This is a genomic window from Pseudoalteromonas rubra (assembly GCF_005887095.1).
GTDB lineage: Bacteria > Pseudomonadota > Gammaproteobacteria > Enterobacterales > Alteromonadaceae > Pseudoalteromonas > Pseudoalteromonas rubra_E.
Genome location: NZ_PNCI01000003.1, coordinates 1 through 57,671, shown reverse-complemented (window position 1 = coordinate 57,671; position 57,671 = coordinate 1). Strand labels below are relative to the sequence as shown.

Annotated in this window: 28 protein-coding genes (1 of these 28 running past the window's edge); 21 read left to right on the top strand and 7 right to left on the bottom strand. The window is 47.6% G+C overall.

Going from position 1 to position 57,671, the window contains the following annotated elements; genetic code table 11:
* The 10 genes from CWB99_RS01690 to CWB99_RS01645 form a co-directional block, all read left to right on the top strand.
* Positions 1 to 6,016, top strand: the 3' portion of a protein-coding gene (locus tag CWB99_RS01690; RefSeq protein ID WP_138550904.1) for a non-ribosomal peptide synthetase/type I polyketide synthase. 4,022 nt of this gene lie to the left of the window's left edge; 6,016 of the gene's 10,038 nt are visible here — the last part of the coding sequence; its start codon lies beyond the left edge, outside the window; it ends in the stop codon at positions 6,014 to 6,016.
* 2 nt (positions 6,017 to 6,018) lie between these two features.
* Positions 6,019 to 15,918, top strand: coding sequence for a non-ribosomal peptide synthetase (locus CWB99_RS01685; protein ID WP_138550905.1), 9,900 nt, complete (start codon positions 6,019 to 6,021; stop codon positions 15,916 to 15,918).
* Positions 15,918 to 27,959, top strand: a complete 12,042-nt coding sequence (locus CWB99_RS01680; protein WP_138550906.1) for a non-ribosomal peptide synthetase — start codon at positions 15,918 to 15,920, stop codon at positions 27,957 to 27,959. Before CWB99_RS01685 ends, CWB99_RS01680 begins: the two co-directional genes overlap by 1 nt.
* Positions 27,960 to 28,086: 127 nt before the next feature.
* Positions 28,087 to 29,040, top strand: coding sequence for a TauD/TfdA family dioxygenase (locus CWB99_RS01675; protein ID WP_138550907.1), 954 nt, complete (start codon positions 28,087 to 28,089; stop codon positions 29,038 to 29,040).
* 73 nt (positions 29,041 to 29,113) lie between these two features.
* Complete coding sequence (locus CWB99_RS01670; protein WP_138550908.1) at positions 29,114 to 30,481, top strand: serine hydrolase domain-containing protein; 1,368 nt, start codon at positions 29,114 to 29,116, stop codon at positions 30,479 to 30,481.
* An 899-nt stretch (positions 30,482 to 31,380) separates the two neighbouring features.
* Positions 31,381 to 31,941 carry a YcjF family protein gene (locus tag CWB99_RS01665; RefSeq protein ID WP_138543464.1) on the top strand — a complete coding sequence of 187 codons (561 nt, stop codon included), beginning with the start codon at positions 31,381 to 31,383 and terminating at the stop codon, positions 31,939 to 31,941.
* A 93-nt stretch (positions 31,942 to 32,034) separates the two neighbouring features.
* Positions 32,035 to 32,214, top strand: a complete 180-nt coding sequence (locus tag CWB99_RS01660) for a hypothetical protein (RefSeq protein WP_054017216.1) — start codon at positions 32,035 to 32,037, stop codon at positions 32,212 to 32,214.
* 191 nt (positions 32,215 to 32,405) lie between these two features.
* The gene (locus tag CWB99_RS01655; protein WP_138550909.1) at positions 32,406 to 34,067 is read left to right on the top strand and encodes a cyclic peptide export ABC transporter; all 1,662 of its coding nucleotides are present in this window, start codon (positions 32,406 to 32,408) and stop codon (positions 34,065 to 34,067) included.
* Positions 34,064 to 35,224 (top strand): prohibitin family protein, encoded by a 1,161-nt coding sequence (locus CWB99_RS01650; protein ID WP_138550910.1) that lies wholly within the window; start codon positions 34,064 to 34,066, stop codon positions 35,222 to 35,224. The genes CWB99_RS01655 and CWB99_RS01650 overlap by 4 nt, the downstream gene beginning before the upstream one ends.
* 2 nt (positions 35,225 to 35,226) lie before the next feature.
* Positions 35,227 to 35,442, top strand: coding sequence for a hypothetical protein (locus tag CWB99_RS01645; RefSeq protein ID WP_138550911.1), 216 nt, complete (start codon positions 35,227 to 35,229; stop codon positions 35,440 to 35,442).
* A 51-nt stretch (positions 35,443 to 35,493) separates the two neighbouring features.
* On the opposite strand, the gene CWB99_RS01640 is transcribed toward CWB99_RS01645, so the two are convergent.
* From CWB99_RS01640 to CWB99_RS01630, 3 genes are all read right to left on the bottom strand, one after another.
* Positions 35,494 to 35,673, bottom strand: coding sequence for a hypothetical protein (locus tag CWB99_RS01640; RefSeq protein WP_138550912.1), 180 nt, complete (start codon positions 35,671 to 35,673; stop codon positions 35,494 to 35,496).
* Positions 35,674 to 36,607: 934 nt separating this feature from the next.
* Positions 36,608 to 36,964 (bottom strand): hypothetical protein, encoded by a 357-nt coding sequence (locus tag CWB99_RS01635; protein ID WP_138550913.1) that lies wholly within the window; start codon positions 36,962 to 36,964, stop codon positions 36,608 to 36,610.
* Positions 36,965 to 37,239: 275 nt separating this feature from the next.
* Positions 37,240 to 37,953 (bottom strand): helix-turn-helix transcriptional regulator, encoded by a 714-nt coding sequence (locus CWB99_RS01630; protein ID WP_138550914.1) that lies wholly within the window; start codon positions 37,951 to 37,953, stop codon positions 37,240 to 37,242.
* Between the two features lie 331 nt (positions 37,954 to 38,284).
* Between CWB99_RS01630 and CWB99_RS01625 the strand changes: the two genes are divergently transcribed.
* On the top strand, positions 38,285 to 42,262 hold the full coding sequence (locus CWB99_RS01625) for a hybrid sensor histidine kinase/response regulator transcription factor (RefSeq protein ID WP_138550915.1): 3,978 nt from the start codon (positions 38,285 to 38,287) through the stop codon (positions 42,260 to 42,262).
* A gap of 69 nt (positions 42,263 to 42,331) precedes the next feature.
* Here the strand turns inward: CWB99_RS01625 and CWB99_RS23940 are convergent, their stop codons facing one another.
* The gene (locus CWB99_RS23940) at positions 42,332 to 42,502 is read right to left on the bottom strand and encodes a hypothetical protein (RefSeq protein WP_171045238.1); all 171 of its coding nucleotides are present in this window, start codon (positions 42,500 to 42,502) and stop codon (positions 42,332 to 42,334) included.
* Between the two features lie 591 nt (positions 42,503 to 43,093).
* On the bottom strand, positions 43,094 to 43,285 hold the full coding sequence (locus CWB99_RS01620; protein WP_138550916.1) for a hypothetical protein: 192 nt from the start codon (positions 43,283 to 43,285) through the stop codon (positions 43,094 to 43,096).
* A 46-nt stretch (positions 43,286 to 43,331) separates the two neighbouring features.
* On the opposite strand from CWB99_RS01620, the gene CWB99_RS01615 reads away from it, so the two are divergent.
* The 6 genes from CWB99_RS01615 (at position 43,332) to CWB99_RS01590 (ending at position 52,304) form a co-directional block, all read left to right on the top strand.
* Positions 43,332 to 43,925, top strand: coding sequence for a class I SAM-dependent methyltransferase (locus CWB99_RS01615; protein ID WP_138550917.1), 594 nt, complete (start codon positions 43,332 to 43,334; stop codon positions 43,923 to 43,925).
* A gap of 255 nt (positions 43,926 to 44,180) precedes the next feature.
* Positions 44,181 to 45,122 carry a DUF4007 family protein gene (locus CWB99_RS01610; protein ID WP_138550918.1) on the top strand — a complete coding sequence of 314 codons (942 nt, stop codon included), beginning with the start codon at positions 44,181 to 44,183 and terminating at the stop codon, positions 45,120 to 45,122.
* Positions 45,123 to 45,127: 5 nt separating this feature from the next.
* A complete protein-coding gene (locus CWB99_RS01605) occupies positions 45,128 to 48,565 on the top strand; it encodes a hypothetical protein (protein ID WP_138550919.1) in 3,438 nt (1,145 codons plus the stop codon).
* 10 nt (positions 48,566 to 48,575) lie between these two features.
* A complete protein-coding gene (locus tag CWB99_RS01600; RefSeq protein ID WP_212748494.1) occupies positions 48,576 to 49,403 on the top strand; it encodes a phosphoadenosine phosphosulfate reductase family protein in 828 nt (275 codons plus the stop codon).
* Position 49,404: 1 nt separating this feature from the next.
* The gene (locus CWB99_RS01595) at positions 49,405 to 50,067 is read left to right on the top strand and encodes a GIY-YIG nuclease family protein (protein WP_138550920.1); all 663 of its coding nucleotides are present in this window, start codon (positions 49,405 to 49,407) and stop codon (positions 50,065 to 50,067) included.
* Positions 50,068 to 50,072: 5 nt separating this feature from the next.
* Positions 50,073 to 52,304 (top strand): DNA sulfur modification protein DndB, encoded by a 2,232-nt coding sequence (locus CWB99_RS01590; RefSeq protein WP_138550921.1) that lies wholly within the window; start codon positions 50,073 to 50,075, stop codon positions 52,302 to 52,304.
* 26 nt (positions 52,305 to 52,330) lie between these two features.
* On the opposite strand, the gene CWB99_RS01585 is transcribed toward CWB99_RS01590, so the two are convergent.
* Positions 52,331 to 54,394 (bottom strand): DNA phosphorothioation-associated putative methyltransferase, encoded by a 2,064-nt coding sequence (locus CWB99_RS01585; protein ID WP_138550922.1) that lies wholly within the window; start codon positions 54,392 to 54,394, stop codon positions 52,331 to 52,333.
* Positions 54,369 to 54,536 (bottom strand): hypothetical protein, encoded by a 168-nt coding sequence (locus tag CWB99_RS23935; RefSeq protein WP_171045237.1) that lies wholly within the window; start codon positions 54,534 to 54,536, stop codon positions 54,369 to 54,371. The genes CWB99_RS01585 and CWB99_RS23935 overlap by 26 nt, the downstream gene beginning before the upstream one ends.
* 193 nt (positions 54,537 to 54,729) lie before the next feature.
* Here CWB99_RS23935 and CWB99_RS01580 point away from each other — a divergent pair, with 193 nt between their 5' ends.
* The 4 genes from CWB99_RS01580 to CWB99_RS01575 all read left to right on the top strand — a co-directional run bounded on the left by CWB99_RS01580 (position 54,730) and on the right by CWB99_RS01575 (position 57,361).
* Positions 54,730 to 55,044: a hypothetical protein gene (locus tag CWB99_RS01580; RefSeq protein ID WP_138550923.1), complete on the top strand. Its 315-nt coding sequence runs from the start codon at positions 54,730 to 54,732 to the stop codon at positions 55,042 to 55,044.
* Positions 55,045 to 55,416: 372 nt separating this feature from the next.
* A complete protein-coding gene (locus CWB99_RS23925; RefSeq protein ID WP_171045235.1) occupies positions 55,417 to 55,587 on the top strand; it encodes a hypothetical protein in 171 nt (56 codons plus the stop codon).
* A gap of 152 nt (positions 55,588 to 55,739) precedes the next feature.
* Positions 55,740 to 55,871: a hypothetical protein gene (locus CWB99_RS24745; protein WP_283235357.1), complete on the top strand. Its 132-nt coding sequence runs from the start codon at positions 55,740 to 55,742 to the stop codon at positions 55,869 to 55,871.
* 257 nt (positions 55,872 to 56,128) lie between these two features.
* Complete coding sequence (locus CWB99_RS01575; RefSeq protein ID WP_138550924.1) at positions 56,129 to 57,361, top strand: hypothetical protein; 1,233 nt, start codon at positions 56,129 to 56,131, stop codon at positions 57,359 to 57,361.
* Positions 57,362 to 57,671 lie beyond the last annotated feature (310 nt).

Sequence of the window (57,671 nt, the reverse complement as noted above, 5' to 3'; positions counted from 1 at the left end):
GGCAGCCTGTATTGCGGGGATTTTTTCACTTGCCGATGCGATAAAGCTTATCTCAGCGCGTGGTCGGCTGATGAATGCACTTGCGGACAACGGCCGTATGGTGACTGCGCGGTGCGACCGTGAGCAGGCCGATGCGCTGGTGGCTGGCATTGACGGTCAGATATCGGTATCGGCTTATCATGGTGAGTCGGGCGTGGTGTTTTCGGGCCACAACACCGCAATGGACACCCTGTGCAAGGCGCTGCAAGCGCAAAACATGCGTCACAAAGACATTAATACTGCACGGGCATTTCATTCACCACTGATGCAGCCGATGCTCAGTGAATTTGCGCAAGTGGCGGCACAGGTCAGGTATAGCCAGCCTGCTATTGCTTTTGTCTCTTCTGTGACTGGCAAACAAGAAGCGCTGAGGGTGTGTGACCCCAGCTACTGGGTTGAGCAGATCTGTGCCCCGGTGCAATTTGCTGCATGTATCGCTCACTTGTCTCAATCAGAGGCTTATATTGCCCTTGAGCTGGGCCCTAAACCTGTGCTGTGCGGTTTATTGCAGGAAAATCGCCCTGCACAGCAGTGCGAGTTTTTGCATGTATTACACAATAAAGGCGCCGATTTACCGCGTTTACTGGCAGTTAAGGGACGTTTGTTTGAACTGGGTACAGAGCTAGACTGGACTCATCACTATGGTGACAACACCCAGCCAAGAGTCCCCTTACCTTTATATCCGTTCGATCGCAGCCCTTACTGGATCCTGGATATCCCGTCACAGCGCAGCGCTGCACAAAACGCCGACCTTGAAGCGTCTGTTGGAGGGGCTGCAGTCACCTCACGAGATGACGATATCCGGGCTTTTGTGCTCAATACCCTGTCACGATTATTGTCTATGCCCGTCAGTGATATACAGACTCACCTCCCTTTGCTGGAGATGGGGGTCGATTCACTGATGATCATGAATGCGGTACGGACCTACGAGCGGGAGTTTGGCCTGGAGTTCAGTGTGCGCCAGTTCTATGAAGAGCTTAGTACGGTAGAGTTACTGGTAGCATATATCATAGAACACAGTGATTATCAGTGCGAAGCGACAGCGACAGCGCCAGTGGTAGTCACCACTGAGCTTCCTCAGCCAAATAGCGATGTGGCAAGTCCCGCGGCAGTTGAACAGGGTGCGCTGAATGTCTCTTCAGAGCTTGTTGCAAACATTTGCCGGGAGCAGCTGCAGGCCGCCGCGTCTGTGTCTAATACGACTGCCGCGCAAAGCGTTGAAGCCGTTGCTGCCCGCCAACTCGAGATGTTACGGGGTCATCAGAACAACCTTGCTATTTCCAACCCGACCACTCGTCTTGCCACACTATCTGCAGAGCAGACCATTAAGGCGCACGCTCCAGCCTCGTCTCAAAGCGCGCAACCAGGCAGTGCTGCCAGAATACTTCCAGGCTTTGGTCAGAAGCAGATAACGTCGGCTGCAAGCAGCAGAACTGTGCAGCGGCATCTGGCCTCACTCACACACAGTTATTGTACTAAAACGCCCTTATCAAAAACCCTGGTGTCTGAACATCGGGCGCACCTGGCGGACTGTCGAGCGTCGGCCGGGTTCCGTCTGTCCAGTAAGGAGCTACTTTATCCTGTATTTGGAAAACGTTGTGAAGGTAGCCGCATCTGGGATATTGATGGTAATGAATATATTGATATTACCATGGACTTTGGGGTCAACCTGTTTGGCCATAAGCCCGCGTTTGTTACCCGGGCGCTGGCACAACAAATTGATGATGGCCTGCAACTGGGGCTGGCAAGTCCGCAGGCCTGCGAGGTGGCCGAGCTGGTAAGCGAGCTGACCGGGCTTGAGCGAGTTACCTTCTGTAACTCAGGCACTGAGGCGGTGATGACAGCCGTGCGCCTGGCGCGCAATAAAACCCGTCGCAACAAAATCGTCCAGTTTGAAGGGGCTTATCATGGCCATTATGACGGTACGCTTGCACAGAATGTGCCCGGTGGTGACTCGGTAGAGCCTATGTGCGGCGGGGTCAGGACTGGGGCAATTAGTGATAATCTGGTGCTGGAATATGGCGCTGACGCTGCGCTGGATGCCATCAGAGCACAGGCAGATGACATTGCCGCAATATTGGTTGAACCCGTACAGAGCCGTCATCCGGCCCATCAGCCCTGGGCATTTTTGCATGCATTAAGGGCACTGACGACAGAGCTGGGCATTGCACTTATCTTTGACGAGATGATCACCGGATTCAGAGCGCATCCAGGTGGGGTGCAAGCGATGTTGGGGATCCAGGCAGACATGGCTACCTATGGCAAGATTGTCGGTGGAGGGCTGCCGATTGGGGTGGTTGCCGGTAGTCACGATTATCTGGATGGCATTGATGGTGGCCATTGGCAATATGGCGATGCGTCTTACCCGCAGGCCGATACCACTTTCTTTGCCGGCACATTTTGCAAACACCCACTGGTCATGGCCAGTGCCAAGGCGGTACTGAGTGAGATAAAACAACACGGGGCCCAGCTTCAGGAAGCAATCAGTCGCAAGACCGACTATCTTGCCAATACCCTTAATACCTTTTTTACGGCGCAGAATATTCCGATACAAATCGAGTACTTTACGTCTTTGTTCCGCTTCCGTTTTAGTCAGAACCTGGACGTGTTTTTCTATGAAATGCTCAACCGTGGCGTGTTCATTTGGGAAGGGCGGAATTGCTTTTTGTCGGCGGCCCATACGGATGCGGATGTGAACACCATTATCCAGACCGTTAAAGACAGCGCACTTGCCTTGAAAGCTGCAGGCTATTTTGGCAAGCCGGATCCTGCGGATACGCAGCCTGTGCAATTCCCGTTAACGGGCGCGCAGCAGCAATTGCTGGCGCTGGCTTTAAAGTCAGAACAAGGTGCGCAAGCCTATCATGTGCAGGGCGTGTTACGTCTCAGCGGTCAGTTAGACAAGGCACGTCTAGCGCAGGCTGTTGCCCAGCTGCAAACCGACTATTCATTGCTAAGTTATTCGGTTGACCCGGACACCCTGTCTCATGTTCGACTTGAAGCGTCGGCTGTTTCCTTGATTGAACATGCAAATACAGAACAGTCATTGCAGGCCAGGTTAGCCGATGTGCGCTACCGTACGTTTGAGTTTGGTAGTGAGCCACTTTGTCGCTTTGATTTGCTGCAAGACGGCCCGCAGGCACATGTGCTTAGTATTACGGCGCACCATGTTTTGTATGACGGACTCAGTCTGCAACAAATGATGAGTCGTATCGCGGAAAATTATACTTGTATTGGCGGTGACTTAACTGCGCCAGCCACCGTTCATTTCAGTAACTATGTTGAAGGCGTGGCAAAGTACCTCAGCAGCACTCGATATCAGCAGGATAAAAGCTACTGGCTTGAGCGACTGGCACAGTGCGAGGCGCTGGCGTTGCCAACCCGTCCGGGAGCAGGCAAACAGGAAAGTTTTACGGTTGAAAAGCAGGTATTGGAGCTTGGCGAGCTGCCGAATATAGCGGCGCTGAGCAAAGCTCAGGGCTGTGGTCAGTTTGCGACCTTACTGGCAATTTATGCGCTCTGGTTACATAAGTTGACGGGCCAGCAACATATTGCAGTAGGTATTCCAGTGTCTGATCGTCAGTTACTCAGTGATGCGTATGATCCGGACTGTCTTGATCAGCATTTACCGGGCTACTGCACCAACATTTTACCTGTGGTGGCTGATTTCTCGGGTCCCCTTACTGTTGCTGCCTTGGTTAAGCAACTGCAAAACAGCCTGCTTGAAGCCTTTGAGCATCAGCACCTGCCATACAGCGAGCTGACCCATGAGGCCGTGTCCTTGCCAGAGACTTTGTTCAATCTGGATAAAGTGCAAAAGCTTCCCGAATTTGACGGACTGACGGTATCGAATTGTACAACGGACACCCGGTATGGTCAGTATGAATTAAGCTGCAACTTATTGTGTATCAATGGCCAGTGGACTCTGGAGCTGGAGTATCTGAGTGCGCGCTATGACAACGATATGATGGCGCATTACGCCCAGTTGCTGGTGCGCTTATTTGTGGACCTGCAAGCCAGGCAGGACTGCGACAAGGTGAGTCTGCTGGATAGCCAGATGCATGCGCAGCTAGTCACACCTATTTCAGAGACGCTCGGACAGCCACTGCTGTTGGAAGCATTGTCGGCACGGGCGACTCAGCTGCCACAAAACACCGCACTCATCTGCGCAGAACAAGCACTGTGCTATGAGCAACTGCAAGAGCACGTTAATCAACTGGCAAACTATTTATCTGGCAGAGGAGTTGGTGCCGATTCTCTGGTGGCCATTGCGTTGCCGCGGCGCACTGAGCTGCTGGTTGCCTTATTAGCTGTATTGAAAACCGGTGCAGCCTTCCTGCCGCTGGATCTGGCTTTCCCTCAGGCCAGATTAAAAGAGATGCTGAGCGACAGTCAGGCAAGTTGTTTGCTGTGTGATGCAATGAGTGAGGCTGCCCTTGCCATTGCGCATACGGACATAGACATTGTTGATTTAGATGTCAGTCAAGCTGAGATTGCACAGTGCGCCAGTGACTTTGATGCTCAGGTAATTACGCCACAGCAGCGTGCGTATGTGATTTATACCTCGGGCTCCACAGGGAAGCCAAAAGGGGTAGAGATAAGCCACGGTGCGCTGGCAAACCTGTTACACACAATGGCCCGCCAGCCCGGGTTAGATCAGTCAGACTGTTTGCTGAGTGTCACCACCATCGCCTTTGACATAGCCTTGCTGGAGCTGTTTGGTCCACTTATGGTTGGCGGCACTGTATTGCTGGCCAGCGAGCAGGCCTGTAGTGATCCGAATGCGCTGGCTGATCTGATTGAGCAACACCCGGTTACTGTGATGCAGGCTACCCCGACCTTATGGCAATTATTGTTGTCGACATGTCCCAATTTTGCGGCGGGCTTAACTGTGTGGAGTGGAGGAGAACCTTTAAGTTCGGTACTTGCTGCTCAGTTACTCAGTCAGGCAAAAGCGCTGTGGAATATGTACGGGCCTACTGAAACCACTATCTGGTCAGCAACCGGGCAAATCTTCCACCCTGAAGACATTACCATAGGCCAGCCGGTAGCCAATACCAGCCTGTATGTGCTGCCCGAAAATGCAACATACAATGCTGCGGTGCAGCCGGTGGGTGTTTGGGGAGAGCTGTGGATCGGGGGAGCTGGCCTGGCTAATGGCTATCTGGCAAGACCTGAGCTCACACAAGCCCGTTTTGTTGTCCACCAGTTTGATGAACACCACACTGAACGACTATATCGCACTGGGGATCGGGCACGCAGGCTGGCCGATGGCCGCTTTGAACTTGATGGTCGACTTGACCATCAGGTGAAGCTGCATGGCCACCGGATTGAGCTGGGTGAAATTGAAGCGCAGCTACGCAACGTGCTGGGAGGTGCAGATGTTCGGGTATTCATCAAAACAACTGGCCAGAATCAAACCGCATTGTGCGCCTACTGCATTGAGCAGGGCGAACTGGCGCAGCACTGGACTATCAGCACATTGCGAAGCGCTCTGGCAAATCAGCTGCCAGCTTATATGTTACCTGAATACCTGTGCTGGCTTGGAGAGTGGCCAACAACAGCCAATGGCAAGCTTGATCGCAATGTGCTGGTGGTGCCGGATAACAATCACCAGGCACAGACAGAGTTGTGCGAACCTGCCAACCCGGTAGAAGGGAAGCTCCTGGCCATTTATCACGAGTTATTAAATTCAGAGCAACTGGGAACCCATCACAATTTCTTCGAATGTGGCGGTAACTCAGTGTTGGCTATGCAATTGATATCAAGGCTGAATCAACACTTTGCTATCAGGGCCACGGTCGGCGACATCTTTGATAACCCCAGTGTTGTGCAACTTGCTGTGCGGATTGAAGACCTGGTCAGTTCAGGCGCACCGGCTGCACCTGATGGCGTTGCGCGCCTTAGTAACATTGTCAGCGGTCGTGATATCAGCGTGGCATTTGATGATCAATCCATGACGGAGATGGACTTGTAAGTATGGAAAATTCAGCGATTGAAGCACTATTGGCCGAGTTGGATGGCCAGGGTATTTATGTTTATCTGCAAGAAGGCCGCCTGAAACTGCGTACCCACCTTGCGACTGTGCCAGAGGCGCAGCTTAATAAGATCAAAGAAAATAAGCCGGCATTGATTGACTATATGCAGGCGAACCATCAAAAGCAGGGCGCTCTGTCATTTTCTCAGCAAGGGATTTGGCTGATTGACCAGTACCATGGTGGGGAAGTGGCCTACACCATGGCTGGATTACTTAAGCTGTCGCACCCGATAACAAAAGCGCAGCTTGAAGCGGCATTAAATACCTTGCTTGTGCGCCACGACATTTTGCGTAGTCAGTTTTTTGCTACAGAGCAGGGAGGGTGTCAACGCGTCAATGCTGAGTTGTCTCTTAAGGTTATGTCGCTGAGCGTGGCTGAGCCTGTGACCCGAGCAAAAATTGAAGCGCATGTGCAACCCTACCTGCAGCAAGGGTTTGACTTACAAAAAGCGCTCCCCGTGAGAGCGGCACTGATCAGTCGCGATGAACAAAGCCGGGGTCAGTGGGTTTACCTGATGCTGCACCACCTGGTAGCTGACGGCTGGTCGGTGCAATTATTGGTCAATGAGCTGCTTGATGTATTACAGAATACAGCGACGGAACAGGCGGCACCGGCACCACTACAATATCTCGATTATGTGCATTGGGAAAAACGCTTTATACAGTCTGAAGCTTACCAGCAACAGCATGCATATTGGCAAAAGCAGTTGGAAGGGTTCACGCCTTTTGCTCTGCCAACCAGTTTTGCCAGACAAGCTCAGCCCTCTTTTCAGGGGGACAGTCATCAGTTTGTACTGAACGACGAGCAATTCCCGCGTTTTGAAAGTTGCTGTCAGCAACTGGGGATCACTGTGTTTGCCGGGCTTCTGAGTGTGTTTTACGCGTTGCTCTATCGCTATAGTCAGCAACAGGACATTACGGTGGGTGTGCCGGTGCTGGGTCGGGAGCACAGTGAATTTGAATCCATGATCGGCTGTTTTATTCACACTCTGCCACTGCGTCAGCAGATAACCGCTGAGATGTCATTCAGTGAACTTGCCCGCAATACCCTGACACAAGTGACCCGGGCGCTGGAAAACCAAAGTGTGTCTCAGGATGCGCTGGCTAAGCTTGCCGACACCTCACAGCTTTTTAGTGTGTTGTTTAATTATAACGCCGTACCCACAACGTCATTGCGTTCAGGTTCACTGGAAGCAGAACTGTTCACGCTGAAAAATCACAGTGCAAAATTTGATCTGACGCTCACCCTGACTACTCAGGGTAAGGCAATGGTCGCAGAGCTTGAATACAATGTGGCGTTATTTTCCGGTGAACTTATCGCGCAAATTGGCGAAGACTTTCAGGCATTATTCCGGGCGTTTAGTGGTGACCAGAGCATGCCACTGTCAGACGCTCAGTTACCCTCTGTGAAACTGGCTCAGCAGCTTCTGACGACAGAGCCGCCACGCCGAGCTGCGCCTATGGTGTTACCTCAAATTCTGGCTCATGCCCAATCGAGACCTGCTCACGCCGCGTTGGTGTCGGCAAGTGACCCTACTCAGTCCTTAAGTTACGCTGAGCTGGATGAGCACAGTGCCAGTCTGGCCAGTGCGCTCGATGACACAATACAGAGCGATGATATTGTGGCTGTACTGGTTAATCGACAGGTTAACAGCCTGGTGGCCTTGCTGGGCGTGATGCGTGCCGGGGCGGCCTATCTGCCCATTGACCTGGAAACGCCGGTTCAGCGGGTGATCGAAATTATGCAGCTGGCAGGGTGTCACACCCTGGTGGTGGTCGATGCACAGGCAGTTCAGGCAGATACAAAAGCCACACTGGATGAATGTGGATTCCTTGTACGGGGCTATGATGAGCTGGTACAGCACAATAACAACGCGGGTATAGTAAATAAAACCCGTCCGTGTGACCTGGCTTATGTGATCTTTACCTCAGGCTCGACGGGCAAACCAAAAGGGGTGGCGATAAGCCATGGTGCACTGGCCAGTTACTGTGATTCTATTTCTCAGTGTATCGAATTTTCATCGCATACCCGCTCTGGTGTTGTCACTGGACTTGCCACCGATCTCTGTCTGACCGGCATTTACCCGGTTCTGATGCAAGGGGGCACCGTGGTGATGCCAACAGAGCTGGCGCTGCCAGACCCTCAGCAGTTGGTGGAAATGCTAAGTGCGCAGCAGGTTAATATGTTAAAAATCACGCCTTCTTTTGCCCGTGAATTGTTGCCGCACATAGCCGCTCTGAAAGAGAACCAGCCAGCCATTGAACAGTGGGTGCTCGGCGGAGAAGCGCTGGATGTCTCTCTTGTCAGTGATTTACAAGAGCATTACCCGTCAGCACATATCATCAATCATTACGGTCCCAGTGAAACCTGTATTGGGGTGACTACACACACCATCTCGGAGCAGGTACCAAGTGACATTGAGCATTATCCCATTGGTAAACCGCTGGCACACGTCAGCGTACAGGTGCTGGATAAACGGGCGCAACCCGTGCCGGTCGGTATGCCGGGTGAGCTCTATATTGGCGGCACTTCGCTGGCCGATGGTTATTTGCGCGCGCCACAGTTGACAGAGCAATATTTCGTACGCTGCCAGAGCGAAAATAAAGGAGCTGAGCGCTTCTATCGCTCAGGCGATCGTGTTCGTCTGACCCATCAGGGCACGCTGGAATATCTCGGCAGGCTGGACAGCCAGCTCAAGATCCGAGGTTATCGCATCGATATCAGTGAAATTGAAGCGAAACTGACCGGTCTGACAAGCATTAAAGCGGCCGCTGTTGTCGCCATTAAGCAAAGCGGTATTGATACCCTGGTTGCCTATTTTGTCGCAGCGGATCAAGAGACACCAGTCACCGCGGCAACTTTACGAGATACCTTATCAACGCGCCTGCCTCAGGCCATGATACCCAGTCATTTCGTGGCGCTGGCACAATTGCCCGTGCTGGGTAACGCAAAGGTAGACCGTAAACAGTTAGCTGCCCGGCCGCTAAACTATGAGCGTAGCTACACGCCGCCGAGTACGGCATTACAACAACAGCTGGCGACTTTGTTCGCGGAGTTGACGGGTGTGCCCCAGGTTGCAGCTGACGATGACTTTTTCTCTATTGGGGGTCATTCCTTGCTGGCCATGCGTCTTGCCAACTGTATTCGTGCCCGATTCGACCGGGTACTGTCGTTACAGGCTATTTTTGCTAACCCGACGGTTGAAAAACTGGAACTATGTCTGTTGGATCAGGATATTCTGGTCGGTCAAACACTAGAGTCGGTTGATCAGTCAGGTGAGCATCCCTTGTCTTTTGCACAGCAGCGGATCTGGTTTGTCGATCAAATGCAGGGCCATAGTAAGCAGTATAATTTGCAAGGCGCGTTTACCATTAAAGGCGCGTTAGATGTTGAGGCCTTATCGCAGGCATTCGAACAGGTGGTGCAGCAACACACAATCCTGCGCTTTAATTATGGTCAGAACGCACAGAATGAACCGTTCCAGTATCTGAATTCCGGCCTTAACTTTGCGTTAAAACAACAGGACTTAAGTCATGTTGATGACGAGGTGCAGGCTGATACGCTGCGCTCCTTATTGGCTGAGGATTATCACACAGCATTCGATCTGAGTCAGGATCTGCTGCTGCGCGCTCAGCTGCTAAAGCTTGATGAGCAGCTTTTTGTTTTGATAGTGACCATGCATCACATCGTGTCTGATGGTTGGTCAATAGGTGTGTTGTGCCGGGCATTAGAAGCAGCATATCGAGCAGCGGTTGAACACCGCACTCCTGCGTGCACCCCGCTGATCCATAGCTACATTGACTATGTGCACTGGCAGCGTCATTTAGTCTCTCAGCCGCAGTGGCAAACCAGCGTTGACTACTGGCAAAGTCAGTTGGCCAACTTGCCTCGGGTGCATGAATTACCGCTGGATAATGCCAGAGAAAATCGTGTGATCAGTGGCGGGGCGCTCTACTGCTGCGAACTACCAAGGGAGTTGGGCGCTACCTTACGCCAGTTTGTTAAGAGCAATGGGCAAACTCTGTTTGGCGTACTGGAGTGTGTGTTTGCACTGTGGATGAGCCGTTTGTCCGGGCAGTCTGATTTGGTGCTGGGTACTCCGGTTGCAGGGCGCGAATTCAGTGAACTGGAAGCTGTGATAGGCAACTTCATCAATACACTGGTATTGCGCCATCGCATCGAACCTGAGCTGACCTTTACTGAAGCATTAACTCAAAGTAATGAAACTCTGCAAAATGCGCTGAACCATCAGCATATTCCGTTTGATGCACTGGTCGAGACGCTGAACAGTGAGCGTAGTCTGGGGATCCATCCTTTGGTTCAGGTGGTTTTCCGGGTCAATAATCAGGTTAACGAGGCGTTGAAGCTGGATGGTCTGGATGTCACCGTCAACGACACCGGCGTACGCAGCGCAAAACTGGATCTCGAAGTATCTGTGATCGACAGTGGCGATAACATTGTGGTCGAATGGCTTTACGATAGCGCTTTATGGCAGGAGCGCAGCATTGAGTCTTTCGCGCGTCAGTATACCCATTTGCTCCAGACATGCCTGCAAGAGCCGCAGCGACGCATCAGTGAGATGAGTTTATGCGATGCCAAATTGCTTGAGCAACTGCTGGCGTATAGCGAGGCCGACAGCGAACAACACAGCAGCGATATTGGCTGGCATCATCATTTCAGTGCCATTGCTGAAATACAACCCCATAGCGTTGCGTTGCGTTGTAACGGTGAAGCATTCAGTTATCTCGAAGTGGAACAGCGTGCCAATCAGCTTGCTCACTGTTTGCTGGAAATGGGATTTGATGAGCAAAGTCGAATTGCACTGCTGCTGCCTTCGGGCCCAGCCATGGTCATTGCGGTGCTGGCTATTCTCAAAGCGCGCCATGTGTATGTGCCTTTGCATTATGATACGCCAGAAAAATCTCTGTCTTACATTGTTGAAGATGCCGACATTGTGATGATCCTGGCTCTCAGTGAAGATACCGAGAAGCTGATAGACAGCGGCACTGATTTTCTTTTCCTGGATGACTTATTTGACGTGGAGTCCAACTTTGCTGGTTATCCGGTCTCAGTTCCGGGTAATGACGAGCTTGGTGAGTCAGAAACCTCTGATGCAGAACGCTTGTGCTACATCATTTATACGTCGGGCTCTACCGGACGACCAAAGGGCGTCATGATCACCCATGGCAACCTGAACGGGTATTTATCACACGCGATGGATACTTACCTTGATGCGGATGTAACACTGCCGCTGGCGGTAGTGAGCACACCTTTGGCTTTTGATGCCACGATCACCGCACTTGTTCCCCCACTGTTATGTGGCGGCGAGGTCGAGATAGTGACTCAGGGGCCACACCAGTTGGCAGCCATCAGTGAGCTCCTGTTTAATTCTATCAGGCCACGCTTATTCAAGCTCACACCTGCACACCTACGTGCGATCCAGGCCTTGATGGACGAGCTTGGCAGCAATAGTGCGCCGCATACTCTGGTGATTGGCGGCGAAGCGCTGGACAGCGATTTATTACTTGTATTACGCAACAAGTTGCCAGCCTGTACCTGGGTAAATGAATATGGCCCGACCGAGGCAACCGTGGGTTGTAGCGTGTTTTCGCTCACCCCCGATCTGAACCCGCAAACTACCCTATGTTATGCGGATGTGCCGATTGGCCTGCCTAATGAAGGTGTGGCTATGCTGGTTGTTGACCAGTTTGATCAGCCTGTGCCTGACAATGTACCCGGAGAGTTACTGATAGGCGGCCCAGTTATCAGCCCGGGTTATGTCAACCTGGCAGCACTGAATCAGGCTAAGTTTGTCACTCTCAGCATAACGGACAAAAAGCCGATGCGTTTTTATCGAAGCGGTGATCTGGTGCGATGGCAAAGCGACGAGCAGGGAAGGCTTGCATACCTCAGATACTGTGGACGCACAGATGAGCAAGTCAAGTTGCGTGGCTATCGAATAGACCTGAATGCGATTTGCCATTATCTGAGAGAGCTGGACGGTGTGCGTGATTGCGCAGTAACCGTCGATGAATCCCAGGCGTTGTTGCAGGCACATGTGCTTTACCTTAATGGCAAAGTGCCATCAGACAGTCAATTGAGAAGCCACCTTGCCCAATACCTGCCTCCGTACATGATCCCGGGGCAATTTAATCGGGTCGAAGCCATCCCCCTGACAGCCAATGGCAAAGTAGACAGTAAAGCGCTGATGGCATTGGCGCAGCAACAAGAAAGCAGCACCAGCAGGGCGCTGGATTTGACGACGCTGACTCCCATGCAATCCTATTTGTATCAGCTTTACAGTGATATTTTACTCACTGAGCATGTGGATCTCGAAGACAGCTTTTTTGACTTGGGCGGGCATTCGCTGCTGGCCATCAAGCTTATTAGCCAGATCCGGCAGCAAAAAAATCTCGATGTCACGCTACCGCAACTATTCAAAACACCCACCATCGCCTCGCTGGCTCAGGCGTTAGAACACTGTACACCGATTGCAGCCGTGCATGCGATTGTGCCTGTGTCACGTCAGCAAGCTTTGCCTTTGTCCTTTGCCCAGCAACGACTCTGGCTGATTGAGCAATTACATGAGTCGAGTACTCAGTATCATATGCCTGCCGGGTTTAAATTCAGCGGAACGCTCGACAAAGGCGCGTTCAGTGAAGCGCTTAATGCCCTGATCTCACGCCATGAAGTGTTACGCACTCAGATTATTCAGGGGGCGCAACACGCAGAGCCCGTTCAGCAAGTAAGCGCCAGGTTTGATTTACCGCTCACTCACCTTGACCTGACTAAACTGGGTGAGCGAGCCCGGCAACAGCGTTGGGAGCAGGCGGCCCATGCCAATGCAACAAACCGGTTTGATTTGAGCAGGGATCTGCTGATCCGAGTGCTACTGGTTGAATGTGCGCAGGACGATTACCGGGTGCATTTTAATATGCACCACATCGCCAGCGATGGCTGGTCTATGGCAATTTTGGTCCGAGAATTCATTGCGTTTTATCGCCATTTTGCGAAAGAAGCACAGTACCAGCTGCCAGCCGAATTGACTCAGCCTTTGCCTGTTCAGTACGGCGACTTTGCGTACTGGCAACGTAATACCTGGACAAAGCATGCTAATCAGGATGCAGTGCAATATTGGCTGACAGCCCTTGATGGCCATCCTCCATTACATCAGCTCCCACTGGACTACCCGCGTCCGGCAATGGCTCAGCTAAGTGGTCAGCGTCATACCCAACGTCTGAGTGCAGCATTGACCCGGGCAATTCATGAACACTGTAAGTCTCAGGGCGTGACCTTGTTCATGTGGCTCAATACCATGTTTTCTTTACTGGTGCTGCGCTACAGTCAAACGGATGATGTGGTCATTGGCTCGCCGGTTGCTGGCCGTGAACACAATGAAGTGGCCAATCTTATCGGGTTTTTTGTCAATACCTTAGTAATACGTACACGTACTCAACCAGGGCAAAGTTTCAATCAGCTATTGGCTCAGCAAAAGCAGGTTATTCTGGATGCGTTTAAACATCAGGCACTGCCCTTTGAGCAATTAGTTGAGGCGCTTAAGCCGGAACGAAACCTGGGACACCAACCGATTTTTCAGATTTTGTTTGCGCTACAAAATAATGAAACCACCGATCTGGTGCTGCCTCAGTTGCACATTGAAGTTGAAGCGCCCGCCGAGCCCATGATGAAGTTTGATCTCGAAGTGAACGCCATTGAAAAGGGTGATGGCATTGAACTGGAGTGGAACTATTGCTCGGCTTTATTTAAACCCGCGACAGTGGCAGCCCTTGCTGAGTCTTTTGAAATATTGATCAGTGCCATTCTCAAGGCGCCTGAACACAAGGTGCGGTGCCTGCCTGTGATGACGCAGCAGGCTCAACATCAGCTGGTCAATATGCGCGGTCCGGTCACAGCGGTCCCGGCACAATGCATTCACAGCCAGATCAGTGCAAAGGCACACCTAGCGGACAGCCAGCTTGCGGTGCGCGACGCTGACAGCTGCATGCTCAGTTATGCAGCGCTGGAGCAAAAGGCCGGCGCTCTGGCCAGCTATTTGCTGGAGCAGGGGGTGAAGCCGGGCATGCGTATTGCTTTGTGCCTGAATGCCGGGTGCGACCAGGTGGTTGCTATGCTGGCGGCATTTAAGGTTCGCTCTGCATATGTGCCGGTTGATCCGACACTGCCTGCGTCACGTGCTCAGTTTATTATTCGCGACAGTGGCGCGAGCTGGCTGCTCACTCATAGTAAGCTCATGACACAGCTTAAACCGATTATCGATGCAGCTACCCAACCCCCTTTGTCGGTGTTGGAAATAGACCAGCCGAATAACTGGTTGCCAAAGCAAACGCGTGAACAGTTCCCACGCAGTGAACATTCAGATCTGGCCTATGTGATTTACACTTCAGGCACGACAGGGCAGCCCAAAGGTGTCGCCATCACCCATGCCAATCTGGCGCTTTACCTGGAGCATGCTCGCCATGACTACTTCAACGACACCATAAGTTTCAGTGTAGTGAGTACGCCGTTGGCGTTTGATGCCACCGTCACGGCCATCTGGCCAGCCTTGTTGCAGGGAGTGTGCATCGATATGCTGGCAGATGACGAGCGTATGCTCAAAGAGCTGGCAAACCGATTGTGCCAGGAGATTGCCGGGGTGTTTAAGGTGACACCAGCACATCTGCAGGGGGTCGTTTCGGTATTGAAGCAGTGCGCACTTGCAGAAGATCGGAGTTTTAACGGGGCGCATCAGGTGGTTGTGGGTGGCGAGGCGTTACCGGTTTCGCTTGTGGCTCAGCTTAGCGAACGTTTACCCAATGTTGAGTGGATCAACGAATACGGTCCCACCGAAGCCACCGTGGGTACGAGTACCTTCCGCTGTGACAAGCGGCAAATAGCCGCGCTTAACACACAGTCCCATAGTCAGGTCCCAATTGGTCAACCAATAGCGAATACACACTTATTGGTACTGGATGAGCAGATGCAGCCTGTGCCTGCTGGTGTAACCGGTGAGCTTTATATCGGCGGCAACAATCTGGCTCAGGGGTATTTAAACAGAACCGAGCTCAGTGATGAAAAGTTTGTGTGGCTGCCATTTGGTGCGAAGCAGAGTGAGCAGCGTTTTTATCGCAGTGGCGATCTGGTGCGCTGGTCTATAAATGACGATGGTACCCCTGGAGCGCTGGTGTTTTGCCACCGTGCGGATAGCCAGATAAAACTGAGAGGCTATCGAATAGAGCCACAAGAAATTGCCCACCAGTTACAGCAACTGCCCGGTATTGAACAGGCTGTGGTGTTGCTCAATGAAGCGGGTGACAACCTCGAAGCCTATTTGCTATCGGAGCTGGCTGAACGCACTGAAATGCCTGCGCTTGCCGAGCCTGCGCTGGCCTCAGAGTGGTCTGCACACCTGAGTCAGTCTTTGCCCGCCTATATGCTGCCGTATCGCTATGTACTGACAGAAACCCTGCCTTTAACGGCGAATGGCAAAGTGGATGTTCATGCGCTGTATGCCTTAGGTGCGCAATGTGCATCATCAGCCAATAATGTTGTTGCGCCAAGAAATGACATGGAGTTAACGCTGGTCGAGATTCTGGCCTCTGTACTCAATGTGGAAACGCTCGGTATTGAAGACAACTTCTTCAGTCTGGGAGGCCATTCGCTGCTGGCGACTCAGTGTATTGGTTTGATTGAGTCACAACTTGGCGTAAGCATGTCGGTCAGAATTCTATTTGAGCGGCCTACCGTTGCGGCACTCGCGCAGTGGATTGAGATCCATCAGGCGATGGCCCAACAGGCACAGGACGATAACGAAAACGATACTTCAGAAGAGATGTTTTTGTAATGACGGAACAGGTGAGAGTAATTGAGCAGTTGATAGCGGATGCATTACGTGCAGGGATCACCTTGTATGAGAAAAACGGTGCTCTGGCATTTAAGCAAAAAGGGCAGTTTCCTGTTGCGCTGAAGCAACAGATTGTCGCCCACAAGGCTGAGATCATTGCCTATTTTCAGCACCAACGTGGCACCTCGCTGGAGCAGGCTGAATACTCGGCTATTCCAAAAGCAGACCGCTCTGTGCCACTACCCGCAAGCTATGCACAGCAAGGGTTGTGGTTTATCGAACAGTTACAGGGCAGCAGTCAGTACTACATGCCTGCTGAATTTGTCCTTACCGGGCAACTGGATATTGCCGCACTCAAAGCCAGTATTGAAGCGCTCATCGTCCGTCATGAGCCTTTGCGCAGCCGCTTTGTTGCCACTGAAAGTGGTCAGCAAGGTGTGTCTGTCATAGTGCAAGAGCAGTTTGAAACGCCATTTCAGTGGTGCGATGCCAGTCAATGGCCACCACATGACAAAGCGCAGAAAGTTCGTGCGAAACTCAATGAGTTTTTGTCCCAGCCATTTGATTTAACGCAGGATTTACTGATCCGTGCGGTGGTGATATCTGATCAGCAAACCCATTATCTGGCGTTTAATATGCACCATATTGTATCAGATGGTGCGTCCATGCAGGTGCTGGTCAGGGAACTGGCCGCCCTTTACCATGCAGCTTTGGAAGCAGACTCAGCGCCTCAATTGGCCCCGTTAAAGGTGCAGTATGGGGATTTTGCGGCCTGGCAGCAAAAGGCCCTGACACCGGCCCACCTTAGCGATAAGCTGGCGTTCTGGCAGCAGGCACTGGCTGACCTGGATCCCATCCAGTCTTTGCCCGGTGACTTTGTGCGCCCCGCCGTACAAACCCAGCGTGGGCGGGTCTATCGCCAGGCGCTGAGTCCTGCTCTGACAGCCCGTATTCAAGCTCACAGTGCACAACAATCCGTTACGCCTTTTATGTGGTTACTGAGCAGCTTTATGCTGTTCGTTGGTCGGCTAACTCAGAATGAGCAGGTGGTTGTGGGGACACCTGTATTGGGACGTGATCATCCCGATCTGGCGCCCCTGATAGGTTTGTTTGTCAACACTGTGGTGATACCTGCAAATATCACAGAATCATTGTCCTTTAATGCCTGGCTACAGCAACAAAAAGAGCAGATCCTGGCTGCGTTTGAGCACCGTGAGGTACCCTTTGATAGGGTGGTCGAAGCGCTAAATTGTCCCCGTGATATGAGCCACCATCCTTTGGTGCAGATCTTATTCACACTGGATCAAAGTAGTGCGGCACATGCACTGCAACTACCCGGGTTGACTGTGGTGGAACAATCCCGCGCGGATGGCGATGAGATTGACATTAAATGTGACCTGGAACTCAATGCCGTATTGGATGAAAATACCAAAGCACTTACTTTAAACTGGAAGTATGACAGTGACTTATATCTTTCAAAAACGATTCAGCACTGGTCAGAGAGTTTTGAAGTATTGCTGGAGCAGTTAGTTGAAGCCCCGCAAACACAGATTGGCCGTATTCCGTTACTGAACAAGACCCAAACGCAGTCCATACTGGAATACGCTCAATATACACAGACACAGTGGGACAACACTCAGACACTGGTTAGTTTGTTCGAGGAGCAGGTACAACGGTTTGGCCAGCGTATTGCCGTGGTCGATGAACACGAAAGATTAAGCTATCAGGCATTAAATAATCGCGTTAACCGACTTGCCAGAGTGCTGGTTGCCAGCAAAATAGAACCCCAGACCATGCTGCCCGTCAGTGTGACACGCTCAGTCAATATGGTCGTGACCTTACTGGCGATTTTAAAAGCGGGTGCAGCGTACGTGCCCATCGACCCGGATTACCCCAAAGATCGGATTGACTACATTATAGGTGATGTGGGCAGTCGCTGGTTGATCTGCGATAGCGTCACTGAGGCGCGTTTTGCCGGGTGTGCTCAGTCGATGATCAACATTGATGATGAGGCTATTTACGCCGGTATTGCCATCGCCGACAATCTTGAGCTGGATATTCAGCCGGACCACCTCGCCTATATGATCTATACCTCAGGCACCACAGGCCGGCCAAAGGGAGTTCAGATAGAGCACCGACATGTTGTCCGGCTCCTGCATGTTGAACCTGCATTGTTTGATTTTAACGAGCGGGATGTGTGGACCCTGTTTCACTCCTTTTGCTTCGATTTTTCTGTCTGGGAAATGTACGGCGCCTTGCTGTTTGGCGCGAAGCTGGTGGTGATCAGTAAGGCAATGAGTCAGGACACCCAGGCTTTTGCATCGTGTCTGTTGAGTGAAAAGGTCACTGTGCTGAATCAGACGCCCGGTGCCTTTTACGCGCTTCAGTCTGCGATGTGCGGCTTGGAGGAAACCGAGCAGGCACAATGTCAGGTACGCTACGTTATTTTCGGTGGAGAAGCATTGCAACCGGGCAAACTCAAACCCTGGGCCAAACGGTTTGATGCCTGCCAGCTTATTAATATGTATGGCATTACCGAAACCACTGTTCACGTGACCTTTAAACGACTTACCGATGCGGATCTGGCACTTGGGGTGAGTAATATTGGTCATGCCATTCCTACCATGTCTTGTTATGTGCTTGATAAACATCAGCAGTTGCTGCCGATGGGCGCCGTGGGTGAGCTGTATGTGGGTGGTGAAGGGGTGTGTCGTGGCTACTGGCAAAGAGAGGAGCTCAATGCCCAGCGCTTTATTGCAGATCCTTTTGCAAACACCAGCGGCAAAAAGCTCTATAAATCGGGTGATTTGGTGCGCTTTTTACCTGACGGTGAGCTAACTTACATCAGTCGTGCCGATGATCAGGTGAAAGTGCGTGGTTATCGCATTGAGCTGGGGGAAATCGAAAACCAGCTACGCCAGCATCCTGATCTGCAGGCGGTGTGCGTATTACTTAATCGCGACGACCAACAGGGAGCCAGGATCAGCGCCTTTGTGGTGGTCCGTAGAGGGGTTGAGCTCACTGATCCAATTTCACAGGTACAGCAGTATTTGCGCAGTGCTTTGCCTGAGTTTATGTTGCCAACCAATGTCGTTGTGGTAGAGGCTTTGCCACTGACCAGTAATGGAAAAATAGATAAAAAAGCGTTGCTGGCATTGGATATTTTGCAGCAAGAAGCGGTGTATCAGGTACCGGATAGTGACGTTGAACGCGCCATTGCACAGAGTTTTTCTGCGTTGCTTGGCGTTGACAAAGTTGGCCTGAATGACCACTTTTTCCGCCTGGGCGGTCACTCATTACTGGCTACCCAATTGGTGAGTCAGCTACGGGAACGCTATGGCTTGTCAGTCGAGCTAAAAGAGGTATTTCAGAGCCCAAGAGTGGGTGAGCTGGCTAAAGCCGTGTCTGTGGCCGATACCGCAACGAGTTTGTCCGTTGACATACCTCGCACGCAATCCGGGTTGCCAGTGCCGCTGTCGTTCGCTCAGGCGAGACTCTGGACCGTTGAGCAGATGACGCCCGGTTCGGCTCAGTATCATATGCCCGGTACGTTCACGCTGAGCGGCTCGTTAAACCTGGCGGCGTTCAGGCAAGCCTGGCACGCTATCATCCTGCGTCATGAGGTGTTGCGCAGCAAAATTATTCAGGACGATACACTCGGTCCGCAGCAACAGGTTGTGCCAGATTTTGAAGTGCTTCTGACTTTCATTGACGCACGCACTTTGGCACCACATGCACAACAGCAAAGCTGGCTCAGAGCGCAGCGCGACGATGCCATGCAGCCGTTCGATTTGAGTCAGGGGTTAATGATCAGGCTGACCCTGATGGCGGTTGCGGATACTCAGTATCGACTGCTAGTGAATCTGCATCACATTGCTGCGGATGCCCACTCTCTTGCTATCCTGAGTGAAGAACTGGCGGCTTTTTACCAGCATTTTGCGTGTGGCCAGCCATTACCTGAATTGCTTGCGCACCCATTGCCTATACACTATGCCGATTATGCGCAGTGGCAGCGCAACACTCTGAACACAAGTGCTTTAGAGGCCCATAGAAGGTTCTGGCTTGCTCATTTGGCAGACGCTCCGCCGCTGCATCAACTGCCACTGGACAGAGCCAGAACCAGAATGTCTGTCGCACAGGGCGGCATGCACACAACGCACCTTGATAGCGCGGTGTGTGAGCAAATTCAGGTGCAGTGCCGCCGCCATGACGTCACCTTGTTTACCTGGTTACAGACTGCCTTTGCTGTTTTTGTTGGCAAATACAGCCACACCACGGATGTGGTGATAGGCGCGCCTTTCTCGGGCCGTGAACACAGCCAGTTGCAACTTTTGGTCGGGTTTTTTATCAATACCTTGCCCATACGTACACGGTTTACGCCGCAGCTCACATTTACCGAGCTGCTGGCACAACAAAAAGCTGTTATGGTTGATATTCAGGCACATCAGGCGATGCCGTTTGAGCAGATTTTGGATGCGCTTAACCTGGAGCGCTCTCTCAGTCACCAGGGCGTCTTTCAGCTTAGTTTTGCATTAAACCCGCAGCTGGACACCGACTTACGTCTTGCTGATATAGAAGTACAGGCTGAGCAAGCGGTCTCAGTAGCTGCCAAGTTCGATATTGAGCTGAGCGCTGTACAGACCGCGGATGGGATCCGCTTGTCCTGGTGTTATAACACGGCTTTGTTTGACGCCGTCAGTATTGAATGTATGAGCCAGTCACTACAGGTGTTGCTGAATGCACTTGCCAGCAATACAGATCATTGCATCGCAGACTTGCCTCTGACAAAGCGGCGGTATGACGCAATCAAAGGACAATCTCATCCAGTATCAAAGCCACAGACTGTGGTTGACCGCCTTGCTCAGCTGGGGGCTCAAAACCCAGACAAAATAGCACTTAAAGACCCTCAACAGAGTGAAAGACTGACATATGGTGAACTGAACGAGCGTACCAGCCGTTTAGCCAAATACCTGATTGGACAGGGGCTTAAGCCACAGCAAACCGTTTTGGTAAGCTGTGACGCCGGTTGCGACCTGGTCGTAGCAATGCTGGGGGTGCTTAAAGCCGGTGGTGCGTATGTGCCTGTGTCGGCTCATTATCCCAAGGCGCGAATCGCGCATATTATTGCGGATAGCAACAGTCAGTGGCTACTCACACAGCAGCGCTTTGCCAGTCAGTTTGAACAGCACACACAATGTCAAACCATTATGCTGGACAGCCCTGAACTAGATGTGCAATTGGCGTCTTGCGCTACGGCTCCGTTACCCGAGCTCAATGCCGAACAACTCGCCTATGTGATCTATACCTCAGGGACAACAGGGCAACCTAAAGGGGTGATGATCCCTCATCAAGGTTTGACTAACCTGTGTGCTTGGCATCAGCGAGCATTTACACTGGATGCTGATAGCGTGGGTAGCCAGACGGCGAATATTGCCTTTGACGCGGCAACCTGGGAGATCTGGCCTTATCTGAGCGCTGGTGCACAACTGGTGTTTGTTGCCAGCGCCGAGCTTACGGATCCGCAGTCACTATCGGCATTTTTGACCCAAGAGTCGGTAAGTCACTGTTTCCTGGCTACTCCCATTGCAGAAGTCATGCTGGCAGATCCCCGTTTTGCGCCGGCATCACTTAAGTATCTGTTGGTGGGGGGTGACAGGCTCAACCCGGTTAACGGGTCATTTCCTTTTAAGCTGATCAACAATTATGGTCCAACCGAAGCCTCTGTTGTGGCGACATCGGGTCCGGTTGTCTGCGGTACAGAGGCACTTCCGGATATTGGTTTACCTGTGGACAACTGCGATGTTTATATTGTCGATGAGCAGGGTCACAGTGTTGCGGACGGCATGGTCGGTGAGTTGCTGATTGCCGGTCAGGGGTTGGCGCTGGGTTACCTCAATAGACCTGAGTTAAGTGAGGAAAAATTCACTGAACTGGAGCTGGATAGTGGCACGTCAGTGCGTGTTTATCGTAGTGGCGATCTGGTACGGCGACTAAGCAATGGCCGTATTGCGTATATTGGCCGCAATGATGCCCAGGTTAAGATACGCGGTTATCGCATTGAACTGGCTGAAATTGATCACCAACTGCGTGCACAAGACGGTGTTGCTGAATGTACGGTGCAGATAACCGAAGCGCAGTCTGGTAATAAACAACTGACGGCCTTTGTTGTACCAGAGATAACGCATACGGGACACAATTTAGCGGCACAACTGCGAGGACTGCTGCGTCCGATTCTGCCTGAGTACATGGTGCCAGCGCGCTTTTTGATGTTGGAGGCACTGCCTCTGACCGCTCATGGCAAATTAGACCACCGGGCGCTACAGGTACTGGCACAGCAGGCACAGGAAGTGGCAGCGGAGCACCCGAAAGAGCCGGGCGCTAAAAGTAACACGCAAACACAGCACAACCATATTTTAATCCTGATGCGGGAGCTGTTAAACCAGCCTGATCTGCAACCCGAGGATGATTTTTTTGCCAGCGGTGGCGACTCTATTTTAGCCATTCAGCTTGCCAGTCGGGCCAGAGCGATAGACATACCTGTCTCTGTGGCTGATATTTTTGCTCACAGCTCTGCGGCTGCACTGACGGCAAGCTTTAAAACAACCAATGCGCTCTCTGAGCCATCGGCGGCCGATCATGAGCAGCAACACTTTGTGGGCAAGCTGAGACCTCAGCCCATACAGCAGTGGTTCTTCGAACAAGCTTTTGCTGTACCGGAACACTGGAATCAGGCTGTGATGTTGAGTATCGACAAATCAGTGTCTTTTTCGCACCTGTGCGAAGCTGTTCAGGGACTTGTTGCGTGCCATGACCTACTCAGACTGTCAGTGAGAAACAAAGATGAGCTCTATATTAGTGATCAGCTGAGTAGCACAGATATATGCCAGTATCACAACCTGAGTGGAGCGGGCGTGCAGTGGCGGGACGCACTTGCAGAGCTAAGTAACTCCGCGCAGGCAAGTTTCTCTTTTGATGGCTCACCCTTACTGCGACTATGTCATGTCGCGACCCCCGATTCAGAGCAAACGGATCGACTACTGATAATTGCTCATCATTTATTGGTAGACGGCGTATCCTGGCGTATTTTACTGACGGATCTGGAACAAGCCTGCACTATGGCACAAGCCGGACAGGCTGTGACATTACCGCCCGCCAGTGCCTCGCTCGATGCTATTGCCTTTTACCTTCAGGAACGCGCTTGTGAGGGTAAGCATCTTGAACGGTGGCAGGGGGCTTGTGCGACGGCCAGGTGTCAGCAAGCTTTGGGTGCCAGCTTGTCTGACCGTGCAAGCACAAGTGTGCTCCGTTCGAAATTTCAGTTGAGTGAAGCGCACACCCGGCAGCTGTTAAATGAGGCAAACCGGGCATACAAAAGTAATATTCAGACGTTACTACTCAGTGCCTGGCAGTGGTCCGGTTTAGCGAATTACCAGCAGGTGGAGCAGGTTGTTTTGCTTGAGAGCCATGGCCGGGCAAAACTCAGCGGTGCACACGATGCCAGCCGCACCATTGGCTGGTTAACCGCGCTGTTTCCCCTGCGTTTACATAGTCAAAGCGGGGCTTCTGACTGTGTCCTGACTCAGACAATTTGTGCAGTGAAAGAGCAGCTAGCCTGGGCCACGGAACACGGCTGCGAGTTTGGTGCGCTGCGCTATTCTCACCCCGACCCGCAAGTGAGGACGTCACTGACAATCGATACGCGCACTCAGGTCTTTTTTAATTATCTGGGCCAGCTTGACACTGTGCTACAGCAAAGGGGCTTGCTCGGTGATGCCAGCGAACCCCCGGGTGCCATGCGTAACGAACTGGATGATGGGTTTGTTGCTTTGCAAATTACGGCAGCGGTGACGCATGGCCGTTTGTCGGTCACACTGGAATGTGCATCGGGTTACTACACAGAGCAGGATGCAATGCGGTTAAGTGCGCACTTTGAACAGGCCATTGAAACCGTGTTGGCACATTGCCTGGCGCAAACCGAAAACTGTCCGACCCCCAGCGATTTTGCGTTGTTACCGGAGCTTGACTGCCTGCAACTGCAGCAGCTGCTCGACAAGGCTGGTCAGTCCGTAGCCGATATCTACCCCATGACGCCGTTGCAACAGGGGATGTGGTTCCATGCCCAAAGTACAGAAAGCCCAGTTTATCGTGAGCAGTCAGTGATGTTATTGGAAGGTGCGCTGGATACGGAAGCCTTTGAGTACGCCTGGACTCAACTGATGGCGAAACACTCTATCCTGCGTACCGCATTTTTTGTCACCTCAGAGCAACCAGTGCAGCTAGTTTTTGAACAGTGCAAGCTTCCCCTGCAAATCGATGAACCTCAACATTATGACGAAACGGTCACCGTTCGTCTGGCGCAGCTTGCTGAGCAGGAGTTCGCCAGGCCAATCGAGTTAAACCGTGCGCCTTGTATGCTGCTGAGGCTTGTACCTTTTGGTGAGCATTGCCATGGGTTTATCTGGACTTACCATCACATGATTATGGATGGCTGGTCTTTACCTGTGCTGTTTGATGGCCTGATAGAGTTTTACCAGGCCAGGGTTGAAAGCCGGGGATTGGCGCTGGTCGCAGATCCATTTCGTGACTATGTGGCTTATCTTGAGACCCGTGATACACAAGCAGAAAAGGCATTCTGGCAAACGCAATTGGGCCATATTGACACACCAACGTTAGTTACAGAACACCTGGCATTGAGTGCAGACAAAGCTCCTGGCGTGAGTGAGCTGACTCAGATGCTTAGTACTGAGCTCACTCAGCGATTGAACCAATTTGCGAAGCACCAGGGACTGACGCTCAATCAGGTTATTCAAGGCGCCTGGGCTTACTGGTTGCGTACCTGTTGTCAGAGTGACTATGTGTTGTTCGGTCAGACCATTTCAGGTCGCCCGGACGCTTTGCCAAATGTAGCGCAGCGGGTTGGGCTGTATATTAATACGCAACCTGTTCTAATCACTACACTGGGGCAGATGTCAGTAAAAGATTACCTGCTGCAGATTAAAGCGCATCAGGCTCAGCTGACACGCTTTGCCCATACACCTCTGGCGGAGATCCACCAGTGGAGTGGCATTGACAACAGCAGCGACCTGTTTGATGCACTTTATGTCTTTGAAAATTATCCCAACGATCCGCTGGCAGAAGAAAGCGCACCATTCAGGGTAAAGGTCTGCTCGGAGCAGGATCAGACGCATTATCCCATCACATTTGTAGTGGGTGTAGCGGATCAGCTGTCGCTGACGCTCAGTTATAGCGAAGCAATGCTGACAAACACACAGGCCAGCCAGAGTCTGAACCTGATCACGGATTTGCTGGATGCCTTTATGGCGCAGCCCGATATGACGCTGGCTCAATTGCCTCTGGTCAAGCCTGAGCAGGCGACTCAGATCCCCCATTTCGAATTGCCTGGTGCGCAACCGCGGATGGATCAGTATCAGACGTTACATCAGGCATTTGCGCAGATCAGAGCGAAATATGAGACGAATCCCGCTATTCATTACATTCAGCAGAGTAACCACACTGAGGTTGTGCTGAGCTATGGTGAACTGGATGGGGCCGCCTGTCAGCTGGCGAATTATTTGTCGGCAAACTATTCGCTGTGCGCAGGTCAGGCGGTAATCGCGGTTTGTCTGGACTCTGGCCCGCAACTTATCATTGCCATTCTGGCGGCGCTTAAACTCGGTGCCTCGTATCTGCCGATTGCCCCGGCATTGCCCGAAAAAAGGCGCCACTACATGCTGACTAACGCGCAAGCTGCTGTGCTGATCAGCGCCGAGTCTGCCTGGATAGACGACGCGCCAGCTTGTCCGGTCGTTGATCTGACTGCAAGTCATGCTGCTATCTCAGCGCAGTCAATTGAGTTTGTGGAAGCGGGTTGTCACGGCGAGTCTGCTTGCTATGTTATCTACACTTCTGGCACCACAGGTGAGCCAAAAGGTGTGCAGGTTGCGCATCGCAGCGTGTTGAATTACGTGTCTTGCCTGCAAAGTAATTATGCAATTACGCCTGACGATAAATATCTGCAATTTGCAAGTTGCAGCTTTGATGTGTTTGCCGAAGAAGTGTTTTGTACTTTGCTCAGCGGCGCAACACTGGTTATGGCAGAGCAAGAACAATTGCTTAACAGTCAGGCTCTGGCCGAATTATCCCGGCAAAGTAAGCTGAGTTTAATGAGTCTGCCAACGGCCTACTGGCATCAGCTGGCGATGAGCCCTGTGGACTTAGGTCCGGCTATGCGGGTTATCACCGTAGGTGGTGAACAAATGCAAAGTACGGCGTTACGTGCCTGGCAGCGCCACTATGGTTCCGCCATCCGAATTATTAACGCTTATGGCCCGACGGAAACCACCATTTCAGCCACTCTTATGGATGTCACCCGGTATCAGGGAGATTCAATTCCGATAGGTCAGCCTCTGGCTGGATTGACAGTGCACATTCTCGACAGGGAACTCAGATCTGTGCCGGATTATGTGGCTGGGGAGCTGTATGTGGGCGGAGCCGCTCTGGCGCTTGGCTATCTGGATGACAAAACGAAAACAGACAAAGCCTTTGTGTTTAACCCGAATACGCAAGCCCGTTGCTACAAAACCGGCGACAAAGTTCGGCTTGAGGGTGGGGCGTTGCACTTTTTAGGGCGTCTGGATGAGCAGGTTAAAATCAGAGGGTATCGTATTGAACTGGGCGAAATTGAACGGGCATTGCTTGAACACCAAGAGGTTAAAGCGTGTGCTGTCGTAGTTAAAAGTGATAAAGCGGCGGGTGATCAGTTGGTTGCTTTTATCGAGTCACATGATGCGGATGTCACTTTGCTCAAAGCGACTTTGGCTGAGCAGCTCCCCAAATATATGGTGCCTCAATGGGTGGTGTCTCGTGCCCAGCTACCACACAACAATAATGGCAAACTGGACAGAAAAGCGCTGGTCCGTGAGGCTCAGACGCTGACAATGGCGAAGCCTGAGCACTATATTGCCCCGACAACACCACTTGAACGCCACCTGTGTGACTACCTTGCTGAGTTGCTTCAGTGCCCTCAGGTGGGTCTAAGTGATGACTTTTTTGAGCTGGGAGGTCATTCACTGCTGATGATGCGATTGCATACGGAGCTGTGCGATACGCTTGAGACGGAAGTACCGATAGCTTTGTTGCTGCAACACCCGTGTGTAGGTGATCTTGCCAAAGCGTTAACTGAGTTTCAGCATGCCCACCAGGACCAGCATCTGTCTCCTCAGAGCCTGCTGTGCCTGCAAACAGGCAGCAATGGCGTCACCCCTGTGGTGTTGATAGCCGGAGCTGGCGGACTACTGATGGCCTTTCAGGCACTGGTACAGGGGCTGGATAAACGGATCCCTGTATATGGTTTACAGCCAGATCTGATAGCACATGACCCGGATGCGGTCGGATCGGTCGAAACCACCGCTTTGCATTATGTGTCTGCGCTGACACAAGCCGGTTTTGGTCAGGTCAACCTGATTGGTCATTCATTTGGTAGCTTTATTGCGCTGGCAATGGCCCGGCACCTGGAACACAGTGATGAATTCATTTCGGGCTCGCAGGGAGTGTCTGTTGCTTCCATTACGATTTTAGACACGCCCAGACCTGTGCAAAGCGTAGTGCCAGTTACGGAGCCACAGGCAAATCGCCTGATGCTCGAAAATATCAACACGTTCTTTGCACTGCAGTTTGATGACGCTCAGCTGGAAGCGCTGCTGGCAATGTCGGCCGAAGCGCAGGGCAAAGCCTTAGCTCAGTCCATGACTCAGTCAGGATATCACTTTTCGCCGGCCCAGTTGCAGCGTTTACAAACGGTATTTTGTGCTCAGCTGATGGCTGATGTGTACTTGCCTGAACAGCTTGGCTGCCCAATTCGGGTAATTAAAGCCAAGCAGACTCAAGAGTTTGAGGGACGAACTTTAACGTCTGATATGGGCTGGCAGGCACTTTATGACCATGTACGCGCATTTGAAGTTGCGGGGGGACACCTCTCAATTTTAGGCCACAAAGACGTCGGAGCGGTCGTGAAAATAATAGAGAGTGATTATATTTTGTAGTCTATTGTTTATGAATATGTTTTTAAAATGTTTAATTTGATGTTGGTTGAGCTTAAAAAGTAAACAATTAATGTCAAAATTACGATGTAAATTTTACTTGTTACCTTACTTAAAGGATGGGAATAAAATGGATCAGTTACTATCACCAGACATGGATTTAAATTCCGCCGATACAGATCAACGGATCCATGATCTCTCAGGACAAAAGCAAAGCGGTCTTGCCTGGGTTAAGGCGAATGTTAAGGAAATTAATGCCTGGGTTGACCGCGATGGGTTTGCGCTGTTGCGTGGCCTCAACATTGTTAGCACCAACCAGTTCAGCACCATTTTGGAAACGATTTTTGGCGAGCCGCTCAGTCAATATATTTATCGCTCTTCGCCTCGCACTGCACTGCGCAACAACATTTATACCACCACGGAATATCACGCCGATCAGGTGATCCTGCAACACAATGAAAATGCCTACTCCAATTGCTGGCCAATGCGGATGGGCTTTTTCTGCGTTGTTCCCGCTAAAACGGGAGGTGATACCCCGCTTGCAGATAGCCGGGAAGTGTATAAGCGACTGCCTGATGACCTGAAAGCGCGGTTTGAAGAGCGCGGCATTATGTATGTACGCAATTACGGTGACATAGATTTGCCCTGGCAGGAAGTGTTTCAGACCAGTGATCGCGATGAAGTAGAGGCGTATTGCTGGAAAAACGACATTCAGTGCGAGTGGTTTGACGATGGCAGGTTACAGACCCGGCAGTTCAGACCTGCGGTTATGACACATCCGCAAACCGGCGAAAAGGTCTGGTTCAATCAGGCGCATTTATTCCATTGCTCTGCGGTAGACAATGAAATGCCCGACAGCATTGGAACAGATTACTTGCCTCGCAACGCCTATTACGGTGACGGTAGTGAGATTGCCAGAGAAGACATAGATGTCATCAATGATGTCTACCGTGCGCTCACTTTTTCTTACCCCTGGCAGCGCAACGACATTTTGCTGCTAGACAACATGCTATTCACACATGGCCGTCAGGCTTATACGGGTACCCGCAAGGTACTGGTGGGAATGGCAAAAGCGGCGCGTTAATGAGCGCCACCTGGGGTTTGTTAGTGGTGATGAGGTTGGCAAACAAAGTGGTCAAAATTGAGGAATCCATACAATGAACTGGTTATACCCTTCAAGACTCAAGATCATGGTGATGTGTTTGATCAGCCTGATCCTGGCATCGTGTCTGCAAAACAAAAGTTCGGCAAAAGACACAACTATCACGGCATCGCAACTGGAAATGATAGATGTATCCGTTAAACAGTATTGCGACGCTATGGTGTTTTTCGGGACTATCTATATTACTTCCGTGGACAAAGTGGTTTATGAGTACCACTGTGGCCCACAAAACATGCAATACAACGTGGACAACACGGTTAAGTCTAAGTACCGCATTGGTTCAAATACCAAAGCATTTGCTGCTGCTATCCTGATGCGCATGTTAGAGGGTAAGGACCTCAGAGTCGAAACTGTTGGTGACTATCTGCCTTGGTACCCTAAAAACCAGTGCGCAGACGTAACTTTGCACAACCTGCTGGCGATGTCGTCGGGGATCCCTAACTACAGTGACAACGAAGAAGTGTATAACAACTGGGGCTGGCGTCCTTACTTGTATGACGAAACGCTCAACCTGAATGGTCCGGAAGGGTTTGGTAACCGCTTTTGTACATGTGATGAGCAAGGGGGGCAGCCTTCTTTTACTCAGGGAAGCAAATACGAATACAGTAACTGTAACTACTATCTGGTTGGCAACATCATTGAGCAGCTAGCGGCGGGTACACAAGGGGATATCGACCGCAGTTTCTGGTTCAGCAACATCCTAAAAGAACAGATCCTGGATCCGCTGGATATGAGTGACAGTGGCTCGTTTAGTGCCATTGGCATTTATTCTGATATGACAACAGGTTATATCTACAAAGACAACCAATACCTGCCACTGGCCAACGGCCGCCCGCCAGCAACCGGTGGTCCGGCACCCTATCAGGATATCCTGGTTAATCCATACAGTAACCCTTTGGTGCTGTACTCGGCCGGTGATATGTACTCCACCGTTGAAGATATGCACAAGTGGGATCAGGGTTTATATACCAACAAAATCCTTAATGAAGCTCAGAAGTTGGCTGCATTCGCGCCTTATTCAAATACCGGCAGCTCAAGCTCGTGTGAATACTACGGATATGGTTGGTTTGTCACCTATATCGACCCCAATCAGTACGGCAAAGTCGCAGACTGTCCCGATGACCCCAGCGAAACAAATCTCAGAAAATACGAGAAATTTTTACAATATTCGGGCAGTTACCCTTACTCATGGGTGACCAGCTTTAATCGCCTGCTGGAGCGGGATCAGAACGTGATGGTGTTCAGCAACTATGTGAAAACCGGCACTGAGTCGGACTGTATCGCAGAAGAAATTCGCAACATTATTTTCTATAGCGACAAGCACCGCACCGAGGCATGTCAGACAGTATTGGATGAAGCGTAAAAGTGCGAGCAACACAGGTGTTTATCGGTTCAAGGCCGGGGTGGCAAACCAGCCACCCCGTAACAACACCTTTGTCACCCTTCAACAACTCCGTTGTCATCCCGCACTTGATGCGGGATCTACTGACAAACAACACGGTTGTTGGGTAGTTAGCGGTACGAGTGAAGAATGAATGGTTCCCGGCTCGTTGGCCGGGATGACGGATTTAGGGCTATTAGCAACAACTCCGTTGTCATCCCGCACTTGATGCGGGAGCTACTCACAGACAACACGGTTGTTGGGTAGATGGCGGTACGAGTGAAGAATTTGTGGTTCCCGGCTCGTTGGCCGGGATGACGGATTTAGGGCTATTAACAACAACTCCGTTGTCATCCCGCACTTGATGCGGGATCTACAGACAGGCAACACGGTTGTTGGGTAGATGGCGGTACCAGTCAAGAATGAATGGTTCCCGGCTCGTTGGCCGGGGGGACGGGGTTTGATGCTGGTGTGTAGAGACATACTGTTACTCGACAGCAACTCCGTTGTCATCCCGCACTTGATGCGGGATCTACTCACAGACAACACGGTTGTTGGGTAGATGGCGGTACCAGTCAAGAATGAATGGTTCCCGGCTCGTTGGCCGGGATGACGGGCTCTGATACCGGTATGTAGGGGCGTTGCGTTATTTGGCTGCAACGAGCCTGGTAGAAATAAAAAATATACTCGCGGTGAGTTTAGGCATTGTAACGGCCTATCCACTGCATTTTTAAGCATTTACTTGCTGTGTTTTAGGACATGGAAAGTGAAAAAGGGCAAGTTAGGGTCTAGGCTTTACCTGACTTGGTGGGTTTAACAACTGTTTATGCCAACTGAGTTTTCAACGACGTTGGTACAATTCCAATCATAGAGGAAAAAACATGACAGCGACAAAAACAGCGAAGGATGACAAGGCAACAACTGCTGCTGAAGCTGCTGCAAAGCAGGATACAGTCAGTGTTGAAGCTGAGAATCGCGAAGCCGTAGCGCGCATTATTGTCGATAAGTACACCAAATGGTCTTTCGGTACGGGTCTTATTCCAGTACCTGCGATTGATTTGGTGGCGTTAACTGGGGTGCAAATCAAGATGATCAGTGAGATCGCCAAGGTTTACGGCCAGTCATACAGCGACAATAAAATCCGCGGAACGGTTAGTGCGGTGATTGGCGGCTCATTCCCACAATCTTTGGGCGGTGCTGGACTGAGTAGTTTCTTAAAGTCAGTACCAATCATTGGCACGCTTAGCGCAATCGCATTTATGCCTGTGGTATCTGCTGCTTCTACAAATGCAGTCGGCTCCACATTTATTCGACACTTTGAAAATGGCGGTACTTTGCTAGATCTGAATCTGGCAAGTATTAAGGGAGACATCTCTGAAATTGCAGCAAAGTATCGTAAAGATAAAGGCAACAGCACTCAAGAGAATCAAGCTGCAGTGTAGTTGAGACGCTAAATCTTAAATAAACCAGCAGTTTACTGTTGGTTTATTTTCGTTTGTTAAATCGAACTGTAAAGCAGTTCATAGGAGCGAAAAATGTTAGTTACTTTGTATCTGGTGTTGTGTGTACTTTCGGGCTACTGGGGACGTAACACGTTTGCAGGTCCGGTGGGATTCTTTTTAATTGGCCTGTTCTTTACGCCTTTAGTCAGTTTGTTAGTGCTGCTACTGGCACAATCACGCCTGGTTGAACCGAAAGAAGTAGAGGAAGAATAGTAGAAAACAATCGCATTGCCAGCAGTCATTACTTGATTGCGATTGAAAAACAGGCAAGCTAAAAAACAGAGGAAGCAGATCCTCAAGATAAGATAACAAGGATTGCAGTTTTTTGCTGCGTCGTAGCGCTCAGTATTCTGACCAATGGCAGACTTTCAGGCCATTGGTAACACAATGAAAAGACAATAAAAATGGTATTATACGATTTAATAAGTCGAAACATTAAAATTAAGAAAAGGACCTTTGTATTACTCGGTTGTATCTCTGGCCTGGCGAATGCACTGGTGCTTGCTCTCATCAACAACGTGGCAGAAAATATTTCTGATATCCACAAAGAAAACTTTATCTTTTACTACCTGATCCTGTTCACGCTGACAGTCTTGATCTACGGGTTGACGCAACAAAGAGTTATGACCAAGGCTGCAAAAATGGTAGAAAAAGCCATCGACAAGTTGCGGGTCGAGCTATTTGAATCTGTAAGGCATACCGAGCTATCAACTCTGGAGAAAATTGGTAAAGAACGTATTTTTAACACCCTGAGTAAAGAATTGCAGACCATTTCTCACTCTGCGCAGCTGTTTGTGATCATCGGCCAGTCAATAAGCCTGGTGTTTTTTACGTCTTTATATATTGCTTATCATTCAGTTGCAGCATTCCTGGTGCTTGGCGTGTTGATTACCATGGGTGGTTTTATTCATCGCTTCAGATCTGATGAGATCCAGCGCAACATGCAGCAAGCGTTTCAGAGCGAAAATCAGCTTATTCAGCGCCTGTCTGACCTGCTTGACGGTTTTAAGGAAGTAAAACTGAGCACACCAAGAGCAGATGACCTGGAGCATGAGTTTGCCATGTCCTCGGGCAAAGCTCGACGCGCGCAAACCGTCACCAAAACCTTATTTGCTACCGACTTTGTGCTATCGCAAATTACTTTTTTTGCCGCGACCGGTGCGATGGTGTTCTTTGTTCCCGTGTTATCCGATGTTTATCCGGAAGTGGTGATAAAAGTCACCACCGCATCACTGTTTTTAATTGGCCCGATCACCAGTATTGTGGGCGGTATTCCGATCTTCACCACAGCCACGGAGGCGGCACAAAACGTGCTGGCGCTTGAGGCCGACCTCAAGCAAGAACAGGCTGAATCAGTAGCACGACGCAATCATCAGGTAACCCAAATTGACAGTTTCGACGAACTGCGGCTGGAAGGTGCTTATTATCAGCACAATCGCAAGCCAGGTGACAGACCCTTCTTTGTTGGGCCCGTTGATCTGACCGTGAAAAAGGGGCAAATCACCTTTATCACCGGTGGTAACGGTAGCGGTAAAACCACATTTATTCGTATGCTGACCGGTTTGTATGAACTTCAGGCCGGGCAGATATTCCTTGATGGACAAGCAATCAGCGACGCTGAACGAGAAAGCTTCCGCAGCATATTCACATCGGTGTTTGCGGATTTTCACCTGTTCAAACAGCTATATGGCATCCGCGCAACCTCTCAGGAGGAAATTGACGAGTGGCTGGCCTTTTTAGAAATGAACACTAAGGTCAGTGTTGTGGACGGTGAGTTTAGCACCATAGAGCTTTCTTCCGGGCAAAGAAAACGCCTGGCGTTACTGAGCACCATATTGGAAAACCGGCCTATCTATATCTTTGATGAATGGGCGGCGGATCAGGACCCGATATTCAGAAAGAAATTCTATGAACAAGTGCTGCCCAGATTAAAGGCTCGGGGCAATACGGTAATTGCAATTACGCATGACGACGCCTATTTCCATCTGGCGGACGTACATTTGAAGATGGTAGAAGGACAACTAATGGAACATCATGAAGTAGAAACTGATGGAGTGCCGTCATGAACATAATTTTACCGCCCGATTTAATGTTGATGGCACTGGCGGGTATTTGCCTGCTGATCCTTATCGCCAACCTGGTAATGCGAGGCCTCAGGCGCTATAAACCCAGCTGGCGTAAACGTATATTATCCTGGCGTTTCAGAGCTGGCCTGACTTTACTGATCTGTTTGTTCTTAATTGTGGCACTGGTACCTTTCATCTTTGTCAGAGTGGATTCGGGTGAGGTGGCTGTATTGTGGAAACGCTTCGGTGGAGGTACCTACCTTGACCAGCACTTTAGTGAGGGTACTGTGTTGGTCATGCCCTGGGACAAACTGATTATTTACAACGGGCGCTTTCAGACTGCGCATGAAAACATTGACGCAATTACCAATGAAGGGTTGAGGATCACATTAAATGTCACCGTGAGATATCGGCCTGTTATCAACCATGTCCCCTATCTGCATCAACTAGTGGGGCCTAAATATCTTGAAGAAATGGTCTTGCCTGAAGTGGCATCAGCGGTGCGTATGATCGTTTCACGTTATCGTGCTGAGCAAGTATATAGCCATCAGCGGATCCAAGTACAAAAAGAGCTCCTGCAGGAAGTATTACACGAACTGCATCTTCAGGAAGAAACCATTTTGGAGCAGAGCGGAAAGCTCAAAGACGGGCACACATTAGTCAATCTGGACGATATGTTGATAAAACGAGTGGATGTGCCGGATAAGGTGCATGAAGCCATCATCTCTAAAGTTAACCAAAGCTATCTGAACGAAGAATATGCGATGCGTCTGGAAGTTGCGAAGAAAGAAGCGCTGAGAAAGAAAACAGAAGCGCAGGGGATCGCAGACTTTCAGGAAACGGTTGCTGGTGGTATTTCAGAAACCTATCTCAGGTGGCGTGGTATTGAAGCCACAATTGAACTGGCGAAATCAAACAACAGTAAAGTTGTGGTTATCGGCAGCGGAAAAGATGGTTTACCCTTGATCCTTAATACCGAAAGCAGCCTAAGTGGGCCTGTCCCGACGGTAGGGCAAGATGCCTCTACTGTAGTAATGGCTGAGGAGACAACCTTACCCCAGCCCGAGCACTCTAAAAGCGCCATAAAACCCGGCGAGCCAATGAGTTCGCACCATATGAGTTCAATAAAATCGGGTGAGCCTTTGAATAAGCACTAATTGTGAAGAAATTAGCACTCAAAAAATCAAACATTAAAAACCTGTCAAATAACGCACAAATGCAAATGGATGCAACGCCTGATGCAATACGCCCCGTCATAGTGATGGGGCGTTTTTGGTTAGGTATTCTATTAAATAGCATTCAGAGTGAAAACGGCATTGTAAAGGGGCTTTACAATGAAAAAAGCGCCAGTAGCGCTTTAGAAACTAAAAAATAATGAATAACTTGTCAAAAGGCGCACAAGATGTGCCTTCGCTGGTGCCTGTGCTTAAAGTGGCATGTTACAAGTGTATACCTGAACATAAGTGTGCCACGGGCAACCTTTGTTTACTTTGGTGGGTGGAAATACGATATCACCGCCACCGGCAATTTGTGGTGTCTGTTCTAAGCCAACCGTTTTACTGCCAGATAAGTTTTTGAATTTCTTTTTATTTAAACTTAGCTTCATTTTTATCTCCTTATGATAGTTTCGGCAAGGTGCCGTCAATACTTATGTCATACTGAGAAATATTTGTAAATATTTTGAGTTAATTAGATTTTTTGCTCTGCTTTTAAGTGTTGGACAAAAAGTAGACTGGTAGCCAGGGCAGACTGGAGTTCGAGCGGTATCAGGGCTATCAGAGAGCCCTGAATATAAGTTGCATTAACGCGGAATGCAGGTGTTCAGAGGATAATAAGAGAAATAGGGACAACCTTGCTGTACTCTGGTGGGAGGTATTGCGCTAGCGCCACCTGCGATCATTGGCGTTTGTTCTTGGGTGACAGTCTTTTTGTCACATAAGTTTTTAAGGTTCTTTTTGCTTAGATGTAATTTCATATATATTTCCTTTTTTACATGTTGAATATCAAGGTTATTTTTTACACAAAATGTGTTGGGTGTAAATTGAAAGAAATTAATGTGTAATTTATCTGAGTTGTCTGGTGCTATGTCGCTGTCTACCGCAAAGAGAGATAGGTGACTGCTGTTGGTAATATGTTTTCACCCCCAGAGCGCAGTTATTGTCGTGGCGTAGACATAAGGTTTTCACGCATCCATATTTTGTTCTTATTTATTGGTTAATCTTTCGGGACGGTCTAAGGGAATACTGTCTGATTATAATTCGACCTCTGTTGTCTGGTAATCCTCATGGTGAAGTTGCTCTGTGTTATTCCAAATGGGATTACTTCTCGCGTTTATTGCCAGATGACAAGGTACTGATGATTTGTATCAATACCGTATTGACGGATGAAACATGGTAATTAGCTACAGTCTCTGGTCAGGGTAGCCTGAAAAGGTGGTCAGAGTGAAACGGCTGTAATGAGAGTACTTGTATTAAGGCACACTGGATGTGCCTTTCTTATAAACTAAATCAGACAATGTAACACCCACCACATAAATGTGTTTATTGTTTAATTAGCTTAATTCCAATAGCATAAGCTGTAAGTTCATGAGCCGCTGAGTTTTCACTGGCTGTTGTAGATACAATCCATGATTGCTGTGTTTCTATATCTGGATACGAGGCTGTAATCAGCGCTGAGTTATTAATCTTTAAGTCAACACCGCCACCTACGACAACCCAGTCATGTGGAATAGTGAGTCTGGCAGTTTGGCTGCTTTTTGTACTACTCAGTGTGTGTTTCCATACTTGCATGTGAATGCGTTTGGAGCCATCTACGTCATTATAGACTGCAGTAGCAGCTTGTACGTGTGTGCTTCCTGCCAGCAAAGTGGCAGAGACCATTAGCAATTTGTAATTCATTATATATGCTCCATTTTCATAGGTTGTCCTTGTTATAATGGGTTTTTTCTAATTCAATCCACTACCTATGTGTGGGGGTTTTGGGTTATGACTCATTGCCATTTTTTGATGCCTCCCTGTTCAGGGAGTGGTGTGCAAGGCATGTAACGAGTAGCCTGCATAAGAAACACAAAGGCGCTGTTTCCTAGAATTCGTACTGCTTTGTAATCAGTATTCAGGTAAATAAACCATCAGTGAGAAGTCATTCCTTGAGCGCTCACTCTGGGCTGGCCTCGTTAGGGGATAAGCAGGCTCTGTTTTGCTTTCAATACTGCTTCGGTTCTGTTTGCTGCACCGAGTTGTATAAGGATCTGGCTTACGAGTTCTTTGACTCTATCCTTTGAGACCTGCATCAACTCAGATATTTCAGGGTTTGTCATGCCTTTTGCCATATACAATAAACATTCGCTGCTTTTTGGGGTGAGTGATGGGCGCAAAAACAAATAGTCCGGGCATTCGTTGATTATTCTCGGTACCAGCGTGAGAGTAATATCGCTTAACAGTGTACCATGTTGTTTGTAAAGGAAATTTATCCTTTCTGCGCTCTGGTTTGAAAAGTAATTCACAAACACAATGGCACTGTTGTAATGAACGGGTATGACAATGCCGCCGTTAATGTTTTCTTGTTGCAGGAGGTTGCCCAGACTCTTTGGCCCAAGGGTTGCGCGTTGGTAGTCGTCAGTGCTCCAGTATCTGGGGGCCAGTGTATTTTGGCAGTACTGCATTAATTCGTCAGAGAAGCAGTGTCCTTCAGTAAAATAAGTGTGCAAAAACTGCTCTGAGCAGGTTGAAAGGTATCTGAAAGTCGGCTCTGTTCCATTGACACCAACGATAAGAAACCGGTCCATGCCCAGTGGTTCTGAGAATCTGCTTAATGCGCTTGTAATGGCTGTTTCCGGATATAGTGCAAATGCCTCTGGATGCTCGATCCTGCTACCTGAGTAGTCCATATAAACTCCTGTGTGTTTCTTGTTGTTTTACAGATTCGTTTTTGGGTCTGCACCGTTAAGCTAGTGAGTTTTGTGGTTTATCCGTTATAAAAAAAGCGACACCTGATACTGAAAAAGCGACATATAAAATTATTAGCATATAAATCATATTGTTGTTGCGATCTTGGTTTTAACTTTCACTACGCGACCTGGTTGATTGTTGTGCAAATTGAAAGTGGAAGGATTGAAAATACTGAATTTATTGTCAATTTTTTAACATTTAGGTTGACTGTACCTGTTAAAGGTTATAGAAAGTAGCTACGCATTTTACAGTAAGGACGTAAGCGCAATAATGCTAAAATGGACCCTGGCAATTATCTTCTTATTTATCATTCAGTGCCATGTACAGGCGCGCGAGGTAGCCGAGCTCAGGTTGCATCTTCAGACTATCGATAAACTTGATATGGTCACCATTATTAACTCTGTCTCACAAGACAGTCAGGGTTATTTGTGGATCAGCGGCACTTCTGGTGTATTAAGGTTTGATGGTTATCAGTCCATATTTTATCCGCACCCTTTAGCAAGAAAAGTTGTTGAAGATGCTCAGGGACGCAGGTGGTTGCTGACAGGCCATGGATTGTATTTGCATAATGACCAGCAGGACAGTTTCATGCCTTACCTGGACACTTTGCGTCAACAAACGCCCAAAGGCAAAAGTCTGTTTAAGGACAGTTTTCTCTCTGTTCGTACTATGGATAACGACGCCTTCAGGCCAGCTGCTTTATATCAGGATAGCCAGGATATGTTTTGGCTTGTGGGTGATGATGGTCAGTTAGTTCATTTTTCTGCGGATGAAGATACCTATCAGTTATATGATCTCCACAGTTCAGGGATAAAACATAATCTTCGTTTTAGTGTCACCTTATATAAAGATGCCCCTTTATTTATCTCCAGGCTTGGTGAAGTCTTGTGGTTTGAAAAATCCACCGGCACTTTTATCAAATTGTGGCAAAACAGTATCCTTGCCGATACCCGAATTGTAACGACCGGACCTGAAGACACCTTATATGCGGTGTCTGAACAAGGCTTTTTCAGGCTCGAACAGCCAGATTCCGGGCAGCCTTTGCTTACCCATTTAAGTGATATTGATCATCATGCGATTACTTCTGTGCATTCAGGCGGCCAAGCAGTTTATGTGGGAACTGCCTCTGAACTCCTCGTATTAGATTCCAATGACAGAGTAAGTCGAGTCAGCAGGTATCATACCAACGCCCGTTCGCAGCAAATATTTCTGATAAGTAATGTGTTTGATGATCAGGGAACGGTCTGGCTCGCATGCAGCCACTCCATATTTGAGGTAGAGCTTATACAGCCTGAGCATGCCAGTGGCTCAGCTAACACAATTTCTGTCGTGACCCAAAAGCCTAATATTGACGGCTTGCAGTTTGATGAAAACGATAATCTCTGGTTTGTAAGCCTGAACCGAGTATACGTGCAGTATAATGGCCATGCAGAGCCAGAGCCCGTGTATTTGGACCCGGCTCAGCCGGAGCGCGATTTTTACACTGTTTATGCCGGGCGAGATGGGACACTGTGGTTTGGTGCATCATCAGCCCTATATCGGCTTGATAAGGGGGCATCCTCTGCAACCAGGGTCAATGTGCCACCCTCAAACGCAGGCATTGAAGTTAAGATCAGAGACATAGAGCAATCAAATAACGGTCATTTGTGGTTACTGACCTTTCAGGGAGTTCTAGAATATGCCCCACAAACCGGTCGGCGGGTATCCTTTTTGCCGGGGCATTTTAAAAACCTGAAAAAAGGCAACAATGACGCAGTATTAGCCTGTGGTTTTGAGACATACATTTTGGGCCAGGGCGAACCGGAAAGGGTGCAATTTCAGATATCGAAAAGCAATAAGAAGCTGGTCGTATATGATGCCGATACCGACACAAAAGGGCGATTATGGGCGGCAACTTCCTATGGGCTGATACTTCATGACTTGAAAACACAGCATTCACAGCTGCTTGATATAAATGGCGTTTATCCCAACGTAGCATTTAGCTTTGTATATCGGGTTAGTACAGGGCATATCTGGGTGTCTGATATGACTAATTTATATAAACTCTCGCTGGATACCATGCAGGTGGTATTTTCAATGCCAGTTAAGCACATGAATATTGGCGCAAAAACTTATGACAGTGTAGCTGAATCGAGCTCTGGAGTTTTGTACCTGGGTGGAATAAGTGGCATTGCTGCCTTATCAAAAGTACAAGCTGAGGAGCCATACGGAGTACATATAAGCAGAGTCTATGTGCAAGGAGAGCGCTATGCGGTGTACCAGGATGCGCAGCATTTGAACAACACCATTCTGCCTGGCAGTGCGTTTAGTAGTGCGCAGAGGAACTTTAAGTTTGAGTTCGTTAATATTAAGCGGGATCGGAATGTCGATGTCTATTATCAGTATCGGTTGCTGGGTTTTGATACGAACTGGACGGAGGCAGAACAAACGCAGCGTAGCGCCACTTATACCAACTTGTCGTCGGGCAGATACGAGTTTGTGATTAGAAGTCGCGCGATTTCGAGTGACTGGACTGAATCGCGCTTTGAGTTTGAAGTGGCAACCCCCTGGTATTTAACCGGCTGGGCTTTCACACTTTATGTTATTGGCGCTGTTGTGTTGATTGGACTAATTCTATTCGCCAGAACATATCAGCTAAAGCGGCGCAACCTGCACCTGGAAGAACTCGTGCTGTCGCGCACCGAAGAAATAGAGCAAAAGCGTGCTCAAATCGCCAGTTTAATGGAAAGTAAAAATGTGTTTTTTGGTAATGTATCTCATGAACTGAGAACGCCTCTGGCGGTGATCATGCTGCCAATTAAAAGTATGTTGAAGCAGGCAAATAATGACGGTAACAGCAAATGGCATGCAGCATATTCACAGGCTTTGAGGCTGGAAAAGCTCATCGACAACCTGATCCGCTATGCCAGAAAAGACGATGTATCTCCGTTTGAAAATCATCACTTTACTGCCAAAGAGGTATTACTAAAGCAGGCTCATGCGTTTGAGCTGCTCGCCAGTGAAAAACAGATCCGTTATGAAGTAACACATACCCTGGATGCACAGGAAGTGCTGCTGAACGAGGCGGACTTTGAACAGATAATTACAAACCTTTTGTCTAACGCTGTGAAATATACCCCTGTAAAAGGCGAGATTAATGTGGAAGCGCATCAGCGTGATGGCTTTCTGCAACTGGTGTTTAGTAACTCCGGGCCCGGTATTTGTAAATCTTTACAGGCACACGTGTTTAAACGGTATGTGCGTGGAGAGCACAGTGAAATAGGCGGGCAGGGAATTGGCCTGTCTGTGGTGCATCAGCTTATCAGCGACTGTGGAGGAGAAATAGTGCTGAGCAGCGAGCCCGGAGAGGGATGTCGGTTTACCCTGACAATCCCGCTTTACAGTGAAGCGTCAGCGCAAGATATAGGTAGCAGAGTACACGCAGAAGCCATATCAAAAGCAAAGGCTAAGCCCCAGGTGACTGACAAACCCGGGCCCAACGCCCAAGTGTTAATTGTAGAGGATAACCCCCAGCTAAGAATGATGCTTCAACAGACTTTGTCTGAATGGTTTGATTGCTCAGTTGCCTGTGATGGAGAGCAAGGCCTGTCACAAGCAAAATCCGAGTTACCCGACCTTATTATCAGCGATGTGATGATGCCAAAAATGTCTGGACTGGAGATGCTGCGAGAACTCAAGCAGGATGACACAACGAGCCATATTCCCGTGATATTACTGACAGCAAAAGAAGACGACGACAGCCGGATTCTGGGGTTTGAGGCAGAAGCCGACGATTATATGGGTAAACCCTGCGATCTCGATGTGCTAAGGCATAGGGTGGAAAACTTGATTAAAGGGCGCAAGAAACTGGCGCGACTACTTGCTGATCAGATCCTACACAGCCCGCCTCAGGCTGGTGTGCTCAGCGATACAAAGCGACTCCCCTTTGTTGATAAAATCCAGCAAGTGATTGCACAAAATTATCAGGATCCGAAATTCGATACTGAGTGCATGGCCAGCCATGTGTTTTTGAGTGTGCGGCAGTTGCAACGCAAAACCCGAAGTCTGACAGGGTTGTCACCAAATGCCTTGCTCAGGCTGTACCGTTTGGAGCAAGCTCGCACCCATTTAAAAGCGGGGGCATTAGTGGCTGATGTTGCTTATCGAGTTGGCTTTTCATCTCCCGCCTATTTTAGTAGCTGCTTCAAAGCTGAGTTTGACATGTCACCGCAGCATTATGTTAAGCAGCAAGAGGCTGAGTTACAGTGACAAACGCAAAAAAGGCACACTCAGTGCGCCTTTCGTTTGAGCTATGCCCAGCAGAGCCTGATTAATCCTTTATTTTTTCCAGGTATCTTCCTGGCAAGTTGTAACATTTGATCCTGTTGCAGGTGGGTTGTCATTTAGGTGAGCTACAGCTCCCCCCTGCACTAGTGGCGTTAGCTGTGCCTTCATTGTTTGATTGCCTGACAGGTTCTTCATTTTTTTCGTTTTTAGAGTAAGTTTCATAATGGTCTCCGTTTTGTTATGTCACCGTGGGTCACTTTTACACTTCCTGAGTCGCTTGTAAATGGCTATGTCACTAAAATAAGTACTTGTTCTTACCCCTATCTGGGGAGTGTTTTTTATTACAAAATATGCTGGCTACGAATGGTAATGGCAGTATAAATTGGCTTCGCCAGGCCAGCTGAAAATGACAGCTGTGCTATTTGCAAAGAGCTTTGTATATCTTGTCATTTTGGCCAACGAGCCGGGATCTACTAACCAGCACCACCGTAAGCTTGCGCTATTCATATCAGCCAAACGCCCACACAGTCATTCCGGCCAGCGAGCCGGGATCTACTAACAAACGGCTCCGTAAGCCTGCGACATTCATATCAGCCAAATGCCCACACGGTCATCCCGGCCAACGAGCCGGGATCTACTAACCGGCACCACCGTAAGTCTGCGCTATTCACATAAACCAAATGCCCACGCCGTACCCAACCCTCAAACAACTCAAGCATCTAAACCAATATGTAATCAAAAGTTGAGCAATTGTTTTAAAATCGCTAATAACTGCGGATAAAAAGCTACTCAACCAGAAAAAAGTGTTGTAAATTATTCATGCGTCTGCACCAAATGATGGTTTACTTGAGTACGGTCTAACTGATAGCCGTTTAACTCGTCACCGTCAAAAGAAGGGCAGGCACACAACAAGAACAGTTTTAAAGTGTCGCGCAAAGGAAGTTGTAACCGCCGAATAACAGGCAATGAGCCGGGAAGTTCCCCGAATGCCATTTTCTGTCCCACTGCACCACCTCCTTATTAGCTGCACCACAGAGCAAACGGGTGAGTGATGTCAGACTCCACATTAGAATATTACAGCCGCAATGCCGTCAGCTTTGCCGAGGCAACCTTTGCAGTGAACATGCAGCCTCTGTATGACGAGCTTTTACCCGCCATACCCAAAGGTGGCAAAATCCTCGATGCCGGCTGCGGCTCTGGCCGCGACGCACTGGCGTTTAAAAACCTCGGCTACCGGATTGACGCCTTCGACGCCTGCGCAGAGCTTGCCAACATCGCCAGCTTCCACCTGGAGCAACCCGTAGGCTGCTTCAGTTTTGATGAACTCAGAGCAACCAACACATACGACGCCATCTGGTGCTGCGCCAGTCTGCTACACGTGCCAAAGGCACAGCTGCCAGATGTATTCCAGCGCCTGCAAAACGCACTCAAGTCAAACGGTATCATTTATATCTCATTCAAATACGGCGAGGGCGAACGCACCGCGGATGGCCGTGCATTCACCGACCTCACAGAGCAAAGCCTGAACACCTTACTTGCCCAAAACACCGGCCTTAAAGCCTGCAAAACCTGGCAAACCGGCGACCAACGCCCTGGCCGCGAACACGAACGCTGGCTCAATGCGTTGTTAGAGAGAGACTTCTAAAAGTTGTTATCAGCACGTTTGGCAAACCTTTCAAATCCTAAAAACTAAACAGTAAGACAGCAGGCTAGTGCAATGTGTTTCTACAATAGGAAGCAATTGACTTTGCTATTGGTGGCTTTGTGAGCGATTGACGAAAACTGTTTATATATACAGTGACATCCTGTTTTATAGCTCTATAATCAATGATAGTATTACTCGCATTTTCACATCTCAAGCGGCTGTTGTTTGAGATAGCTCAAGGATTCATCACTTCTCATGAAACTGGATAATAAAAAGACTGCCTTTGGTAGACATGAAACATTTTTTCTTCGCTATGGTTGGCTTACCAAAGGCTTTTGGAAGTACATCGCATTTCTGAGCAAAAATGATTCCAACGGCGATCTCTTCAGATCAGAGCAAGCCCTTGTTGAATTGGGTGTTGGTAAGAATATGGTTGCATCTATAAAGTACTGGCTGCAAGCCACGCGTTTGTTGGAAATGAAGTCCAATATATTGCAACCGACTGAGCTTGGTGTGAACCTGATCGGCGCCCCTAAAAATCATGGTTGGGATCCTTACTTGGAAGACGAAGGTAGCTTGTGGTTACTTCATTGGCTGATTGCCTCCAACAGTGCTCTGGCTACGGCGTTCTATTGGTTTTTTAATTGCTATCATAAGAATCGCTTTTCGCAGGAAGAGCTTAGAACAGCACTCTCAGACTTTGTAAAAGATAATTTGTCCTTAAGTGTATCAAGTACAACGATTAAAAATGACATTGCTGTGCTTTCTAGAATGTATTCATCCGACGCAGTCATTAAAAACATTAATTGGGATGAAGCCCTAGATTCTCCACTGGGCCAACTTGGCCTTGTAGATGCATTGGCCAACAAGGAGTATCAGTCGCTTCCTCAGTCTAAAAGTACTTTACCTGCACATGTAGTTGGTTTTGCCATGGCTGAGATTTTTAATGCAAGAAATGCAACCTCGATACCCGTAGAAGAACTAATTTATAGTACGGGTGAGTGGCCTGCATTGGGGGCTGTTTTTCGGTTATCAGAGAATCAAGCAATGGCATTGATAGAAGAATCCATAGGATTGATCCCTGGATTATTTGAAATCAATGAATCGGCAGGCATTCACCAAGTGTATAAAATGGATGAGCAAGTTGATCCAATGATTTATTTAGAAAAATATTACAGCGCAGAAGTAGAAAAGTGATGAAAATGCAAGAAATGATTAAAATCAATAGCCACTATACTCGCTCGGTCAACTTGGAGCGAGATCATGCTAGTGGGCTGACTGTTTCATCATATATTCCTACCTCTCGCGCAAAGCGAATGTTTGAGCGAGTAGCTGAGAGTTTCTCTGAACAAAACCACCCCCGAGCGTGGTCATTAATTGGACCTTATGGCTCAGGTAAATCTTCTTTTAGTGTTTTTCTAGCGCACCTGCTTGGAAACCCTTCTTCAGATACATCTGGAAAGGCATTTGATGTTTTGAAAAGTAGTTCAGCACACCATGCCGAATTGTTCCATAAGCATATAGAAGGTACTGAGGGCTATATTCGGGTATTAATCTCTGGTTCTCCAGAGCCGCTTTGCAAAAGGGTTTTGGCTGGCCTTAAAGATGGAGTAAGTAGTTACTATAGTGCGCGTAAAGGCAAGGCACCGAAAGTACTCGAGGAAATCGATTTAGCATTAGAGCGAGAAATTTCTGCGTCCGAGGTGGTGGACTTGTTTGTAAAAGTTCAGGATTCTGTCAAGGCAAGCAAAGGCTCAAAAGCAAAGGGAGTTTTGGTAGTCATTGATGAGCTTGGTAAGTTTTTGGAATATGAAGCTAGGCATTATGGGGCTAATGATATCTATTTGCTTCAGCAGTTAGCTGAAAAGGCTTGTGAAGGACATGAATGTAATCTTTATCTGTTTGTACTCTTGCATCAATCTTTTGAGCAATATGCAAAAGGGCTGGGTGAGACGTTAAAGAATGAGTGGGCCAAAATACAAGGCCGGTTCGAAGAGGTCCCATTCTTAGAAAGCTCTGAGCAGACGCTCAAAGTCGTTTCTAAGGCAATACAAAACAATATCGATAGTGAGCTTTTTGGGCCTATCGAAAACCAAATTAAAGATATCGTTGAGATACTTGAGTCGAATGATGCTCTTCCTTCAGTTTTAAGCGCAGACGATGCATATGAGCTATTTGCGAGCTGCTATCCATTGCACCCGATCTCAGCACTTATTCTGCCCTTTTTGTGTCAGAAGCTAGCGCAAAATGAACGCACTTTGTTTAACTTTTTAGGTAGTTCCGAAGAGTTTGGCTTTTGCAATACGATTAAAGAACTCAAACTAGGCGAGTTCATCTTGCCTGATGTTATTTTTGACTATTTTGTGACTAACCAGTCTTCGGTTGTCACGGATCATTTAACGCATAGGCGGTGGGCTGAAGTTGTCACCGCACTAGAACGGTTTGGAGATGAAGACCCAAGCGCAACAAAACTGCTTAAATCGATAGGTTTATTCAATATCATTAATGCAAAAGGTAATTTCAAAGCACAGGAGGCATTGCTTGCTACTTTGGCGCAAGGTACTTTTCAAACAGATATTGCCAAACTTATTAAAAGATCCATTGTAACTTTTAGAGCGTTTAACAATGAGTATCGTGTGTGGCAAGGCAGTGACTTTGATATTGAAGATGAATTACTTCAGCAACTAAATATTCTAGGTAATTTTTCTCTTTCATCTGAGCTAAATAAAGCTCAGATTCTTCGGCCTATAGTTGCTAGGAAGTACACCGTCGAAAACGGCGCTTTAAGGTTTTTTGTACCAACATTCACTGATGCTGAAACATATAAATCTTTATCAAATGCCACTTCATTGGATCCTCAAATATCTCTGTTTCTAGCTTTTGGGCAAGATGATATTGAACTGTTTCACAAGGACGTAAAAAAGCGATTTAAAGAAAATGAAGTCGTAGTGTTATGTAAAAACTCCACTCAGCTTAAAGACGCTTTTGCGGAAGTCATCGCACTTAAGAAACTGGAAGAAACTTGTCAGGTATTGAATGAAGATCCTGTTGCAAAGCGAGAGTTTTATGACAGGCTCAATGCAGCTGAAACAACTGCGACTAAATTGGTCAAAGCAATAGAGATTACTCCTGAAGACTGCGAGTGGTATTTTAGAGGTATATTACAGCCTGTGAATGACCGCCGTAGCCTTCAAAGTGTGCTGTCTAATGCTTTGTACTCAATCTATGACAAAGCACCGTCATTTCACAATGAGCTAATAAATAAAGAAAAGCCATCAAGCCAGGCTAATGCTGGTAGAAATAAACTTCTGCAAAGAATGCTTGAAAACTCAGAACAAGAAGGCTTAGGAATCGAAAAGTTCCCACCAGAAAAGTCTATGTACCTGTCAATACTAAAGCAGCATGATATACATAAAATGGTGGATGATGAGTGGAAGTTAGTAGCGCCATGCGATGGGGCTGATTTATTTCCTGTGTGGGAGAAAATCGAAGAATTTATTGACTCAACACAGCATGGGAATCAGAAATCCTTTTTAGAATTAGATAATGCACTTTGTGCGCCCCCATATGGTGTTAAAGCCGGAGTTTTACCTATATTGTATGTTCATGCACTATTGGTAAAGCAGCATGAGTTAGCCATTTTCGAAGACGGAGATTACATTCCCGAATTGAAGTTCGAAAGTATCGAGCGCTTTGTCAAAGCACCAAAAAGTTTCAAAATAGAAAGTTTTAAAATTGAGGGACTAAGAGCAAGTATTTTTGATGGATATAAAAGCGCGCTTTTTGAGGACCCGGGTCAAGAAAAGACCGTTCTTAACATAGCTAAACCTCTTGCTAAGTTTATAGCTACACTGCCAAATTATACTAAGAAAACGAGAGCTAATGAGCTTTCTACAAGTGCTCAAAAAGTAGTCCGTGCCTTTGAGCATGCTAAATCACCACAAAAGTTGTTGTTTGATCTATTGCCAGCTGCGTTGGGATATAAACCTGGGGCTCTAGAGGCCGAAGAGCAAAGCGTATTGAGTCAATTCTCAAAATCATTGAGAGAAGTACTAACGGAACTTAAGTATCACTATAGTGAGATACTAAACCTGGAAAAAGAGTTAATATGCTCGGCATTTCGAATGGACAAAGCTATTTCAATTGAAAAGCTACGCCATCAGTTGTGCCATTTTGATGGTTTAGAGGAGTTTTCGGTTGATGTGGATGGACTAAAGGCTTTTATCAAACGACTAACTTCTGAGGGAAGCTCAGATACGGAATGGTTAGAAAATGTGTTAACATTCCTTGCAAGCAAGCCTCCTAAAGAGTGGGGTGATGCAGATAGGAGTAAAGCTGAGTTTAAGCTAAGTGATTATGTTAAGAGAATAAATGAACTAGAACTCTTGCGAATTGAGCACAAGAGCGCTCTTGACCACGTAGAAGGCGATTTTGAAGTCGTGCTTCTTAAATCTTTGAAAAAAGGTGTAAAGCCAAGAGAGCAAACCGTCGCACTGGATAAGGCAAAGCTTGCTGCAATCACACCTGAAAAAGAACGCATTGAACAATCACTGGAGAGCCTAGACAAAAACACTAAGCTAGCACTTTATGCGGAGCTAGTTGATAGCTTTTTAGCCACTTTTGAACAATCTAAAGACTAGGAACTTACTTATGGTCAAACACCTTACAATTCAGCAGGCAATGGCAGATACTCACTCTAGACATGTACTAGGATTGTCAGGTGGTAAAGATAGTGCTGCATTGGCTGTTCATATCAAAGATAACTATCCTGATCTCCATGATAAAATGGAATATTTCTTTTCAGATACAGGTGCTGAACTGTCTGAAGTCTATGAATTCCTGGGAGTTTTAGAGTCCTATCTAGGTAAAGAAATCATTAGGATCGGTAGCGAACGTCCATTTGAGCATTGGCTTAAAGTGCATAACGACTTTCTACCATCGCCTAAGCAAAGGTGGTGTACTGTTAATATGAAGTTAAAGCCATTTGAGAGCTACGTCGGTAATGATGATGTGATAAGCTACATAGGAATCCGGGCGGATGAGCATCGTGATGGTTATGTAAGTACAAAACCAAATATTAAAGCTGTATTTCCGTTTAAGGATGATGATCTCGAGCGTGAAGATATTTATCAAATACTGAGAGATTCGGTGGGTATACCAAAATACTATGAGTGGCGCTCACGCTCAGGTTGTTATTTTTGCTTTTTCCAACGTAGGGATGAGTGGTTAGGCTTGAAGCGTCATCACCCAGAGCTATTTGAAAAGGCTAAAGAGATAGAACGTAAATCTGGAAACGGATATACATGGGTGCAAGGAATGACACTTGATCAAGTGGTAGAACTTGCAGAAAAGAAAGAAAAAGAAAAAGGTTTGATCTTTTCTGATAAAACTCCGGACAAACTGAAATGGCAGAGAGTTTTAGAAAATATGGAAGAAGATGATGCCGATGATCAAGCATGTATAATTTGTAGTTTATAATATGGAAGCAATTAAATATAAATGGAACCAGTTGTTGAGAGTTCCTGAGTCAGCTGGTGTATATGCGTGGTATCTCCCCCTTAAAATCAGTACAAAGGATGTAGAATTAGTTACAGAGAGAGTTTTACATTATAAGGAAGGCGGAAATATACAATCTGCTAAAGATACTATAAGGTGTTTCGTTAATGAAAGAGTCTTGAACTTTTACAATGAAGAACCTTACTTGGCAACGCTTGAAGGTGCTCTTAAACCAAAATATATAGGTAGTCTATATCATCAGCCATCTATATCTGATAGCTTAGTTGAACGTTTGTTTTGTGAGCCAGAAAGAATAAAAACTATAGGACAAATTCTTATAGAAACAGCCCCCAATTTTGCTAGTCCAATTTATATTGGAATGGCTAATAACTTGAGAAATAGACTTAGAAAGCACAAAACCTTAATTGAAAAATATACGGCAAAAGGATATTCGAAAGTTGAAAGTTGTCGTCAATTCGAGGAAGACGTAAGGGATCACAATTTTGCCATGAGGGTGGTAAATCGCGGAATTCCTGAAACTGAAATGTTTGTTTGTATTCAAGAAATTGATAACCATGGTAATATTTATAAAGATATAGAAAACCTTTTAAATAGGATTAATTATCCGGTGTTAGGGAGAAATTGAAATCTATGACTGACGAAAACTATGAATTTGAGCCTGAGAGTGGTTTGACTCTTACAATGAATGGTACTTCTGGAACTTTTAGAGCTGGCTACAATAACGAAAACTTAGAAGTAAAATATTTGCTGACTCATGTCAGTTTAGATCCAAACTCTTCCATGGATAAATCCTTGCTGAAAGAGTTGGCGCCATTCAGAGAGATATTTGATTTTAAGGACCTTGAATTTGATGAGTTAATGCAGAGAGATATCGATGATTCACGTGTTTCACATAGCCTTATCCCTTATATACTGGATCAAAATAATCATGCGTCAGTCAAGTTTTTTCCTCCAATAGTTGTACTGCTTTTACCTACAGAATCAGGGAAAGTAAAACCTGCGGCGTACTATGATAAGGTCACTATTTTAGGTGAGCCTTTAAAACCTGTAAAGGGTATTAAAAAATGGAGCTGTATGCGCTCAGGTGAACCTGGTGATGAAGTTTTCCAATTTGATCAGCCGATATTATATGGTAATGAACCTAATAACCACAACTTTGTTTCATTGCGTGTCAACCCGAATAGAAGTAAGTTGGTTATTGTCGATGGACAACATAGAGCGATGGCTTTATTGGCGCTTTACAGGAACACTCAAAAAGGTTGGGATGGAGAAACTAAAGAGGCATTTAAACAGTATTACGAGGAGTGGACTCCAGAATTAATAAATAGTTTTGACCTCGCTGGAATTAAGCTACCTATCATCATTTGTACAGTTCCTGGGCTTGATGAAAATTATACTGGTGATTTTAACCTTAAAAAAGCTGCTCGCTCTATATTCTTAACTCTTAATCAAACCGCAAAGCCTGTTTCAAATGTTAGAAACCTACTTTTAGATGACAATGATATTATAAGCTCATTTTTGAGGGGAATCCTTTCTACTGTTAAAAATAGAGATCTTAGAGAAGAAAGCTCATTCAGAATATTTAACGTTGAGCTCGATCAGGTCGATAATAAAGTAAAACTCCAGAGTACGACCGCCTTTACGGCTGTTCAACACTTGTATTACATTATTGAGCACCTTCTGTTGAATAGCGAAGATGTTAAAGGTGTTTCTCCTCGATCTGGAAGGTTTAAAAGTAGAAAATCAGATGGTTACATAAGCAATTTAAAACAAAGGCTTAATGCCCTTGATGTCTTAGGCTCTGATGTAACATCAACAATAACAAGGTCATCGTTTAGTAATAAGGTCGAACGAAAGCTGACTGAACAATTCCATAGCGTTTACGGGAAAGCGCTTTTGAAAATTTTCGAAAATTTTTACCCTTATACTGTTCATTGTGAAGCTGTATTATCACTAAAATCTCAAATTAGTGAAAAAGGTGAAAAGACAATAAAGTCTGTTTTCTTTGATGGCCAAGGCGTAGCTAAAGTTTTTGAGAAACACAGGCAAAAGTTATTGGAGAAATATAAAGATAATAGTTCGCCTGAGTTAAGTGAGCTTCTTGAACAGATTGACGCGAAAGCCAAAGCAATTCAAGGTTTTGAAGGTGGTTTTAAAAACGATCGGTTTAATAGGTTTATTGCTCCGATTTCGGATAAAGCGAAACTGAACGATGCCGAGGGTAATATTAGTGAGGATTTAAGAGAAATTATTCATAGCATCTTTGAAAATACACTAACAACAGTTGCTTTTCAAAGCGCGCTTATCTGTGGTTTCTTCCATATTTATGAACAGGTGTCCTCGGATTTCGAAGGAAGTTCTACTGTTTCACTTGAAGAGGAATTATCCAGTTATCTTGAGTCTATTAATGTTTTCTTCAACCCAAAATCTTTTAGCCAACTTAAAAGGCTTGTTAGTGTTTTTTCAGGATTGCTGAAGGGTGAAGATGCTAGCAATATGCAGTATATTGAGAGAAGTGCTGACTCGTTTAGAAATGTAGTGTGTCGGAGTGAAATGCAGCCAGATTTATGGCCTAAATATAGGTATGTGTTGTTGGAACTTTGGAAACCTTGCTCGTTAGACGTCGGAAATGTAGTTTCTAGTGAATTGGAAGAGTGTAGGCAACAGGTTTTTTCTGAACTCCATGGTGATGTGCTGAAAAAGTACTGCAAAGAAAAAATGATACATGAATCAGAGCTCGATGATGAAGCCCGCACTCATGTTTTTGAAGTAGCTTTTGAGTCGTTCAAAAGTTTTGTGAAACACTTAACAGGTGCTGCTGGAGGCTTAAGTGCTTCAGAGTATAAAAGTCTCGTTCTATAGAGCCGTAAAATAGCTTTATGTCTGTCCTATTTACTTAGTAATAGTATAAATCTATTGCCCTTCAACTCAACCCCCCAATACTCAAACACTTTTTGCAGAATGTCCCAGTTGGGCCATTCTGCTTTTGGTACGCCTTTGAGCATGTCTGCCAGTTTTTTATCAAAGCGTTGTTGGGCTTTGTGTTCTTTGGTGTTTGGCGTAAGAAAGTCAATTTTGTTGTACAAAGGTTGCAATGGGTAGTCGGTGCCGTAGTTAAAGTAGTCTATGTCTTGTTCGAGTAGTTTTACTTTAATGCGCTCTTTGAGTAGCGGGAGCTTTTTGTTGTAGTCGTCGTACTTGAGTAGGGTAACTTTACCTGAGCGCATGTGGATTTTAATGAGGTCTATGTCGTCTAAATCGCCATACAGCTGCGCGGCGCAGCCAACATACACGCGCAAGATGGCGGGGAGTTGGTTTAGGTGGCTTCGTGGCAAAATATAGCTATGGCTATCAATGAGTTCGCCTAATTGCAGCTCTGCATGGGCATCATGACAGGCTTGTCCTATTTGGTGTGTGTCAGATACTGAAAAGAGTAGTGCTTTGGCTGCGTCAATTGCCTGGTTAAAGCTCTCGAAATGACTTTTTATGTCTCGCATTAATTGAGTCGGTAAGTGGCTTTTGGCCTGGCGTTTACCAAACAAGCTCAGTGCAAAATACACAAGGAGATCTTGCTTGCGTTTGTCTATGGCAAGCGCCATGTCTTGTTGGTCGTACTGTGATTGCAAAAGCGCAAAGGCTTTGTTGTGGCTGCCTATAATAGCGCGTAGTGCATCGCTTTGTTCAAATTCTTCGTTAGCTGGTATGCGGCCATAGTGTAGGCAGTGTTGCCAAAACTCTTCAAAGAGCGGCTGGTGTTTTTCAAACAGCGATTGCTTTGCTGCGGTGGGTAAGCTCTTCGGGGTAGGGCGCTGGGTAATATGCTGCCAGTTATGGCTTTGAAATTGTAGCTCTGCGTGGTGTTGCTCTTCAAGCTCCGGGCATTTGAATACCGCGATGATCCCTTGGCCAAAGGGCGTTGTTTTTACGCGCAAAGTATCTTCTATAAACTCGCGGATCTGCGCTTGGCTATAGTACTTTTGAAAGGTATTGCGTTTGGTGATCACACCATCCTTAAAAGGCTTGAACTGTTCAAGCACCGAGGAATTGGTCAGCATTACAGATACAACAAGGAGTTTGTTACAGTGCTCAAAGGCCTGGCGCAGGGTATCTACCCGCTCAGGGTAGTCTTCAATCACATTTAAAACAAAGCCCAAGTTTACAATATCGCTTTTTACTTTATTGCCATTTGGCCGGTGAACCGGGTCCCAGGCGTTAATGTTCAGGCCATGCGCTTCAAGCTCCGTTGCATCATCGCCAAGACCACAGCCATAATCTAAGATGCTGTGATCACCAGCTAAATAACCAAATTTGGCCAGCTTTTGGAAAGGAGCCGATAAACGATCTCGGTTAATCGCGGTTAGGTGGCGCTGAATGCTATTTGTCGGGGCTTTTAGCGTTTGCTCTGCACATTCTATTGGCTCTTGAAATGCTTGAAGTCTTCCTTGCTCGTCCAGCTTATAGCCTTTTCGCTTTATCAGTTTTTCCCACTGTTGCTTAAAGCCAATGGTTTTAGTGTTTTCATACAGGCCAATCGCTTCACCTTCCGCCGTGATGGCTATGAATGTGTCAACATCAGGGTGCGATGCAAGCACAAAGGTTTCCTTACGGTGCAAAATGGGCGGATTTGCAGACTTGGTGTAGTCGGTGCATTTTACGGATTGTGCGATTACATCTACCGTTGTGCTTGCATGCAGTGCCGGATAAGCGTAGCGCTCAAAGTCTGGATAATGTAACAAGGTGAATTTAAAGTCTCGTTTAAAGAGCTTGAGCACATTCCAGGGCTGATCTAACTGAAGGAATTCAATCGCCTCGAATACCAAGTTTTTTAATGGGGCAGGTAGGGCAGACTCTAACGCACTCTTGTGGAGGTAAATGGCGCTGGGTAATACCTTGCCTATTTTAAGCGCTTTGATTTGCGCCTTGTATTCAGGAAAGCTGAGAGAGGTCGACATGTTCAAAATAGTAATAGTAAGCCCTGCCACGTTTTTCGAATTTAAGTTCACCACGCTCGCGGCGATGCATCAGTTCGCAGCCACTGATCTTTAAAAGCTTTTGTGTTTGTTTGCTGGTAAGCCAGAGGCCTTTGTGTGTCATGGGTTGCTCCTGTGTGTTTTAGCATCATAGCAAAGCTCGCTTAAATTAGTAGCGAGAATGGCGGCCATTTTCAAAGTAGGTAACTCTTTATTCATATTTATGCAGCAAAATTTAAATCAGTTCATTTTACCATCAATGTGGGTAGTAAATTACCCGCTAACTAAACGCTAAAAACAAGTAAAAGGATTAAGAAATGAAAAAGCTGATTATTGCTGCGGCATTGAGCACGTGCGCGTTTACTTCTATGGCACAAGGGGTGGTACTGGATGACGTAGGCGTATATGCAAACAGCTCTGTAAAGCTGGATGTATGGGCGAGTGCCTACAATGCGTATGGCTACTGCCACGTAAATGGTTTTGACGATGCAATTGGTTTTACCACTAAGTGTGGTGAAGATGAGTCTACGTTTGCCCGTTACGCTGGTGGCACTAAGTGGGTGCAAAAAGACAGCGGCTCAAAAAATCAGTGTTATGCACTACTTGAGACAGTGACTTGCATAAACTACTAATATTTGCCCTTTTGGTGGCCTTGCCCACCAATTTAATTTCAGTCACACTTTTTAAGTGATTAATGGGCCGTGTTTGCGGCCTTTTTTATGCTTCTTTTTACCCTGCAGTTTTACTGCTTTTTTTGCGTTAAGTTCCTTTACTGATTTTTGTGGTCGGCCCTTGCCCTGGTTGATATAAGACCAAAATCTAATATCGACAGGCTTTTTCATGTACCTCTAATGTGGTTATATTGTAACCTCATGTAATTGAGATGGCATCAGCTTTGTGAAAACATAGCGCGTATAGCGAGCAGGATTCAGAGTGACGCCAAACGCTGTACATGTCATTTCATCAAACATGAATTTATTCATCACGGCAACGAAGGAAAAACAATGAAGACTAAAAAAATGAAGTTGAACCTGAGCAAAAAAGTCATCAAAAATCTGGACAACGCAGCAGTGAATAAGTTGCTTACAGCAAAGATAGCGGGTGGTACAGGTGGTGGATCTAACAGCTACAATGGACCTTGTTATACACCAGCAACCTCTCAGCGCTATTGCTAATACTCCTTAAGTTTTTCGAGTAAATGACAGCGTTGTTTTAAATGTCTAAGCGCGTTGTACTGGGGGGAATAAGCGCAAGCCGGTGTTTATAGTTATCTTGTTAGTACAATTATTGAGCTAAGGTGTTATATCGATTTTTTTGGAGGTAAAGGATGCAGATTAAATTGAATAAAAAAGTCATCAAAAAACTGGATGACTCTGAACTGGGCGAACCCGCGACTAAGCTAATTGCGGGTGGTCTGGCTAGTTCAATCTACACCATGTTGAAAACAGGTGTGTGCTAATTCCTGTCTCATGTGAACCATCTGTATTCAGATGGCCTTTTTAGCAATGCCAGGCTCCCTGTGTGGCATTGCTCTTTTTCTGTGTTTAATATTCACAAGGTTATACAAGGCTAGCCATCTTTATTGCTGCACAAGTGCATACTTAATGACCGAACAGACGCTTTTTTTGTATAACAGCTGTTATTTAATGGTTAATGCCTTTACCTTCGCGCTGCTGGGCGGTATAACACTCTAAACTTATGCAAAAACAAATTTCTATGTCTATTCAGTTGATTAAAAAGGCTGTTAAAGCCCTCTCGGCAAATAGTGAGCTCCAACCAGATATTCTTTACATTGAAGGATATTTAATGGGGCTGGGTGTTGCTTTGCAACCTCCTTTGCCAAGTGAATGGCTTGAGCACTTATTTGGTCACTATGAGCTCGACAATACGAAACCTTTGGAAGCCGTTATGGACTTTCAGGCCATTTGTATGCGCAAAATGATGCGAGACGAAAACGCCTTGCCCAAGTCCTGTGTATTGTCTAAGTCTGATCCGCAAGAAAGTTTACAGGCGGGAAAGCCTCTGCCGCTTTATTGCATGGGTATGCTGCGCTCGCTGACCTGGATTAATATGGAGCATATTAATGCTGAGCAGCGCCAGCAGTTACAATGGCTCAAAGAGGTGCTGCGGGGCTTTACCAGCTATGAGAGAGCCCAAAAAGAGTTTGATTATGGCGAGAGCGACTTTGAAAAAGTGCTAATCAAGCAGCGTCGAATGATCCCAACCTATGTAGCTAATACCGCTTATGCTATGCGATTTGCCGACGATATGGTTGAGGTGTTGGGCGAATATGGTATTACCGATGAGGAAATGCTGGAGCAGGCCAACGAAGTATTTAACGAGATGCTGGAAGAAGTCTTAGATCGTGACGATGAAGCCGCGATAGCAGAATTTGATGGTCTGGTCGAAAAGTTTGAAGCAAACATGATCACCCCTGATTTCGTGACCGAAAACATGGGTGTATTCTGGAAAATGCACGAAACCCGGCCTTATATGATGTTACGGGCAAAGCGGGCGCAATTAAACCTGGCTTACGGGCATGCAGATAAGGCAGCTAAAGAACTTCAGGATTTGCTGCAACTCAACCCAAATGATAATCAGGGAAATCGCTATTTATTACTCAATTGCCTGATTGTGATGCAAGACTGGGCACAGCTTGGAGATTATCTTGGTCAGTTTAGTGAATGTTCTACGTTTACTCAGGCTGCTCATGCACTTATGCTATTTGCAACCGAAGGTGACTCGGCACAGAGCCGAGAGGCCAAAAGAGCACTGAAAGACTATAACAGCCATTTTCAGATGATTGTTACTGGGCAGAAAAAAGCCAAACACTATATGGACTCTTACTCGCCAGGCAGCGAAGAAGAGGTCGACTACTACCTGGACGCGGGCGGCAAAAAAGCGTGGCTGAGTGTAGAGGGTAGCTTGTTCTGGCTTAGGCAGAAGTAGACAACTATCGGGTGAGCATGTTCAGCAATCTCCGACAGGTATCATCAGGCATGTTTTTCAACAAATCCAAGAGTTGAGCTGCTCAGCCCTTTGAACATAGCCAGCGATTGTTTTTTAAATATCTCTTTTTCCGGATTTGATTGGGGAGCAGCTATCAGGCTGTGTGGAACCGGGGTCTATGGCGCAGGTGAGTACACGACCGTATTTACACCACACTCCGTCATCCCGCACTTGATGCGGGATCTACCTACCGGCGACTCGGTTTAACAACTTTAGAGCGATTTCTGAGAGCACATACTGTTGTCTGTGG

Excerpts from the sequence above, each read along its gene's own strand:
- CWB99_RS01590 (WP_138550921.1), top strand. The coding sequence starts at position 50,073 with ATGACTGACGAAAACTATGAATTTGAGCCTGAGAGTGGTTTGACTCTT.
- CWB99_RS01660 (WP_054017216.1), top strand. The coding sequence starts at position 32,035 with ATGTTAGTTACTTTGTATCTGGTGTTGTGTGTACTTTCGGGCTACTGG.
- CWB99_RS01585 (WP_138550922.1), bottom strand. The coding sequence starts at position 54,394 with ATGTCGACCTCTCTCAGCTTTCCTGAATACAAGGCGCAAATCAAAGCG.
- CWB99_RS23935 (WP_171045237.1), bottom strand. The coding sequence starts at position 54,536 with ATGACACACAAAGGCCTCTGGCTTACCAGCAAACAAACACAAAAGCTT.
- CWB99_RS01680 (WP_138550906.1), top strand. The coding sequence starts at position 15,918 with ATGACGGAACAGGTGAGAGTAATTGAGCAGTTGATAGCGGATGCATTA.
- CWB99_RS01685 (WP_138550905.1), top strand. The coding sequence starts at position 6,019 with ATGGAAAATTCAGCGATTGAAGCACTATTGGCCGAGTTGGATGGCCAG.
- CWB99_RS01575 (WP_138550924.1), top strand. The coding sequence starts at position 56,129 with ATGTCTATTCAGTTGATTAAAAAGGCTGTTAAAGCCCTCTCGGCAAAT.
- CWB99_RS01615 (WP_138550917.1), top strand. The coding sequence starts at position 43,332 with ATGTCAGACTCCACATTAGAATATTACAGCCGCAATGCCGTCAGCTTT.
- CWB99_RS01635 (WP_138550913.1), bottom strand. The coding sequence starts at position 36,964 with ATGAATTACAAATTGCTAATGGTCTCTGCCACTTTGCTGGCAGGAAGC.
- CWB99_RS01580 (WP_138550923.1), top strand. The coding sequence starts at position 54,730 with ATGAAAAAGCTGATTATTGCTGCGGCATTGAGCACGTGCGCGTTTACT.
- CWB99_RS23940 (WP_171045238.1), bottom strand. The coding sequence starts at position 42,502 with ATGAAACTTACTCTAAAAACGAAAAAAATGAAGAACCTGTCAGGCAAT.
- CWB99_RS01670 (WP_138550908.1), top strand. The coding sequence starts at position 29,114 with ATGAACTGGTTATACCCTTCAAGACTCAAGATCATGGTGATGTGTTTG.
- CWB99_RS01640 (WP_138550912.1), bottom strand. The coding sequence starts at position 35,673 with ATGAAGCTAAGTTTAAATAAAAAGAAATTCAAAAACTTATCTGGCAGT.
- CWB99_RS01630 (WP_138550914.1), bottom strand. The coding sequence starts at position 37,953 with ATGGACTACTCAGGTAGCAGGATCGAGCATCCAGAGGCATTTGCACTA.
- CWB99_RS01605 (WP_138550919.1), top strand. The coding sequence starts at position 45,128 with ATGCAAGAAATGATTAAAATCAATAGCCACTATACTCGCTCGGTCAAC.
- CWB99_RS01625 (WP_138550915.1), top strand. The coding sequence starts at position 38,285 with ATGCTAAAATGGACCCTGGCAATTATCTTCTTATTTATCATTCAGTGC.
- CWB99_RS01675 (WP_138550907.1), top strand. The coding sequence starts at position 28,087 with ATGGATCAGTTACTATCACCAGACATGGATTTAAATTCCGCCGATACA.
- CWB99_RS01595 (WP_138550920.1), top strand. The coding sequence starts at position 49,405 with ATGGAAGCAATTAAATATAAATGGAACCAGTTGTTGAGAGTTCCTGAG.
- CWB99_RS01600 (WP_212748494.1), top strand. The coding sequence starts at position 48,576 with ATGGTCAAACACCTTACAATTCAGCAGGCAATGGCAGATACTCACTCT.
- CWB99_RS24745 (WP_283235357.1), top strand. The coding sequence starts at position 55,740 with ATGCAGATTAAATTGAATAAAAAAGTCATCAAAAAACTGGATGACTCT.
- CWB99_RS01655 (WP_138550909.1), top strand. The coding sequence starts at position 32,406 with ATGGTATTATACGATTTAATAAGTCGAAACATTAAAATTAAGAAAAGG.
- CWB99_RS01650 (WP_138550910.1), top strand. The coding sequence starts at position 34,064 with ATGAACATAATTTTACCGCCCGATTTAATGTTGATGGCACTGGCGGGT.
- CWB99_RS01610 (WP_138550918.1), top strand. The coding sequence starts at position 44,181 with ATGAAACTGGATAATAAAAAGACTGCCTTTGGTAGACATGAAACATTT.
- CWB99_RS23925 (WP_171045235.1), top strand. The coding sequence starts at position 55,417 with ATGAAGACTAAAAAAATGAAGTTGAACCTGAGCAAAAAAGTCATCAAA.
- CWB99_RS01665 (WP_138543464.1), top strand. The coding sequence starts at position 31,381 with ATGACAGCGACAAAAACAGCGAAGGATGACAAGGCAACAACTGCTGCT.